Here is a 57671-nt window from a genome sequence, read left to right on the forward strand (position 1 = left end):
ATGGACCGCGTCGTAATCGGTGACGTCGGATACGGCAAGACCGAGATCGCTGTGCGCGCCGCATTCAAGGCGGTGCAGGACGGTAAGCAGGTGGCTGTCCTGGTTCCGACGACTCTGCTTGCGCAGCAGCATCTTCAGACCTTCACGGAACGAATGGCGTCGTTCCCCGTGAAGGTACGCGGACTGTCGCGCTTCACCGACGCCAAGGATTCCAAGGAAATCATCGCGTCCATGGCCGAGGGTGAGATCGACATCGTCATCGGCACACATCGCCTGCTGCAGACCGGGGTGCGGTGGAAGGATCTCGGTTTGGTGATCGTCGACGAGGAGCAGCGATTCGGCGTCGAGCACAAGGAACACATCAAATCCTTGCGAACTCACGTCGACGTGCTGACCATGTCGGCAACGCCGATCCCTCGTACGCTGGAAATGAGCATGGCCGGCATTCGCGAGATGTCCACCATTCTGACCCCGCCCGAAGAGCGTCATCCGATTCTGACGTACGTCGGAGCCTATGCAGACAAGCAGGTCGCCGCCGCCATCAGGCGCGAACTCCTGCGCGACGGTCAGGTGTTCTACGTTCACAACCGCGTCAGTTCGATCGACAAGGCTGCCAAGCGAATCCGTGAACTTGTACCGGAGGCACGGGTTGTGGTCGCCCACGGTCAGATGAACGAGGACACTCTCGAGAAAACGGTTCAGGGATTCTGGGAGAGAGATTTCGACGTCCTGGTGTGTACCACGATCATCGAGACAGGCCTCGACATCTCCAACGCGAACACGTTGATCGTCGAGCGCGCCGATTCTCTCGGGCTCTCACAGCTCCACCAGTTGCGAGGTCGTGTCGGACGCAGCCGGGAACGCGGATACGCGTACTTCCTGTACCCGCCGGAGAAGCCGTTGACCGAAACGGCGTACGACCGACTGGCCACCATTTCGCAGAACTCCGATCTCGGTGCCGGTATGGCCGTTGCCATGAAGGACCTCGAAATCCGCGGCGCCGGTAACGTTCTCGGTGCCGAGCAGTCCGGACACGTTGCCGGTGTCGGGTTCGACCTGTACGTCCGCCTGGTCGGTGAGGCAGTCGAAGCCTACCGTGCTGCCGCAGACGGGCTGCCGATTACAACCGACGAGGGCCCGAAGGAGGTTCGCATCGACCTACCCGTCGACGCGCATATCCCGCCGGACTACGTCACCAGTGATCGGCTTCGACTCGAGGGTTATCGAAAAATTGCTGCCGCAACCGATTCCGACGGTATTGCAGCCGTGGTCGAAGAACTGGTCGATCGGTACGGGCCGTTACCGGAAGAAGTGCGTCGACTCGTGTCGGTGGCGAAACTGCGACTGCTGTGCCGCGAGTACCAACTCGAGGAAGTGGCAGTCACCGGTACTCAACTCAAGATCTCGCCCATGTCGCTGCCCGATTCCAAGCAGATCAGGCTCAAGCGGATCTATCCGAGCGCGCAGTATCGGGCTACGACAGGCTTGGTGCAGTTGCCACTGCCGCGAACCGGGGGAGTGGGCTCCGATCGCCTACGGGACGTGGAATTGCTTCAGTATATTGCCGATTTCATCCTGGCGATCGACGGTCGCGCCGCGAGTGCCGTGGTGATGGAGGCGTGAACCGGTCGTGACCGAGATATCGACGATAGTTCTGCTCGATCCGCTGCGCCCGCACGTTTTTCCGCTCGAGGCACTCTCGTTGTTGTCCGGGCCGATCCGGATCGGCGAGAATGTGCCGGCGTCGGTTCGGAACGCGCTTCCGAAGTCGACCTCGGACGCCGGAGTGGTCGTGACGATGGACGGCGGCTACGCGGAAGTGCCCGCACAGGCGAAAACCGGGGTGCAGATCATCCGGGCGGCGCCTGTTCACGGTGATCGACTCGTCGAGGCGGCGTCCATCATGGATCGGCTGTGGAGCCGTGGTGGATGGGAAGCGACACAGACTCACGAGAGCCTCTCGGTCTACCTTGTGGAGGAGACGTACGAAGTGCTCGACGCCATCCGCAGCGGTGACGAGATCGACCTTCGTGAGGAGCTTGGCGACCTTTTGCTGCAGGTTCTCTTCCATTCACGGATTGCACAATCCCACCATGTGTTCGACCTGGACGACGTAGCCGCCGCATTGATCGAGAAGTTGATCCATCGAAGCCCCCACCTGACCAGTTCGGGGGTGGTCGATATTGCCGAGCAAGAGCGCGCCTGGGAAGAGTTGAAAGCTGCCGAGAAGGCTCGCGCTTCGGCGATGGACGGAATCGCCACGTCGCAACCCCCGATCCTCCTTGCCGCGAAGGTTCGGGCGCGGGCACAGAAGGCTGGCGTGAGTGACGTCATCGACGAGGAAGCGTTGGAGAGACTCGTTGCGCAGTGCATGCAAGCGGACGCGACGCTGGCCGGTGCACTGCGTGCGCTGATCGACGAGATTCGCGCGCGCGAGGCCGAATCCCGATAACCCGCAAATTCGTCCGATTTGAAATGATTGACCGGTAATTAGTTGGCAATCGTTCCAATAGCTCGGTGCGGGCGTGTGCGGAGAAAACAAACCTGAGGTATGTTTATGTACGGAACGAGGAACTTGTGGTTGTTTTTCCAGTGAATGGTTGCCTGAGCGGCGACTATGCCGGGTGAATGATCGTCAGTTCGTTTCCGCACTGTGAGAGGCCAGGTACGGCAGCCGGCGGGGTGTTGCCGTACCTGGCGCCGGGGTTGGTTAATGATCAGCGACCACCATACGGACTTCGAAGTAGCCGGTGCCGCCGCATGTAGACACGAAAGACTGATGATCATGAGCGTTCATGCTGAGGTGGGGATCCAGCCGAGAACACGGCGGGTGGACGCAGAACTGCGGATGGACTGGCGGTGTGCGTACAGACGAAGGATAGCGATTACAGATACGGTCATCGTCACCTTCGTGATCGCGCTCGCGCAGGTTGGAAGCATGTGGCCCAACCCGATCGAGTGGCTGACACCGCTCAAGGTGGTTGCATCCATTGCTTTGGGCGTTCTGTGGATGACAGTCCTTGCACGCGGACGCAGTCGACATCAAGCGATGCTGGGCGATGGACGCGACGAGTACGAGCGGGTAGTCCTTGCCACCGGCCAGGTTTTCGGGTTGGGCGCGCTCGCCGGAATTCTTCTCGGGATCGACATTGCGCGAAGCTATCTGATGATCGCTCTGCCGCTCGGATTGGTGGGCCTGATACTCGGTCGCTACCTGTGGCGCCGCCGTATTCAGGCGAAGCGCTCAGCGGGTCTGTGCCGCAACTCGGTCCTGCTGGTCGGCGGTCACGCGTCTGTGGTTGCGACTACTCGATCCTTCGTTCGAGAGTCTGGAGCCGGCTACGACGTTGTAGGCGTGTGCATTCCACGACGGTCGACGGCCCTCGACGATCACATTGTTGTCGACGGCGCACGTGTGCCCGTGCTCGGCAATGAATTCGAAGTGATCGAGGCAATGCGGGCGAGCAATGCCGACACCGTGATCGTCACGGGAACCGAAGACCTCGGTCAAGTCGGAATTCGGAAGTTGATGTGGGACTTGGAAGCTGAAGGTATCGACCTCGTCGTTTCGCCGGTCATCGCCGACGTGTCCATGACCCGCTTGATGATCCGGCCGGTAGCAGGAATCCCACTGATGCATGTTGCGCGTCCGCGATACGAAGGCGCGAACGGCTGGGCGTCAGGGGCATTCGACAAGGCGTTCTCGGCTGCGATGCTTCTGCTCGTTGCGCCGGTGATGGTTGCCGCCGCACTTGCTGTGAAAGCCACGTCGAAAGGCACGGTCTTCTACAAGGCCGAACGGATTGGACTGAACGGAAAACCGTTCCCCATGTACAAGTTTCGGACGATGGTCGAGGGTGCAGATCAACAGGTCGTCGATCTGATGGGTGACAACGAGGGCGCCGGTGGAGTGCTGTTCAAGATGCGTGAGGATCCGCGAATCACGCCGATCGGCAGAATTCTTCGTCGGTTGAGTATCGACGAGCTTCCGCAGTTCTTCAACGTCATACGCGGTGAGATGAGTGTGGTCGGTCCGCGTCCGCCGTTGCGACGCGAAGTCGAGATGTACGACGACGAAGTGTCTCGCCGCTTGTTCGTGAAGCCGGGAATCACGGGGCTGTGGCAGGTCAGCGGTCGGAGTGATCTGTCGTGGGAAGAATCAGTTCGACTCGATTCTTCGTACGTGGAGAACTGGTCTGTCGCGCAGGATCTTTCGATCATCGCCCGTACGGTCTCAGCGGTAGTCCGCAGCGACGGAGCCTACTGAGGCATCACCTGTCAGGCGTGGTGAAGCGGGGTGCCTCAGCAACCAGCTCGCAGGTTTCTGAGATACCCCGCTGTTTGGTAGACGTAACTGAAGGCCCAGGCGCCGATGGATAGGTCGGGACGGCTCGGGACCATCAGCAGTTCCCCCGAATAGCACCGAGAAATGATGAATCGGGCGCGCGAAATATGAGGAACAAAGGTCACGACGATGACAGATTTCCAACCGTTCAGGCGTGCCAGCCTATCGATTTCGAGTCCTTCGCCCTCTGTCGTCGACGGTGAAGGCACAAAGCAATCGACCGGAAAATCGAATGATCCGCCACAGATCGATTGCATCTTCTTGTCGTTGTCGCCGTAGGGATTGGAGAAGATGATCCGTGGTGCGTATCCGCGTCGCACCAGATCGAGTCCCACTTCTTCGCGACCGTCGTGTGCGCCGCCGAGTACTACGACGGCGTCGGCAACTCGAGGTTCGTCGATCTTCGGGGACACGTAGAGCGGCCATCCTGCCGCGGTTGTCAGGGCGAGCGCGCATACAGAGATGGTCACGATCTTCGAGGCTTTCGACATTTTTCTGATAGCCCGACAATACCTGGATCGAGGCACCCGATATTGATGGAGATGAACCTCCCGGGGATATGTCGGATTTACGTCATTGCGGATTATGCACGGGCAAAACGGGTCTGGGATCGTATCGTCGCGAGGACCACGTGACTTCGTCGGCGCCGGAATTGTCAGGTATTGCCCGGAGTCGCCGAAACCTCAGTGCCTGCTGGGTAGCTGATTACCGTACTTCGGGTATGTTTGTGGTGATTCAGCAAACTTGTGGTTTCTATTGTCGATCTTGAACTGTAGAGCCGAATTGGAGGTTTCGACGTGCCGGATGTGCGGGCTAGGGACGCAGCGATTCGTCGTGAGTTGGGCGTGCCACCGACATTCGATCTGGTCGCGCACGTTCGAAATCTCTCACGGGTGATGCTGCCCGCGTTAGTGATTGCATTGATCGCCGGCGGCGCGATGTATCTTGTTCGGGGGAGCGAGCCGTCGGTCTACGAATCGGACATTGTCGCGGAAGTGCAAGCAGGTGCCCAGGTGGTCGTCAGCGATGCAAATCTGGGGCAACTGGTTGCGCCGTACATCGCCCTGTCCTCGGATAGCGCAGTAGTTGCCAGCATTCAAAGTCGGATGGACAACGGCTGGGCGGCATCTGACGTTTCCAGCCACATCACGGTTACTCCCGGCACCTCGCCGGCCCTGGTGTTGGTGAAGGCGACTGGATCCAGCCAGGAGGAGGTCGACCGTCTCGCTCGCATCGTGGTCGAGATACTGAGCGATGCGCAAGCTCAACGCAACGCCGAAACTCTTGCACTGCGCACCAAGACATTGACTGACGACATTGCGCGACTCAACTCACAACTCGCGGCTGCTCGCCAGGAGAGCATCGACAACGACGAGACGCCGATTGCAGATCCGACCACCTCAGCTGATCTGGATGCAAGGCTCGAGCAACTCAGGCAACTCCGTGCTTCCGACTCCGCAGCGGATCGGTTGCAGTTGCTGTCGGCGCCGACCGGGACCGGTCTACCGGTAGCCCCGAAACCATTTGCAGAAGCTGCAGTGGTATTTCTGGTCGTTCTGATACTGGCGGCAGAGATTCTTGTGTTCTGCCGTGGACGATTCAGTTCTCGGGTCACCGATGCATGGGCCCGGCGAGCCTCCAAGAAATTTGGTGCATCACTGCTGGTGCAGCACACACCGGTCGCCGAGGTTCCGTCGAATGTTGCTCTCATGCTGAGCCAGCGAGCGAGTTTGGGTGACGACGTGCTCGTGCTGGCGGGGGACGGGGTCGACACCAACTCGTGGCACGTGCCGGAAAACCTGCAACCCCGGATAGCCATCGAGCCCTTGAAATCGGAATGGTGGAGCAAGATCGATTCGAGTGGTACGGAATTCGCCATTGTGCTCGTTTCGGCGCGGGAGGCGCAACAGCAAGACCTCATCGATACTCTCAGGGCGCTGGCCGAAGTTGACGTCACACGCTCGCTGGTGCTTGTCGGTCCGGCCGCGCCCGAACCGTTCGTCGAACTAGTAACCTTGTCGCGATTTCGAGGCAGACGTGACACATCGTCTTCAGCGAGCCCACGGCCCAAGGCTGTATCCCTCACGCCGCCCATATCGGTCTCGCCTACGGCTGTGCCTCAAACACATTCAGTCAATCTGATCAAGCCCGTCGATCGTACAGACCGCGGGAAGTTGATCGATGCACAGACTGTGACGATCGAACGAAATCGCTTGCCTGCGTCCGACGCCAAGAAGACCCGAGAGACTGGTGTCGAAACGGCTGTACCGCAAACCGTTCAGGATGGTGACGGTGCGCCTGTCGGAGTTGACGCCGCGGCCGACGGCCCCGAAATCAACTCCGACATCGGCAACACCAGTGTCAACTCCGAGGCGCCCACCGAGCGAATCATGTTGATGAACAACAAGAAAAGTGATATCCGCAACGGGCAGTCCGTGACGCGCGTCGGCTTACTGCGTCATGAAGGTGCCGAGGGGGAATCGGATTGACCTACCGGGAAATTGGCCCACCGGGAATCGGGGTCATATCTTGGGGGCGCTGCAACCCCCGATTGCCTTCTTGACTGCGTCCAGAGCAGGCTTCGGCGTGTAGTTGATCGTCACCAAACCGAAATTCTGCTCGATGTCTCGGGAGTTGGTTCCGCGATCACGCATACTGTAGATGAATATGCGTTCGATGTAACCGAGTGCCTGTGCCTGCGCAAATCCGTCGGAGATGATGCTGGCTTGCAATTGCGGAGTTACAGCAGTTGCTCCAGATCCGGTAGGAGCGCCGAATTCTGTTGCCCAGACCTTCTTTCCGGTGTCACCGTTCCTCACCATGATGTCGCGCATCAAACGAATCCGGTAGAAAGTGTTCCAACTCGACGTGGATGCGTCGGATGGCAATGCCGGCCAACTGTACGGGTGGATGGAAAACACATCGAAGTACGGTTTGGCCCCGGCGTTATAGAGGGCGTTCAGATAGGTGACCGGTGAGATGTCGGAGCCGTTGTCGACTGCGGGCGCTAATCCGCCGTTGAGGATCTTGGCCCCTGGTTGGACCGCTCGGATACTGGTTGATGCAGCTTTGAGGATCGATGCGTACGTGTCGACGTTCGGCTTTGGGCGGAAGAACTGTGTGAGGTTCGGCTCGTTCCAGATCTCCCAGGTGCTGATCCTCGTTGAATAGCGTTGTGCTGCTTGCTGAGCGAACTTGGCGAATGCCGCAGTGTCAGAGGGGTAACCGTGGGTATCGGTTGCGCCGGCCACGCGGGCCCAAGCCGGGGTGTAGGTGACGATGCCGACGAGACTCAATCCTTGTAGCCTGGCTCGATCGACAACACGATCAGTTGCTGCCCAGTTCTGTTGACCCTTGGTCGGTTCGACGGCAGACCAGTCGATGTCGAAGCGAAGCCAGGTCGTGCCTGCGTTCTTCATGGCACTCAACTCGGTGTCCAGATCGGCTTGTGAGAGCCAATTCAGTGGCGCTCCGCCCGCGATACCCAATCCGACGGAACTGCAGGTTGCCGGCGGAGCTGTTGTCGTTGTTGTTGGTACAGGTTTGGGTGCACAGGCGCTCAACGATCCGATCGCCAGAAGTAGCGTGCACACGAGTGGTAATCGAAGTCGACGCACGTCGACCACCTTCCTTCCACAGGAGTGCGAAATCGGCGTATCTGACAAAATGGATAATCCGGATTTCGCATATGAATCCGACGAGCATCAGAATTGCACGAATTCGCCCAGTGGTTGGCAGGCGCCAGGTCTTTTCTTCAGTACTTATGCCCGATTGTGAAGTCGGTGGAAATGCGCCGGTTGGTATTGTCCGTTTTTTGCGGACTGCGGATGAATGTTGCGAAATATTTCAGATACAGCCTCCGGTTTCGTTGGCAGCGAGCAGAACGTCCATTGCAGGTTTCGGATTCGAGTTCACGTCCAGTAGTCCGAAGTTTTGTTCGCGATCGCTTGTGTCCGATCCGCGGTCCTGGAGGCTGTACACAAATACTTTTGCGACGAATCCGAGTTCGCGAGCCTCATTCAGGCCGTCCTGAAGGATGTCGGCTTGGACAGCATCGGTGACGGCGTCCGGGCCATCGCCGGTTGGGGAACCGAATTCCGTTGCCCAGATCGACTTGGTTTCGTCGCCGTTCTCGATCATGGTGTCGCGCATAAGTCGCATTCGATAAAACGCGTTCCAGCTTTGTGTCAGTGAATCGGAGGGTAATGCCGGAAAGCTGTACGGGTGCATTCCGACGACGTCGAACTGCGGGCCGGCCCCGGCCTCGTACAGGTTGGTGAGAAAGGTCGTAGGGCTGATATCGGTGCCGTTGTCCGTTGCCGGCGACAGCCCGCCGGAGACGATGGTCGCGTTCGGCTGCGATTCTCTGATCGAGGTACTCGCCACGGTCAGAAGTTCGGCATACGAGGTCACATCCGGTGCCGGATTGTAGAACGCACGCAGATTAGGTTCGTTCCAGATTTCCCAAGAAGACACCGAATCGGCGTAGCGCTCCGCGGCGAGGCCCGCGAAGTTGGCAAAAGTATTTGGGTCCTCGGGGCGGGTATGGCTGTCAGATTCGGCGACGGAAGGATCACGCGCCCACTCCGGTGTGTAGGTGATCAGACCTAGCACCTCGAGCCCGGCATCTGTCGCAGTTTCGACCAATCTGTCGGTACCTGACCAGTCGAAGCTTCCCTGAGTCGATTCGATATACGACCAGTCGAAGTCGAATCTGACCCACTGCACGCCGGACGCTCGAATATCGTCGACCACCTTCTCCATTTCGGATTGGTCCAATGCGGTGTAACCGGATCCGAGAGCGATACCGGTGTTGTCTGTTGGAGGAGCCGTTGCGCAAGGCTGGCCTAACGCAGGAACCGACGAGTGCACGACAATCCCGATACCGAGGAGAACAATCGCGGCGACTGATAGTCGAAGCAATTTAGTCATGAATGAGCTCCTCGAGTAGCGCCGGAAGATTCTTTTGTATGTCGTAGCGATCGACAACCTTCTCTCGTCCGGCGCGCGCAAATGCGGATCGCGCCTTTTCGTCGTCCAAAAGCCTGGTGATTTCTGAGGCTAGACGACTCGGGTCGTCGACAGGGATGAGTGAACCTGCTCCACCTGCTAACAACTCGCGGGTTCCACCATGATCGGTGCCGATTACTGCTACTCCGACGCTCATCGCTTCGAGTACCACCAATGGGCTGGCTTCAGGCGACGTGCTGGCCGAGATGGCCAGGTCCCAATTTCTCAGCGTGGCCAGTGAGTCGACATATCCGAGGAACTTGACGCGACCCAGCAGGTCCGACTCCTCTGCACGTGTGCGCAGAGCTTCGGCGTACTGTTCGTCTCCGGGGAACGGGACGCCGCCGATCTCGAGATGAACATCGGGAATTCGGGCAATGGCCTCCAACAGAACGGTATGCCCCTTCCAGGGAGTGATGGATCCGATGATTCCCACGATGCGCCGGGCGGGAGACTGAATTTTCGCAGCATCGGAAGGTACCGCAACGCCGAGTCGCGCGACACTCGTGGGAATGCCAAGTGCGCGTACAGGTATTGCAGTGGGTCCGGATACGGCAACGGCGCGTCGTATCGATGGCCTCGCAATGCGTACGACGATGTTCTGTTTGGCGCTGGACAGAGTGTCGTGGATGAGCCAGGTCGCACCGCCTCTCGCGCGGCCGAGCCTGATTGCCGGCAAGGCAAACAGTGAGTTGACAATGACTTTGGCGTTCTCGGCCGACGCGCGGGCGGCAATGACGCGTCCGGCAATCCGCCAGTTCTTCGCCACCGTGGCGATGCCGAGAATTCGACTGACGCCGCTCTCTCCCCGGAGCCCGAGCGCGGGTAGTTCGACAACTTCACAGATATCGGTGACGCGTTCTCGCAGTGGGCCGTTCGGGCAAGCCAATATCACCCTGGAACCACGTTCTCGTGCAAGTGTCATTACTTGGATCATGACGAGTTCGGCTCCGGATACTTCACCGGTGTGGCTGACGAAGATCAACGTTCGAGTCATGGGGTTTCTCCACCAGGTTTGATGAGTGACAACAGGGGTTTTCCGCCATAGATGGGGAGTACTACGAGGATTCCGATGACGACGATTGGCGCGACGACGGCCACGATCAGCCACGGTATGTCGAAACGTTCGACACAGAACGTTCCCGTTACCGCGACCAATGCGCCCACGACGGACGTAGCAGTGAACGGGACTGCTGGAAACAGTTTGTGCACAGGAAGTGTCCGGAAGATGACCGTCCACATCGCAACGAACAGAAGTATTTCGGTCAGTACCGTTGCCAGAGCGGCACCGTTGAACGACAGTCGTGGAATGAGGGTGAAGTTGAGAACGATGTTGACGCTCAGACCGCCGAGCGCCACCCAGGGATACGTACGATGTCGTCCACTGGCGACCAATATCATCAAACCGAGCTGTGTCAACATCGAGAAGCAAGCGCCAAGTACCAATAATCGTGTCGAAGTGCCTGCAACAGTGAATCTCTCGCCGTACAGCAGTGAAAGAACCTCTGCGGCAACCGGCCAGAAAGCGGCAATGGATGCGCCACCGAGGACGGACAGGACAATGAACGCTTCTCGGCTTCGTTCCCGGAATGCGTCGAGTTTGTCGGGCCACGACGACACCAGGAGTGTCGTCACAGGCGTGACGATGGTGATTGCGACGATCTGCAGGAGATCCGCGAACTTGTATCCGATGCTGTACAACCCGACAGAGTCGAAAGAATCGAGTTGTCCGAGCATGAGTACGTCGACGCGGGAAAGCAGTGTGATGAAAGCAAATCCGATGCTCAGCGGGATCGCCTCGACCAGCATTTCCTTCCAGCGTCGAAATTGAGCACGCGACGCCGGGAGTGGGCCCGCAATTCCTTTGCGGACACCTCGAATCTTGATTGCGGCGGCAACCACTTCGTTGATCACTGCCGGAATCACGAAGACGATCAAGATGGGTTGCCATAGAACCGCTGCGATGGTCGCGATCAGTTGAGCAAGTTGTCCGGCCCCTTCGGCGACGGCAACGTACGTCATCTTGAGGCGGCTTTGATACATCACGGACAGTGCGTGACTCGGCGTCGCGACGACAACGACGAGGCCGGCAACGGCTGTCGCTTCGATGACCTCCGCCGGATAATTCAATAACCAGACGTAGCCGACAGCGAGGATGTACCCGAGTAGTCCCAGGGCGACACGCAGCGAAATAAAGGCAGTCGTTACCAGCGATATTTCCCAGGGATTGCTTTCGACCAATTTCGCAAGGACGACTCGACCGACTCCGAGATCGGTGATGACGGACAATAATCCGAGGAGACCGAAGATCAACGAGAACTGTCCGAATTGCTCGGGGCTGATGGCGCGAGCGATCAGGACCGAGCCGATCCACCCCATTGTCGCTACCGCGACCCTGCTCCCCAACATGATGACGGTGCTACGGCGTGCTGCGCTCGCGGTCAATTCGGGTGTCGACGGTTCGTGGATCTTGCTTTCTCGTTCGCGTCGTTCTTGTGCGAACGTTTCGAGTGCGGCCTGTCTCAGTTCCGCGAATTCTCGCTGCGATACGTATTCGCCGTCCGTTTCGCGGCGGTTTGTCATGAAGCGCACATCACACACTCAATCCAGCGAGTCGGTATGCACCGACGGTGAGTTCGGCAGTTCGTGCCCAGGTGAGTCGTGATGCGACTTGGGGTGCGGCGGTTCGTAGGGCCAGATTGCATTCCGGATCGTTGATCGCCGAGCGCAGAGCGCGCACCCACGAGTTCTTGTCATGAGTCTTCACCAGTATTGCGGCATCGTCGGCAAAATCGGGGAGGCCACCGACTGCGCTGGCGACAACAGCGCCGCCACAGGCCATGGCCTCGAGTGGTGGTAGCCCGAAACCTTCGTAGCGTGAGGCGTACGCAACCACTGTGGCGGCAGAATACAGAGCCGGGAGATCTTCTGTTGCAACGTATCCGAGCCCAATCGCAGAACTCGGCGCACAGGGTCCGCGAGAGCCGGAACCGGCGAGGACAAAAGGAATGGAAAGTTCCGAGCAGGCATCGGCAACGAGTGCGACGTCCTTACGAGGTTCGATCGTGCCGACCTGAAGCACAAATCTCTCGGGCAGGTTCAGTCGTACACGGACGTCAGCGACTGCATCAGGGGTAGGGACGACTGCCCACGGTGCGGGGGCCAATGGGGTGACCACTGCCGCTCGACCACTGAATGCCTTGATTCGTTCGGCAGTGAAGTCGGATACAGCGATGAGCACATCCGCTTTGCGTAGAGCTCGTGAGAGTAGTTGCCGTTCTCCGGCCCCGCGGAACTTGCTGAATGCCCAGGGGACATCGAACACCGACATATCGTGAAACGTCGAGACGGTAACTCCCGCTTGCCTGATCGGGAGATCCACGTCGAGGCTGTGGTACAAAGTGGACCCGGCAACCGGAACCATGGCCCAGGCAGCCCTACGAGCGCCGGCGACGACGGGCCGCTCGATCGCGCTGAGCGACGACGGAATTTCGGAGACGGCGTCGCGTTGGATTGTCGCGCTCAACTTCACCGTTCCGTCGACCTGTCTGGCGATTTCTTTCAGGATTTCACGAGCGTAGGTTTGTACTCCTCCGCCTCCGGGGCGCAGAGCCATTGCTCCGAAGGTGACCTCCGAACGTACGTCTCGTGTTCGTCTGAGTGGTGTTGACTCAATGCGCATCCCACAGTTCCAATCAGTAACCAGAAATAGAGGTCGAGAGGGAAAATCTCGAAGTACGTGGCAAACACCGACGCGCATGCCGCGGCGATGACGGAAGCACCGACACCCAAGGCAAGCGCGCTGTCCTGGCCCCGAAGCACCCGAGAACTTCGGATCGCGGTGACCGTCGCCGAGATCAGAAGCAGGAGAAATATCCACATTCCGATCGGGCCGAGTTCGACCGCGACTTTCATGTAGTAGTTGTCGGGTTGGTACGGAATCAAACCGAGCGTCGTTGCTGCCTTGATCGTCAGCGTGTCCAACATCGGGTGAGCGATTTCAGCGGCTTTCGCAGCTGCCGATCCGGTGGCGCCAAGTCCCTGGCCGAGCGGATGGACGTACAGCGAACTGATCGTGGACGACCAACCATTGCCACGTTCCGAGAGGCTGTACGACGAGAACAACGGTGCGACAATCGAAGACGGCGCGAGCAGTAGCGCAACCGGAACTGTAACGGCAATGCCGGCGAAGACGACCAGCAATGAGCGGTAGCGGTAGATCGCCAAGCAGAAGATGCCCACAGCAAAAGCGATGTAGCTGGCGCGCACGATCGACACGCCCATCCCGGCAATCATGATCGGAGTCGAGGCGAGAAAGATGATGTTCCGCAACCGCTTCGGATCCGCCAAGCTGACGGAAATGCCGACTATCAGGCTCAGACTGACGAACAGTGCAAATGCGAATGGTCCGGTAAACGTGCTGAAACTACGCAGCAGTGAACCGGTAATTCTGATCTGTTCGGTGTAGCTGTAGCCGAGTTCGACAAGGTACTCCGGGCCGACGAGTTGCTGGATCAGGCCGATCACGGAGGTGAGAATGCCCATTCCCATCAAGATCGTGACCAGATGGTCGCGGTCCGACCGTGTGAAGGGCGCCCTCCAGAGGATGACCGGGATCAGAACGTAGAAGTAGGTGATCTTGATCGAACCCAGCCCACCGATTCCGGACAGGATCAGGGCGGACGCCGTCCCGAGGACAACCCAGGCAAGTGCGGCCGGCCACCACGGCATCGATGGGTGCACGACACGGTGACGGTTCGGACTGACAAAGGTGCTCAACAGCGTAAGCAGGATGAGGCCTTCCTTCCAGCCCGCCAAAGATTGTCCGTTCGGGATGATCGCCAGTAGTCCGTGAAGGGGTGCAAAAAGTGCGAGAAGGAGGAGTCCACGCTGCGGCCGGCGATAGATGGCCAACGCCACCGGGGTTGCGGCCACCGCACCGAGCACCATGATCACCGGGTTCACACGGTTGACCGCTTCGTCGGGGGCCTGTATGGCGGTTGTGTTGCAGTTCTTCCGAATTGCTTTGCCACCACCGACATAAATTCTCGGCGGATGACGCTGCGAAGGTCACGATGATACGACGGGTGATCGCCGACCTCTGCCATGACGGCGTCGAACGTATATCCACGGCGACTCAGGCGCGCGATGCCCTCGTCTCCTCGCTGTTGACGGAACCACTCGGCGTCAGCAGGAGAGAGAATTACTTTTGTCGGGATGTCACGCCTATGCAATGCGTCCAGCAAGACTTCGGGAACTTGAGTTATTCCCCTGTGTCCCAGCATTTTCCATGCGAAATACGGAAGACGTGCTTGAAGTTGCGCCTTGATCAACGTGCGTAATGGTGGTGTGGTTGTGTCGCCGCCCGAATTGATCTTCGGGGATTCGGGCAATACCGCGTCGGTGAGCGACCGCTTCCTGCGCGTCGACCACAAGATCGTATTCACGAGAATTATCGACCGAGCTCCGATCCGCAGGGACACCGACGCCGCAGTCCATCCACCCGAGCACAATCCCGCGAGTATGACGTTCTCGGGTGCAGCGCCAAGGGCGGAAACTGCTGTCAGTGCGTCTTCGTCAGCAGAGCGTGAATACACCGACGTTGGATTGTTTGCATCGATATGTCCGGTGTCGCCGACGCCGCGTCGGTCGAACCGCAGGCTGGTGACGGAGTGCTCGGCCGCATCGCGTGCAATGTGTACCCAAGAGCGTCCAGGTCCGATGCGGTGTTCTATCGCAGTTGTGAAGAAGACCATGCCGCGTTCGGGTTTTCCGAACGCGGCAGTCGGGACGTCGATGGATGTGTGTTTGTCCGAGGTCGCGGGATGAGTCCGGATTGCGAACAGTTGATCCGCGCCAACTCGTTCGAGTGACTCGTAGACGTCGTCACCTGTCGGCGTCACTGCTACCCGCGCAGTGAGTTCGATTGTGGGGCTGACGGTATGCATCGCAGTCGGTGCATTCCGGTCGATCCATTCGGCGATCTCGTCGATGTGGCGGTATGGGATGTCGACGTAGAAGCTTGGTGGAGATGTAAATGCCTCGTGGTTCTCGAGAACCAGCACATCGGGTTGTAATTCAGTTGTCAGTTTGGCGATCGCGCCGCTGTCCTTCATCGAGGACCGAACAGCAAGGAGGGTCTGCGGGTTTCCCGGGAATGGGTATTTCAGTCGGGTATTGGTGAGTTCGGCGGCGCATTCGGGTGCCAATGCGCCACCCATGATCGACACACGCGGGTCAGTGGGATCGTCCTCGCCGACGCTGATGGAGTAGAACGCTCGTTGCTCCCGAATAAAATTGCGCCCGTTGGTAACCGGATCCCAGAGGATAACCGAATTGATCGTCCCGCAGCCTTCGAGCGCCGAAGCGGCCAAGAGTGCGCCGAGTCGCAAACCGACGATGCTGACGGATCGAGCGCCGCACTGGCGGACGAAGTCAACTGCACTGACGATGCTGCTGCGCCATCGATTCATCGAGTCGGGTGCGTCCTCATTGCCCGAAGAATCGCCGACACCCTCGTAGTCGAACCGGAACGCGACTATTCCGCGGGACGCCAGTTCGTCGGCCAGGAGCCGAATTCCGCGGTAGGTGTCGATGTGCTCTTTGCCGATGGGCGAACACAGGACGACCGCTTCGCGTGCAATGCCCGACTTTGGAACATGGATGAATCCGAGCAGCGGTGCCTCTGTCGGGCCGAACCAGGTGGCCAATTGAGTCTCGATAGTGATCACTCCGTGTTGTGGGCTGCCGACTTTGAAGATTGACGTGCTGTTGCCTACCTCGCCGTGAGGAGAGCATTCGCGCGGGTTGAGGTTGCCTGTATGTTGCCAGTAAACATACCATCGGTTTGTTTAGTCGCGCTTCTACCGGCGAAAAGTATCAAACCGTACAATTGGCACGTACTGGAGTCCGATATGGCTGGTGTTCTTGTCCATGAGTGGATTGAACGTTCGGGGGGAGCGGAAAAGGTTCTCGACGAGTTTGTCAATTGCTACCCGGATGCGGACGTGTACTGCCTCTGGAACGATGCCCCTGATCGATATCCGGCGACGAATGTCCGCGAAAGCGTGCTGGCCGGGACTCCTCTACGCGGCAGGAAAGCACTGGCACTCCCGGCGATGCCGTTCACGTGGCGTGGTCTCGAGAATCGTGATTACGATTTCGCTTTGATCAGCTCTCATCTATTCGCTCACCATGCAACATTCGCGGGAGCGTCGACGGAACTACGAAAGTTTGTCTACGTTCACACGCCTGCGCGATATGTGTGGAATCCAGAGCTCGACGAGCGGGGTAACTCGCTCTCGGCGCGGATCGCTTCACCGATCTTGCAACGGATCGATCGTAAGCGCGCATCGGAAGGTGCGTCCTTTGCGGCTAACAGCAAGTTTGTCAGCAAACGCATCGAACGTGCCTGGGGTATCGGGTCCGAGGTTATTCATCCACCCGTCGATGTCGATCGAATTGTCGCTGTTGACGACTGGAGGCTGAAATTAACGGCGGATGAGCTTCAGTTACTTTCCGGCATCCCCTCTGCGTTTGTTTTAGGCGCGTCGCGCTTTATTCCGTACAAGCGACTCGACTGGGTTATTCGCGCTGCGGAGAAGGCCGGCGTTGCGGCTGTTATTGCCGGGTCGGGCCCCCAGGAGGAGCGGTTGCGCGAAATGGCTGCTGAAGCGTCGGTGCCAGTACGGATTGTTCATCGACCGTCGGATGCTTTGCTGTTCGCTTTGTATCAGCAGGCGCTCGCCTACGTCTTTCCGCCGATCGAAGACTTCGGGATCATGCCGGTCGAGGCCATGGCAGCCGGCGCACGACTGATCACGAACAGCATCGGAGGCGCCGCAGAGACGGTGATACACGGCGTGGACGGTCTGCATTTTCACGACGACCGGTGGGAAGCGATCGCTGAGTGCATACACGAGATCGATCGTGTGAATACTGTCAGGTCGAATACATACGACAAGTTCTCGGTGCGACGATTCCACGATGAGATAGCGATGTGGACGGGTGTCGAATCGGCAACCTATGCAAAAAGTTTCGAGCCCCAATAGCTTTCGTCCGAGAGTCCACCGGGGCAGGCGAAGACGGCAGAACCGACGTGCTGAATGTATTCGTTCAGTGCATCGTGCCGAGAGAGGTTTTGCTGCATCGGAACAAATTGCTGGACAGGGTTCCGGCAGTACGCGACAAAGAACAGGCCGGCGTCGAGGTGCCCGAACCCGTCGGATCCATCGGTGAAATTGTATCCGCGCCGTAGGATTTGGATTCCGCCGAGTTCCTCGGACGACGCCAGACGGACATGTGCATCCGCTGGGATGACGAAGTCGTGGCCTTCCTTCGAGTCCAGATCGAGTTCGTCGAACTCGTCCTTTCCGCCGAGCGGAGCGCCACTGCGCTTCGACCTGCCGATGACGGCTTCCTGTTCGTTGAGGACTGTGCGATCCCATTGCTCGATCAGCATCCGGATGCGGCGGGCGACCAGAAATGATCCGCCCGCCATCCACTCCTGATCGTCGGCGCCGTCAACCCAGACATGCTCGTTCAGAACCGCTGGGTCCTCGGCCTTGATGTTGGCGGTTCCGTCCTTGAATCCGAACAGGTTTCGCGGTGTCGCCTGCGAAGTCGATGTTGAGGATGTTCGTCCGAATCCTAGCTGTGACCATTTGACCGATGCGGTTCCGAAGGCAACGCGCGCGAGGTTGCGGATGGCATGAACTGCGACCTGTGGATCGTTGGCGCAGGCCTGGATTGCGATGTCGCCGCCACTGCGCGCCGGATCGAGATTGTCGGCCCGAAAATGTGGAAGGTCAAGCAGAGCCGCAGGTTTCTTGTCTGCCAGTCCGAAACGGTCGTCGAACAGTGACGGTCCGAAGCCGATGGTGAGTGTCAGTTGCGAGGCAGTCAGGTCGAGGGCCTCACCGGTGTCGCTCGGCGGTGCGTACGGGCTGTCGCCCGTTGCGCCGTCCTCGGTTGCTTCCTCGCCCTTGGTCATTCGCTCGGCCATCGTCGTCCAGGTCTGCAGCAAGGCGATCAGTTCGTCGCGGGACGTGGTCGTCACGTCGAACGCGACGAAGTGCATGCGATCCTGGGCGGGTGTTGTGATGCCGGCCTGATGTTCACCACGAAAAGCCACCACGTCGGTGTGGTCGGTGCTGGAGTTGTTATCGGCGGCAACCCACCCGACCGCTGCGCCGGTACCGGCCAGGACTGCGCCTGCCCCCACGGCGCCGAACAGTCGACGCCGTGAGAGTCCTTGCGGTGCTGCATTTTCAGGCGAAGGTGTGCCCTCTGGTGAATCAGTCATCACTACCCCGCAACTACTTCCTGAACCTGGCTGACCTCTGCGGACAGAGCGTCGATCTTGCGTGAGAGTTCCTGGCGCTGAGCCTCGGTGACCGTGTCGTAGTAGACAAAACCGTCGCCGACACGGAACTGTGCCAACGCTGCGTCGAGGTCGGCAAATCGATCCGAGATGCGCTGAGCCAGCTCCGGATTGCGTTCCTGCAGAATCGGGTTCAGGGCAGCAATCGCGGCTTGTGAACCGTCGACGTTTGCCTGGAAATCCCACAAGTCGGTGTGCGAGAAGATGTCTTCTTCACCCGTGATCTTGGATGTCGAGATCTCGTCGAGCAGTCCCTGAGCGTCGCCGGCGATCTTGGTGGGATCGATCGAGTAGTGCTCGGCGTTCACCTGGTCGGCCAAATACTGGATATCGACGAGCAGTTGATCTGCGACGGCGTTGGTGTCCGGCTGCAGACCGGTGACCCACAGGTCCTTCTCGAGGCGGTGGAAGCCGGTCCACACCTGGCCGGGCTCGAGATCGGCTTCACGCAAGTCGAGCTTGGGATCGAGCTCGCCGAAGCTCTCCGCCTCGGGCTCGATGCGCTCGTAGTAGGTGCGGGCGACGGGGAACAGCGCCTTGGCCTGCTCGATGTTGCCGGCCTGAACGGCTGCGACGAACTGCGCGGCGGTGTCCTGCAATGCCACGATCTGGCTGCGGATGTACCGGCGGTACCCGTCGGCGGCTTCGGCGAGCTGGCCACTTTCGTCGGTGGCTGCCAGCGAGTCGCCAGTGACGACGAAGTCCTGGCGGATGCCGGTTCCGACCATGCCGGGCTTGCAGGCAAGTTGGTACGTCGCGGCTTCGGGGAGAGAGACGATGAGCTGACGCGTCAGTCCGGGTCCGATGTTCTCGACCTCGCCCATCGCGCGGTCGCCCTCGGTGAACACGTAGAACTCGGTGACCTTCGTGCCGTTGTTCGTGACCTGGAACGTCGACTTGCCCGTCGAGGCTGTGGTGGCGCTGACATCGCACGAGTCGTCGGTGGCGGTGACGATGATGTCGCCGTCGCTCGACGTCGACTTTTCGGTGCAGGCGGCCAGAGACAAGGGCAGTGCCGCTGCCGCTGCAAGCACGAGGGTGGTTTTGCGCATCGGAGAAGTGCCTCTCAGGATTCTTTGTTGTCGGACGCTGGGACAGCTGCATCGGCTACGGGTGCCGGCGAAGATTGCGGGCGCAGGAAGAGCGCCAGCACGATGACGAGATACACGACCCACGCGGTCGCTTGCAGAACCGTCGGGTCGGGCCGGAAGTTGAAAATGCCGGCCAAGACGGTGCCGTACCAGGTGGACGGGTCGTAGCCCGGTGTGAGGTTGAACGCGATGTTCTCGACTCCGGGGAGGACGTTCCCGATCTGCAAGGCGCGGATACCGTACGAGAGGATTCCAGCGGCAACGACGATGAGGAAGATCGCGGTGTAGCGGAAGAACGTCGTGAGGTTGAGACGTAGCGCCCCGAAGTACATGGCGACGGTCAGAACGGCAGCGAGGAGAATTCCGAGCAGCAATCCGATGAGCGGCCAGGAACTACCGGCCGTGTTCTCGGCGTAGCCGACCATGAGCAGCGCCGTCTCGACACCTTCGCGGCCGACGGCAAAGAATGCGAGTGTCAGGATCGCGATCGGCCCGGCGACGAGGGCTTTTTCCATGCCGGCTTTGAGGTCGCCGGAGATGTTCTTGGCCGCGGTTCGCATCCAGAGGACCATCGCGGTCACGATCACCACGGCGATCAGCGACGCAACCCCGGCGATGACTTCCGCAGTCAACCCGTCGACGGTGGACGTTCCGTAATGGATGGCAAAGAAAATGATCGCGACCATCGCCACCGCGGCGATCACCCCGAGCCACACCCATTTCAGTGCGTCCCGGCGCTGTGCTTTGACGAGGTACGCGGCCAGGATCATGACCACGATGCCGGCTTCGAGGCCTTCACGGAGACCGATCAGGCCGCTGCCGAATAGCTGCGTCGCAACTGACGGACTGCTCGTGGCAGCGAGTACCGACACGGACACGGATGACTCCTTTTGCAGAACAGCGTTTGACGCTTCAGTGAAGCGCCCAATAGTAGGACAGCCTTAACTCCGATGAAGATACTCCACCTTGTACTCGGTATCCACACTCTGACCTGGCCTTTTGCTTCTCTTTACTATTGAATTCGAGTGTTCGGTCGACTCGTGTGGATGATGGAGGGGTGTACCGAACCACTGGTGAGACCTCGAGACCCCGCCGCATCGTGCGCGTCGTCGCCGCGATAGCTGCCGGAACGGTGCTTGCCGGAGTGGGTATTGCAGCGTGTGGATCCAACGAACCGAAGATCGCGATTCCCGAAGGAATCCCTCCGGGCGTCGGAGCGCCGACACCGCCGATCGACATCAATGCACCCGGCCGCAGTGCAGATCAACTCGCTGATTGGGCTTCCGGATTGAGCGGTGACGTCGGAATCGGCACAACTGCGCTCACGGCCTACGGGTACGCCGCCGCGGTGATGGCTGAGACGTTGCCCGGTTGTGGGATCGGGTGGACCACACTCGCCGGGATCGGGAGCGTCGAAAGCCGACACGGGACCTACGACGGTTCCGCGGTGGACGCGATGGGTCAGGTCAGTCCGATCATCCGCGGCATTCCACTCGACGGTGGGCCGGGTGTGGCCGAGATCCCCGACACGGACGGCGGCACCATGGACGGAGATTCCGTACACGATCGAGCGATGGGTCCGATGCAGTTCATCCCGGAAACCTGGTTGAAGTGGGGCGTCGACGCCAACGGTGACGGTCGCATCGATCCCGACAATATCGACGACGCCACCCTCACCGCGGCGCGGTATCTGTGTGCCCGCGGGGGAGACCTGACAGCGGCTGAAGGTTGGCAGCAGGCTCTGATGGCGTACAACCTCTCCGGCGACTACCTCGCTCTTGTGCGCGATCGGGCGTCGGCGTATTCCGTCGGAACGCGGCCGGCATGAACGCTCCAAGGCCGCAGTTCAGGCCTGTGTGAGCGCGTCGATAAAGAAGCCTTCGCGCGCTGCGGTTAGGCTGTGTGCTGGCACTACGGGGGCCCCGGCACGATCGTGGTCCAATGCCCATGCACGCAGTGTGTGTCCTAATGTCCACGCACGCGGAGTGCGCCCCAATGCGAAGCCCATCGAAGGAGAACCACACAGTGGCCAGTATTGAGCAGGTCGGAGCTCGCGAGATCCTTGATTCCCGTGGCAACCCCACGGTTGAAGTTGAGGTTTTGCTCGACGACGGAAGTTTCGCCCGGGCAGCAGTGCCCTCCGGCGCATCCACCGGTGAGCACGAAGCCGTCGAGTTGCGCGATGGTGGCGCTCGCTACGGCGGAAAGGGTGTCGAGAAGGCAGTCGAGGCAGTTCTCGGCGAGATCGCGCCCGCAATCATCGGCATCGACGCCACCGAACAGCGCACTGTCGACCAGGCGCTGCTCGACGCTGACGGCACTCCGGACAAGTCTCGACTCGGTGCCAACGCACTCCTCGGTGCGTCGCTGGCAGTGGCCCGCGCCGCAGCGGAGTCTTCGGGCCTGGAGCTGTTCCGTTACGTCGGTGGCCCCAACGCCCATGTGCTGCCTGTTCCGATGATGAACATCCTCAACGGTGGGGCCCACGCCGACACCGGCGTCGATGTCCAGGAGTTCATGGTTGCTCCGATCGGTGCACCGAGCTTCAAGGAATCCCTGCGCTGGGGTGCCGAGGTCTACCACTCCCTCAAGTCCGTCCTGAAGGAGAAGGGTCTGTCCACGGGCCTCGGAGACGAAGGCGGATTCGCGCCTGACGTTGCCGGCACCAAGGAAGCTCTCGACCTCATCACGATTGCCGTGAACAAGACCGGACTCAAGCTGGGCACCGATGTCGCGCTCGCGCTCGACGTTGCAGCTACCGAGTTCTACACCGACGGCACCGGCTACAAGTTCGAGGGCAAGAACCGCACGGCGGCCGAGATGGCAGCGTTCTACGCCGAGCTCATCGACGCATACCCGCTCGTCTCCATCGAGGATCCGCTCGACGAAGACGACTGGGACGGCTGGGTTGCACTCACCGACCAGATCGGTAACAAGGTTCAGCTCGTCGGCGACGATCTGTTCGTCACCAACCCCGAGCGCCTCGAAGAGGGCATCGTCAAGGGCGCGGCAAACGCACTGCTGGTCAAGGTCAACCAGATCGGCACGCTGACCGAGACCCTCGACGCAGTCGACCTCGCTCACCGCAACGGCTACAAGACGATGATGAGCCACCGGTCCGGCGAGACCGAGGACACCACCATTGCGGACCTCGCAGTTGCCGTCGGCAGCGGCCAGATCAAGACGGGTGCGCCGGCTCGTAGCGAGCGCGTCGCCAAGTACAACCAGTTGCTGCGCATCGAGGAGAACCTCGGTGATGCCGCTCGTTACGCCGGCGAGGTTGCATTCCCGCGCTTCGCGTTCGAGGCCTGAGCAACGCATTTAGGTATCAGCAGTGTCTGCACAACGCGGTAAGCCACGATCCCCCGGAGGAAGTCCGGGGGGTCGTGGTTCCGGGCGCGCAGACACTGCTCGTCGCACCAAATTCAGCAGTACCCGCCGGGCACGCGGCACCGAGGCCGAGGCGGCGGAAACAGCGTCGGCCGGAGCCAAGGCAACAACGGCGTCGACGCGCAAGTTCTGGTCGAGACTGCCCAGTTCCGACCACACGGTCTTCGGGCTCTCGACCAGCCGGGCGGTCGTTCTCGCGATGGTCGTTCTGATGCTCGCATTGACGTTGGCGGTGCCGTTGCGCACGTACATCTCTCAGCGTTCCGATGCCGCTCAGATCGCTGCCGAACGACGCGTTCTCCAATCGGAAGTCGATGCGCTTCGACAGCAGAATGCGCGTTTCGACGATCCCGCCTATATCGAAGCTCTTGCGCGGGAACGTCTTCGGTACGTCAAGCCCGGCGAAACGCCGTTCCAGGTACAGCTTCCCGGTGACTATCAAGAACCCGAGAAGAAGCAAGTTGAAGAAGCCCCGCTGACAGGTCCGTGGTATCGCGATCTGTGGCAGACGATTTCGGAGCCACCAGTGGTTCCCGAAACGAAGGCTACGCCGGCGCCGATGCCGGTGATGCCGACAGAGCAGTCAGAAGAACAAGGAGTACCCACCGGGTGAGCAAGCCGTCCGAAAATTCCCCTCACGTCGCGCAGGCCGATCTTGACGCCGTCGCAGCTCAGTTGGGCCGTGAGCCGCGCGGAGTGCTCGAGATTGCGTACCGCAGTCCCGACGGCACACCCGGCGTGGTCAAGACAGCTCCCAAACTTCCTGACGGAACACCTTTCCCGACGCTGTACTACTTGACGGATCCCAGGCTGACCGCTGAGGCCAGTCGTCAGGAGTCTGCCGGTGTGATGCGTGAGATGACCGAGCGCCTGACGCAGGATCCTGAGTTGGCTGCTGCGTACCGCCGTGCGTACGAGTCGTATCTTGCCGAGCGTGACGCCATCGAATCCCTCGGTACCGATTTCGCCGGCGGCGGGATGCCGGATCGCGTCAAGTGCCTGCACGTTCTGATGGCGCATTCACTGGCCAAGGGGCCGGGCGTCAATCCGCTCGGTGACGAGTCGGTAGCGCTGGCTGGAAAGGGCAAGCTGCGCGGCACCGCGATCCCCGCTGACTGGCCGGGCATCGATGACGCAGTAGATCCCGAGAAGTGACAGTGCGCGTTGCCGCCGTCGACTGCGGCACCAATTCCATCCGCCTGCTGATCGCTGATGTCGGGGCAGACAGGCGATTGGTCGACGTCCGGCGTGAAATGCGGGTTGTCCGCCTCGGTCAAGGTGTCGACGCAACAGGAACTTTGGCTCCCGAAGCCATCGAACGCACACGTGTCGCATTGGTCGAGTACGCGGGCATGATCGCCGACGCTGGAGCAAGCGCCGTTCGTATGGTTGCCACCTCCGCGACGCGCGATGCATCCAACCGCGACGACTTCTTCACGATGACGCAGGAAGTGCTGGGTAGCGTGATTCCCGGCGCGGGCGCTGAGGTGATCTCCGGGGACGAGGAAGCACGACTGTCCTTCAGTGGTGCTGTGGGAGAGCTCGATCCGTCTGAAGGCCCCTTTGTGGTGGTCGATCTCGGTGGCGGATCCACAGAGCTGGTTCTCGGCGACTCTGCTGGTGTTCAGGCTGCGTATTCCACCGACATCGGCTGTGTTCGGGTGACCGAACGGTGCCTGCATTCCGATCCTCCGACCACTGAACAGGTCTCCGAGGCAACAGAATTCGCGTCCGCCAAGCTCGCGGAAGCCTTCTCGGTGGTACCCATCGAGAAAGCGCGCACCTTGGTTGGTGTTGCGGGAACTATGACCACGCTTTCGGCAATTGCGCAGGATCTGCCGGACTACGACGCAGACAAAGTGCATCTGTCGCGAATTTCCTTCGGTCGTTTGATCGACGTGTGTGAGCGACTCACTGCGATGCCACGCGCCGAGCGAGCGAAATTCGGGCCGATGCATCCCGGCCGTGTGGACGTGATCGGCGGCGGAGCGATTGTTACGACCGTCCTCGCGCGAGCCTTCGAGGACAAGGCGGGAATCACAGAACTTGTGGTCAGCGAGCACGACATCCTCGACGGTATTGCCATGTCGATCCCGCTACACCCCGCCCAATAGTGCTGATGGGCATCACGATCGGTGGGTCTGATGACGATGCCTCTGAGCGCACGATAGTGTGATCCCTGTTGTTGTCGGGAAACCGATCGCAACAGGGTTGGCCCCCATAGCCCAATTGGCAGAGGCAACGGACTTAAAATCCGTCAAGTGTCGGTTCAAGTCCGACTGGGGGCACCAAAAAGACCAGCTCACCGCACAATTCGAAGCCTCGGATGTTCATCCAATTTCGCTTCGGTACGCAATGGGTACGCAGCTCTCTCCGACCAGCCGATCGCACGCATTGTGCGCGGTGCTTGGGCAGCGTTGAATACCATGATGCAGGATTTCCACACGACCATCAGCCTTGAACGGCGGCGGGCAGAGCACCGATTGGCATCACTCCGCGAAGGACTCGAAGCCATAATCGAAGGTTCCCGCTGGACGACCGACGACGATGAACACGATCCCGAAGGGTCGACTATCGCGTTCGAGCGGGCCAAAATCGCGTCTCTAATTGCCGATACCGAAGCCGAATTGCGGGATTTGGATGCGGCGACAACCCGCCTCCGGTCAGGTGACTACGGAATTTGTGAGGTCTGCCAGGAGTCGATTGCAGACGCCAGACTGGAGGCGCTACCCACTGCGCGGCAGTGCATCGAGTGTGTGCGACGGAGTCGATGACGGTTTTGTGTGTGTATCCGGCATCGAGAAGACTGTCGTGCGCCCGGGTAGCTGGAGTCTCGATTTGGTGACTGTGCCCCGAGTTCGACTCCGAACCAAGCGCATTCGGTCAAATCGAATGAGTTGGCCGACGCCGCACTTCGCCCACCGACTATCGCATCGTCAAGAAGCCGAATTGGTGAGAAGGTTGGCCAGATGATCCGGTATCGGCATCGGTGTCGTGAGGCCGGCAGCAGTGCGTCCGGTGTTGCCGGTGGGGTAGCGGCGCAGAGCCGAACCGGGCGCAGCAACAACGATCCGCACGAGTTGACCTCGAGCTTCACGCCAGTCACGTTGTCGCACTGCGAGAGTGAGCATCGCGATGTGATTGCGCGTATGCGGCCACGGGTACGGCTGCGCCAAGATGTGCGCCTGCTCGAGGTGAATCCATTTCTGCGCGTCGTCGCTGGTAGTTCCGACGTCGTACATTTCGGCGTTGTACGCGGCGCGAATACGCTCGGGCATCCTTGTCATGACGGGTTCCTTCGTTCGGATTCGACTGTGTGGTGTTCGCGCCGCGTGTGCAGTCAGACGCTCTAGCTGCCGAACTGGCTCAGTACGCCGTCGAGCAGGCCCTTGATGAGTGCGGACGGGTCAAGCGAACCGGTAGCCGGCGGGGTGTTGCTGGTGACAGTGACGCGGACCGATGCGATCGGATCCTGGTAGTCGGTGTCGCCGTCTTCCTTGCACTTGGTCCGGACCTGGTATTCACCGTCGGGGAAGACGGCGGAGGTGCCGATGCCGGAGGCGTTGGTCAGGACCTGGCCGGCGACCATGGTGTCGCCCACGACGAGGTAGCTGGAGCCGACCTTGGTGGTCGAGTCCAGGATCGTGGCGTCGGCGCGGTAGACGGTGCCCTCGCACTTGACGAAAGCCTTGGTGGTGTTGAGCCCGGTGATCGACGTCGTGATGGTGCCTGCCCCGGCGTTTGCGTGCACGGATGCGCCGCCGGTAATCGCCGCGGAGCCGATTGCCGGGTTGACGACGAGGGCGAGTGCCGAGAGGCCGGCGATGGTGCCGGCAACGGCCAGGCGGTGCCCGGTACGAGTAGCCATGAATGGTGTCCCTTCGATTTGTGTGGTGACGACCGCACCTTGGCAAGTCGCACAGAATGCATCCTGGACCAGCAATACTTAGGGGACGCTGAGTTGCACTACGGGTCGACCGCATGGCGCGGCTACTGTCTGACTCGTGCACTCCTCACTCACTGCGTGGACCGGCCGCATTCGGCGGCGGCTCAGGCCTGTGCGTACCCGTCTGACGGTGCTGGCGACATTGCTCGTTGCGCTCACGTTGACTGTTGCGGCCGGGGCAGTGCTCTACGCCCTGCACCAGTCGTCGCGGCAATCCGCCGACGTGGCAACAACTGCCCGCGCGAGGCAGATTGCGGCCGTAGTCGAGTCGAAGGGGCTCGCCGGCCTCGACGAGTCGTTGCTGACCGACAGCCGATATGTCGACATCATTCAGGTGGTGGACAACGCTGGGCGCGTGGTGTTCAGTGGGGAGCGCTATCCGGCTGGTCCGCTCTCCTCGGGCCTGAACCCTGGCGAGGAACGACGGGAAAGCGGACTGCGAACAACCCCCGAAGGCCCCCTGTATCGAGGCGCACTTGTCGGTGTACTCGCTCCCGGGGGCGAACCGGTCACAGTGGAAGTCGGCGCGGCCGAGAGACGACTCGACTCGCTCTTCCGCTTTGTTGCTGCGCTGGCTGCCGTAGTGATCCCGATCATCGTGATCGGGACAGCTGTCCTGACCCATTACTTTGTCACCCGGACGCTGAAACCGGTTGACGACATTCGCAAACAGGTCGACGACATTACCGGTGGAGACCTCGATCAGCGGGTGCCGATACCCGATACCGGGGACGAGATCGCCACTCTGGCAATCACAATGAATGCGATGCTCGACCGCATCGGCACTGCCCGAGCCGAGCAGATGGGCTTCGTGAACGACGCGTCGCACGAGCTCAACAGTCCGCTGACCACACTGGTGGGTCTGCTTGATTTGTCCCGAACAACGCAGCAGCCCATCGACCCGGATACGGTGGCGACGGTCATGATGCCCGAGGCGCTTCGGCTCCAGGGAATGGTCTCGGACCTGCTGTTCCTGGCGCGCGCCGACGAGCGCGGAGTGCCGTTGCGGCTGGCCGACGTTGACCTCGACGAGGTGGTCAGCGCCGAGGTTGCACGCCTCGAAGCGTTTGGCCGCCACACGATTACCGCGAAGATCAGCGCTGTGCGGGTGCGAGGCGACGGAGAGAAACTGGCTCGAGCCTTGCGTAACATCGCGGACAACGCATCTCGTCACACTCATGACCGTCTGGACTTCGCAATAACCGTCGATGCCGATCAGCGCCACGTGAGTGTGACCGTGTCCGACAATGGGCCGGGGATTGACGATGCCGATAAATCGCGGGTCTTGCAGCGCTTTGTCCGTCTGGACACCGTCCGCGAACGCAGCAGTGGCGGTTCGGGTCTCGGTCTGTCGATTGTCGACGAGATCGTGCGGGCGCACCACGGAAGCGTCACTGTCGCAGATGCACCCGGCGGTGGGGCCGTTGTCGGATTCAGGCTCCCGGTAGCGCCGTGGGTCGACTAACCTCCGCCGTCGGCTGCGAGTCGGTAGCCGACTCCGCGGATCGTCTCGATCGACTTGCACCCGAACGGGGTGTCGATCCGTCGCCGCAGGTAGCTGACGTACACCTCCACGACGTTCTCGTCACCGCGGTAATTGATGTCCCACACGGACTGGAGGATTTCGGTTTTGGTCACGACTTCGCCCTTGCGTCGCATCAGGAACTCGAGCATTCCGAACTCCCTTGGTGCCAAGGTCAATTCGGTACTACCTCGTTTGGCGACGTGAGCGGCGGGATCGACGCTCAGCGACCCAGCAGTCAACACCACCGGCCGCTCCGGTGCGCCGCGGCGCACCAGCGCCCGCAGGCGCGCGATCAGTACGACAAACGAAAAGGGCTTGGTCAGGTAGTCGTCGGCACCGAAATCGAAGGCGTCGGCCTGGTCGTATTCTCCGTCCTTGGCAGTCAACATCAACACCGGTGTCCACACACCGTCGCGGCGCAATTGCCGCACCACCTCGTACCCGTTGAGGGCGGGCATCATGATGTCGAGAATGACGACGTCGAAATGTTCGGTGGTCGCCTTCTCGAGTCCGGCGCGGCCGTCATGTTCGACGTCCACGACCCAGCCTTCGGCCACGAGCATCCGCCGCACAGTTTCCGCGACATTACGATCGTCGTCCACCACAAGAATTCGCACGCCTCCAGTATCCCTGCTCCGATGCGGCACAACCAAAGTGCGGTATCGGAAACATCACTCGGTTCGAGCAAGCTCGACTCCTGTTCGGAAAGGCGCCCGGCCGCGTGAAGGAAATCGTCAACACCACTGAAATGTATCTGCGGACCATCTACGACCTCAACGAGGACTGCGTCCCGGTGCGGCAATCCCGACTGATCGAACGAATGCACCAAGCTGCGCCGACGGTATTTCAAACCGTGGCACGTATGAAACGCGCCGGTCTGGTCTCGATCGACGACGACAACCGAATCGGACTTACCGAGCAGGGAAGCGCCCGTGCCATCGAGGTCACGCGCAAACATCGACTTGCCGAGCGACTACTCACCGACATCATCAATATGCCGGCAACACTTGTGCATGGGGAAGCTTGCCGTTGGCAACACGTCATGAGTGAGGCGGCCGAGCGCCGCATCGTCGACATCCTCGGTGGTCCGACTACGTCTCCGTGGGGAAATCCCATTCCAGGGTTGGAGCACTTCGGAATCAAGGTTGAAACATCCATTGCAGCAACAAAACTGGCCGACATCTCGGAATCGGTACTGCCAGTAGTCGGCATCGTCCGGTGCATTTCCGAACATGCCCAGTCCGACCCCGAACTCATCTCATTTTTGGTGAACGCCGGCGTCATTCCCGGTGCCCGCGTGACGATTCGGCTACGCGAGAAGTCCTACGCCGTCCGCGGGCTGGATGAAATAAGGCTCCCGATGAAACTGGCCCACATTATCGATGTCGACTGCACACCCAACTCTTCGAATGTATCGGCGCTGAACTGATCGGTCAGAATTATTGCAGTACTTGATTATTCGTTGACGGTCAGTCTGAAGATCAATTCGGGGAATGGAATCCGTGGATGAATCCGCACGCAATCCAGCAGATGGTGGCAGCGGCGACGGTGACCCCGATTGATGCGAAAAGGTGAGAACTCGAGATCCACACCATGATCCCGAGAATGACGGCAACGACGACGATCAGTGCTGCGTCGGTTCGCTTCACCCACATTCGGATCACCAGTTCTGTCTTTGGAGACGCTCGAGGAGAACTTCCTCCCTGGTACCCGTGCCGGAGAGCTGTGAAACCAGACGTGAAATAGCGAAAGGTGTTTGACGATCGAATGAGGCGATGCCCCGATCTCGAGGGAATCGGGGCATCACCGCCGACCGGACTAAGCACATAGCACGGCCGACCCACTATCGGTGTCGAGTTGACCCCTCATGTCTGACCCTACAGCGATCGAGCCTAGCCAATTCCGCAGTCAAATATGGACAAATTGCGCAATAACGGCAGTGCTTGATTGTCTGTGTCCCTGCCTATTTACGACCAGCGGACCACTGCATGCCCCAGCTGTATGCGCGGTCGAGGTCGGACTGGCTGCCGTTGATGTACTGCACTTCCCGGGTAACACTCACGCCTTGTCCCGAACTCTGGATGAAGGCAATTGCGCAGATGCGGGCCTGATTGCTGGCAGAGTCCAGTCGAACCTCCACCTGGGGGCCGTTGGTCGGTATCAGCGTGACGACACCGTCGACGGCGGCCCAGTTGGGTGCGCCGTCGTAGATCATCGCGAAGATCAGAATCCGTCGGAAGACGCTCGGGTCGGCGAGATTGATGTGCATGTTCTCGCCGCCGGTGTTGGAACCGCTGCGATCGTCGCCGTCCAACATGATGAACGGCGGGGTATTCAACGCTCCGAAGCTCTTGCCGAGTGCCTGGACAACCCCTTTGGAGCCGTCCGCGAGTTCGTAGAGACAGCCGAGATCAAGATCGACTGCGCCAGATCCCGCGCCGGCAAGTTTGGCCAGAAAACCTGTCTTCTTCGGCGCGGCGCCTTGTGACCAGTTGAGATTCACACGCATGTTTCCTTGGCGTTCGCCGGCCTTGGCGAGATTGACCGTCGGTGCGGCCTTGGTCAGTGTGATCTTGCTCAGATTGACCGAGCCGGTGGGGGGCGTGGATTCCGAGGGGCGCCGGGTGTAGTCGATTGCCATCGTTGTTGTCCTTCTCTGAACCCGAAGAGTTCGATCGTGGAACCTGGTGCGCGATCTTGTGCGATTTTGTCGTTTGATGGTCGATCAGATCCCATTGTTCCTGATGTCCGATTCTGGTGACGGTGCGGATGTCTACCAAGCCTCGTCGACCAGTGCACAAGCCGACCGATTTCGCATGATGTTTCCATGGTGGCGCTCGTTGTTTGCTGACTTCGAGGCAATCGTGTGGTTTCCTGCAATAGTGCCACTTGGACATCCATATCGATGGATGGATTCTTGTTACGGCATAATTGCCCGATTGGTGAAAGGCTGCACATAGGTCGGTCCGCACAACGTCAGACGGGCGAGGGGGCTCGATGGTTTTCGAACCACGTTCGGCACTGCTCGGCGAGGTACGCGCCCTGACGACGGCGCAGCGTCGTGACCTCCGGAGCCGTCAGATCACGGTCAGCTTCACGATGCTGCCGTGGGCCTCGGCGGTTCACCTTCTGGTTGTGTTCGGTTTGTCGATATATGTCATTCCCGAAGACGGTGGCCTGTGGCTCAGGGTCTGGCCGATTGCCGCAGGAGTAGTCGGCGTTGTCGGTGCGTATGTGGGATTTGCCGTCAGGCGAGGGGCGATCATGCAGTCTGATCGCCTCGCCTTTTCTTTCCTGGCATTCGAGTTTGCCGCAGCAGGCCTTCTTTATTCAGGGCTTGCGATTGTCTTGTACCCGATTTTGAGCGACGCCGGTGACCTGGTGATGACGGCTACGATGGCGGCGATCATCGGCGCGGGCGCGCTCGCCACAGCGGTGCTGCGCTCGCTGGGGGTCATCTGGATTGTGTCGAGCACGGTAACTCTCGGCATCGCCTTCTGGCAGCAACCAGGCCCGGAATTCGGACGGCTTCTGATCAGTCTCCTGGTGTACGGCAGCGCGCTGATCGCCGGCACGATCGTGGTGTCCGGGCATATCGAAGGGCGCTACAAAGCTGAACTGAGCGCCGCGGCAGAGCGCACCGTCGCGCAAATGCTGCTCGACGATTTCGAAGGTAATGCCGCCGATTTTGTGTGGGAAACCGATAGCAAAGGTCGGTTCTTGCGGATTCCCAGCAGACTCGCGTTCGACGCCGGGATTGATCCGGCCTCGGTGCGAGGCTTGTCGTGGCAGGAACTTTTTGCCGAGCTGGGGTCTTACGACCTACCCGGCGGACGTGACGCGTTATTGGAACTCGAGACGGCGCGTAGTACAAAGGACGCATTTGTCGACGTCATGCTTCCGGTGCGGGTTCGCGGCGCCATACGGTGGTGGAAACTGTCCGGGCGACCTACACCAGGGCTGGCACCCGACGATTTTGTCTGGCGCGGCGTCGGCTCGGACGTCACCGATGTGAAGATTCAGAGCGACGAAATCGTTCGTATGGGATTGATCGATGCACTGACCGGAATGCCTAACCGGCACAATTTCTGGCTGGAACTCGAACGTAGCGTGCGTAACTCGGAGCAGGGGAAACCTCGGATCGCGCTGGCGATGCTGGATCTGGACAACTTCAAATCGGTGAACGACACGCTGGGACATTCGATCGGCGACGAAGTGCTGAAAGAGGTGGGCGCACGAATGTCGGGGGTGGGCGGTGCATCACACCTCTGTGCGCGCCTCGGCGGTGACGAGTTCGCAATCTTGTTCCGAGAGGTCGACGATCACGACAGCGTGCATACGAATTTGCTGAGTTACGTCGATATTCTCCGAGAGCCGATTTTGGTGTCGGGCAACCGGTTGGATATCGGATGCAGCATAGGTTTCCACGTTCCGGCTGCTCCCGGACAAACCGCTGATGCGTTGTTGATTGCGGCGGACCTTGCGCTCTACGCAGCCAAGGAATCGGGCCGGGGAACAATCCTCCAGTATCAGCATTCGATGCAATTGATTGCGACCAGACGCGCACATCTGTTGGAAGACATAGGAAATGGCATATCCCCGGATGATGTCGAGCTCAGCTTTCTGCCGCAGCTCGACGTAGCTTCGCGTGCGATAGTCGCGGTAGAGGTCAAGGCGACGTGGCATAACCCGAGACTGGGAATGGTCCCGGCAACCGAATTCATGGTTGTCGTCGACGACGCCGGGTTGTCGTCGACCGTCGGCTCGATGCTCTTCGAGAAGGCATGTAGCGCTGCGTCGAGAATGCCGGGCGATATCAGGGTGGCGATCAGCGTATCCGGGCGTGAACTCGAATCGGACGGGCTCGTCGACCATGTTGCGGACGCATTGGGCAGGTGGGGCGTTCTCGCTCGTCGAATCGAGTTGCAGCTCACCGAATCATCGGCGATCTCGGATCGAGCTATGACTGGGATGCGTGGAGTTGCCGGGCTTGGTGTTTCGCTGACCGTCGACGAATTCGGAGCTGGATTCTCGTCCCTTGCATCGCTGTCGGATCTACCCTTCACCCGCGTCCGCGTCGATCGATCATTCTCGGGAACCGTTCGGGGCCAGTGGCCGATTCTTGCCGCCGTTGTGACCTTGGTCGAGTCGTTGGGCCTGGAGCCGGTGATGCTGGGGGTCGACAGCGAGGAGCAACTCGCGGCCGCTGCCGACATGAAAGTCCAGACGGTGCAGGGTCGTGTCGCGGGTGACGCGATGACGCTCGAGCATCTGATGCGGATCGTGTCGGTGCACGATGAGTGAGAGCAGAGGGATGAGACAGCGGGCATTCCACACTCTGCTTCATCTGATCGACCCGTCGTGGACGGGGGAGCCCGCGTCGTACTACGAAGATCGCAGACTCCTCATCCGCCGATTGCACTACTCCGCGCGTGTCATGCCTTTGGCATTCCTCATCGCAGCTTGTTCGCTGAGCATTGTCGTTGCTTTCATGCCCGTCGAAACCGGGTGGTTCAGATGGACGTGGATGGCATTGGTACTTGCAACCAATGTTGTGCTCACCGTTTTCTGGTTGACGCGGCTCAAAACGCGCGAGCCCGCGTGGGAGATCACCGGCCTTGTCGTCATGGCGGTTCAGGTGCTCGTGTGGGGGGCGCTGCTGGCGTGGGCGGCTGTAGTTCTCTTCCCGATTCTCGAAGCCGCCGAAGAATTGACGCTGACGGCAATCTTGTTGGGAGGCGTAGTAGTAGGGATCTTTCCGGTAGTCATGTTCCGGGGTTTGACGACAGTGTGGATCTTGATTGTCGGCGGGGGGCTGGCGTGGGGGTTCTGGACTGAACCAGGCCCGGAGCGTTGGGTGCTACTGGCGTTGCTCGGCGTCTACCTCGTCTCACTCCAGTGCGGCACATTTGCATTGGCAACCGTTTTCGAGCGTCGACTCCGGGCCGAACTCACTGCGGAAGATCAGCGCGATCTTGTCGAACTCCTACTCAACGACCTCGAAGACGGTGCGCAGGACTGGCTGTGGGAAACCGATGACGAGGGCGTCGCCGTGGTTGTGTCCCATCGTTTTGCGGAGAGTCTCGGATTGCCGGTCGACGAGATCCGTGGACGGACGATGAACGAGATTCTCCGAAGTGTCGGAGCCGACCGAACAGCGACCGGTCGCAGTGCGCTCGACCAACTCGTTGCGTGTCTTGACCACGGTGACGCATTCCGTGACATCGAACTGGATGTGTGGATCGGTGGTCGACCTCGGCGGTGGTCGCTGTCCGGGCATCGTGGGAGCAACAGGCTTTCCGACGGCGGGTGGCGCGGCGTCGGCTCCGACATCACGCGCGTTCATCAACAGCGGGAGTACATTCGCGAGCTTGCCGAGGTGGATTCGCTCACCGGACTCCAGAATCGCTACACGTTCACGGCGCAGTTGTCGGAGATGATCGCCGGCGGAGCCGGCATCTGGCTGGCCATGGTCGATCTCGACAACTTCAAGTCGATCAACGATCGCTGGGGGCACCGGGTCGGCGACGACGTGCTGGTCGATGTGGCGGCGCGGTTGAACGCAGTGCTACGCCCGACCGAAATCTGTGCTCGCCTCGGTGGAGACGAATTTGCCGTGGCTTTCAGCGGGATCGACGACGGGCAGGAAGTCAAGGCTCGGTTCCAGTCGATCGTCGATGCGATAGACGTCCCGTTCGTCTTTGCGGGCAATTCGATCAGGGTTCGGGGAAGCCTCGGATACGGCTGCCTTCCGAATGATGCGACGACCCTCGATGATTTGGTCGTTGTCGCGGACCTCGCGCTCTATCACGCGAAGGTGAGCGGCCGGAATCAGATTCGACGGTTCGACTCGACTCTGCGTGAGCGCGCTACCGGTAGGGCCAGGGCACTCCTGGATCTTCGAATGGCGGTGCAGAACGGCGAGTTCGAACTTGCTTACCAACCGCAGGTGTCGGCGGCCGATGGAGCCGTGGTGGGGTTCGAGGCGTTGTTGAGGTGGAACCACCCCGTGTCCGGTGTAGTTTCACCGGCTGATTTCATCCCGGTTGCGGAGGAAACAGGTTTGATCGTTCCCATCGGGGCGGAGGTCTTGCGAACCGCGTCCGCTTTGGCGACGACCTGGCCGGACCACGTGCGCATTGCGGTGAATGTCTCACAGGTGCAGTTGCGTTCGGTGGGGTACGTCGAATCCGTTCGCGACGTTCTCCGCGAGACAGGCTTGGCTGCGGAGAGACTCGAGCTCGAGGTGACCGAATCGTTGGTCATCGACGACTCGGATCGAGAAGTCCTGGTACGTATCGCGGAGTTGGGTGTTGCCATCGCGATGGACGATTTCGGTACCGGGTACTCCTCGGTTGCGAGCCTGTCCATGCTGCCGGTGGACAGATTGAAGATCGACCGCGCTTTTGTGAGTCAATTGGACGCCGACCCGACGGAGTCGAGAACCGCGGTGTTTCGCGCCATTGTCGACATTGCCGAGTCGATGGGCTTGGACACCGTTGCCGAGGGCGTCGAAACCGATCGCCAAAGAGCCGTGGTGGCCGAGTGCGGGTGTCGCGTCGTCCAGGGTTATCTGGAAGGTCGTCCGATGCCGGCGGCCGACGTCGACGATTTCATCGAGTCTCGCCGGAAAATTGGATGGTCTTCGGCCGCTGAGTGAGAACGTCGAGGCGTTTGTTTTCTCTTTGTGTGATGGTGCACTTCGTAGCGGCCTCATCTCGAGTTGCCGAGCGAGCAAAGTGACGGAGTGATGTTTGTGGTGAGCAATTCGGCGTTTGTCCCGGGGCCGATGTTGACGGGCAAGAAAGCCGTGGTGACAGGTGGTGCGTACGCTATCGGCGCCGCAATTGCACGGGCATATGCGAGCCACGGTGCACAGGTCCTCGTCGTCGACGTCGATACCGAACCTGTCGCGGACATCGAATTCGATTCCGCAGCAGGTGGTTCGGTTACAAGTTTGTCCTACGACGTCCGCGAAGCCGAAGTACCGCAGGAGCTGATCGACTTCGCCCCTGACATTCTGGTGAACAACGTCGGCCACTTTCTGGCAGCGCCACAGACTTTTTCGGCCACGACGCCCGCGTTCTGGTCGGACATGGGCAATATCAATTTCGACCAGGTTCTGCGCCTGACACATGCAGTGCTTCCCGGCATGATCGAGCGCGGCGCCGGTGGATCGATCCTCAACCTGACGACGGTGGAAGCACATCGGGCAATCCCGGGGCACACCGTGTACTCGGCGTACAAGGCCGCGCTGACGCAGTTCACCAGAAGCCTCGGCGTCGAGATCGGCAGTACGGGCGTGCGTGTCAATGCAATCGCGCCCGATCTCATCGAGTCGGTGCAGGTGCCGTATCGGTCGATCGTCGCCGCTGACGATTGGGCCAAGTGGCCGCAGTGGGCACCGCTGGGTGGTCCGGGTCAACCCGTGGATATCGCCGGGCCGGCGCTGTTTCTCGCATCAGACCTGGCGAGGTACATCACCGGCACCGTCATCCACGTCGACGGTGGCTCACATGCTGCGGGCGGGTGGTTCCCCAAAGAAGAGGGTGGTTGGACCAACCGCCCCCGAATGGCTTGATCCATGACAACTTTGAGTCTCAATGTGCCGAACTTCGGCGCTACGCTGGCCGCCGATTCCTACGGGAAACTCGTTCAGGTCTGTCAAAGCGCGGAGACAGCCGGGTTCGATCGGGTCCTGGTCACCGATCACGTCGTGATGGGTTCGGACAACTCCGCGTACACGTGGTCGGCGTTTCCCACCGAGCCGGACGCGAATTGGCTCGAACCCTTGAGCGTGCTGGCTTTTGTCGCCGGACAGACCACCACGATTCGACTGGGCACTGGCATCGTGATCGCCGCGTTGCGCGGGGGAGCCGTGCTGGCCAAGACCGCTGCGACCATCGACCTTCTCTCGCGTGGCCGCTTGGACCTCGGAGTCGGAACCGGGTGGCAGGAACGTGAATACGACGCTGCGGGTATGGACTTCGGCAAGCGCGGACCACTGCTGGACGACGCATTGGCGGTCTGCCGTGCGCTGTGGACTTCGGCACCGGCAAGCGTCGACACACCCCGACTGAAGTTCGACGACGTGTACTGCGCACCTCGCCCGGACGCTGGAATCCCCATCTGGGTGTCCGGTTCGCTGTCCAGGGCCGTGGTGCGACGCGTCGCAACCTGGGGTGACGGGTGGATTCCGATCATGGGCGCCACCAATGACGACCTGCGCGAGGGCGCTGGAGTCATCCGCAAGGCGATGGCTGATCTCGGCCGGGATGCGTCGACCCTGGGCATTCGCGGACGCCTGACGATTGCCAGGGCGTCGGACGGATCGATCGACCTACGGGCGACGATGCTCGGGGCCGAAGAACTTGTCGATGCCGGCGCGACCGATGTGCTGGTGGCTCTGGGAGCGCTCGATCCGAACCCGGACGAGGCGATGGCTGTCTTCGGGGAACTGGCGTCGGCTTTCAAATCGACAACCGCGTAGGGTCTAACGAACGCTAGTGAAGACTGAGGAGACGAATACATGACCGAGAACACCGCCACCCTGTCGAGCCTCGAATCGCTCCTCGACTCCCGAATCAGTTGCCGGGCGTACGAGGATCGTCAGGTTCCTCGCGAGGTCATCAACGAAATCCTTCGACTCGCGCAGAAGACACCGTCGTGGTGCAACACCCAGCCGTGGCAAGTGGCAATCACGGAAGGTGACGGAACCGAGAGGTTCCGGGCCGGTCTGGGCGCCTACGTCATGGCCAATCCGCAGGAATCCGATTTCGAGTTCCCGCGCGAGTACCAGGGTGTGTACAAGTCGCGCAGGTTCGATTGCGCGATGGCACTGTATTCGAGTGTCGGCATCGAACACGGTGACCGTGCCGGTTCAGGCGCTCAGACGATGAAGAACTTCGAGCTCTTCGGCGCTCCACACGTCGCCATCATCACCACGGACGAGGCTTTGGGGACGTACGGGGCCGTCGACTGTGGGCTTTACGTCAACAGCTTCCTGCTCGCCGCTCAAAGTCTTGGTGTTGCCACAATTCCGCAGGCTGCGCTTGCCGGTTGCTCGAAGTTCATTCACGAGCACTTCGGCATCGACGACACTCGCAAGGTCGTGTGTGCGATTTCCTTCGGATACGCCGATACGGACCACCCGGTAAACGGGTTCCGCACCGACCGCGAGGACGTCGAGAACGTCGTGCAGTGGATGTCGAACTGATCACCTGCTCGGAGCGGGATTGAGTGTTGGGCAGGCGGACCTGAGAGACTGGTCCGCATGTCCGACACCCCCGAAATGTTCGATCGACTCCGCCGCTTTCCCGACATCGAGGCACCCAATCTTTTTGCCGTCGACGCGGCTGATCGGCTGATTCTCGACGAAGCTGCCGACGCACTTGCGGCGGCACCGTCAGGATCGGTGGTGGTGATCGGCGATCATTACGGCGCGTTGACCGCCGGAGCGGTTCTCGAGCACGGCCGGTCCGAGGTGCGGGTTCACCAGGATCCGCTCACCGGTGAATTGGCGTTGGCGAACAATGCCCGCGCACTCGGCTTCACCGAGCACTACACCTCGCACGGACTCGATGAGGACCTGCTGCGTGGCGCTCGTGTTGTCCTCATGCAGTTGCCGCGAAGCCTCGCCGAACTGGGGGAGATCAGCCAGCTGATCGCGCTCCACGCCGATCCGGAGGTGCGCATCTTCGCAGGCGGGCGCGACAAGCACATCACCCCGGCCATGAACAAGGTTCTTGCAGAGTCCTTTTCATCGGTCAGCGCGTCGCGAGGCCGGCAGAAGTCCCGGGTTCTGCGGGCCACCGAGCCGAAGCCCGATGTCGCGGTCACATTCCCGATGACCGAGTGGCTCGACGAATTCGGTCTCGACGTGGTCGCGCACGGAGCGGTATTTGCCGGTGCCAGCCTCGACATCGGAACCCGGTTGTTGCTCGAGAACCTGGGAAAGATCGACATCACCCCCCGCGACATCGTCGACTTGGGCTGCGGCAGCGGCATTCTGGCGACGGCGATCGCTCTGAAGTTCGCAGACGCGCAGGTGGTTGCCACCGACCAGTCTTCAGCGGCGGTGGCGTCGGCGTTGGCTACGGCGTCGGCCAACGGAGTCGGAGACCGGGTGCGTGGTCTGCGCGACGATGCCATCAGCACCCTGCCCGCCGCCAGTGTCGACCTTGTTCTCCTGAACCCGCCGTTCCACGTCGGTGCCGCCGTTCACACCGGTGGTGCGCTCAAGTTGTTCGAGGCAGCGGGTCGGGTGCTGCGTCCGGGCGGGCAGCTCTGGACCGTGCACAACGCTCATCTGGGGTACCGGGAACCGTTGAAAGCTGCGGTCGGTGCGAGTGAAGCGATGGCCAAGAATGCGAAGTTCATCGTTATGCGATCGATCAAAGCGTCCTGATATCGGAACTGTTGACGTGCCGGAAACGCGCCGGGAACTACGGCGCTTGCTTCGACGTTGTAAATTACGAGTGCTTTACTTTTTGTAAGTACACGGACCGGTCGGAAACTCGGATCCGTTCGGCGAACCCGCGACGCACCCGTCGCAGGTCACCACGATGAAGGGATGATCACGGTGCGCACCACCAGCAACCCGGTGTTCCGCAATCTGCCCAAGCAAGAGGGCAACGGATACGCCTCGTTCGGATCTGCGACGGCGGGCGCCTCGCAGGTCACCCAGCAGTTCGGTCAGCCGCAGTACGCTCCGGCCGAGCCCTATCAGACCGGTCCTACCTCGAGGGCCATGACAATCGACGACGTTGTCACCAAGACGGGCATGACGCTCGGTGTGCTCGCGTTGACCGCGCTGGTCTCGTACTTCCTCGTGAACAACGACCCGGGTCTCGCATCGCCGTTCGTGATCGTCGGCGGTCTGGTCGGACTTGTTCTGGTTCTCGTTGCAACTTTCGGCCGCAAGATGGACAACCCGGCCATCGTGCTGGCCTACGCCGCGTTCGAGGGTCTCTTCCTGGGTGCTCTGTCATTCATGTTCACAGCCCCGATCGAAGCGGCCGGCGGTGTATCGGCCTCGGTGCTGATCTCACAGGCAGTTCTCGGCACGTTCGGCGTGTTCTTCGGCATGCTCGTGGTCTACAAGACCGGCGCCATTCGTGTGACGCCGCGACTGACCCGCATGATCATCGGTGCCTTGATCGGCGTCGTGGTTTTGGCTCTCGGTAACCTCGTCGCCAGCTTCTTTATCGACGGCGGACTGGGTCTGCGTGACGGTGGCCCGATTGCCATTATCTTCAGCCTCGTCTGCATCGGTCTTGCAGCCTTCAGCTTCCTGCTCGACTTCGATGCCGCTGATCAGCTGATCCGCGCCCAGGCTCCGGAGAAGGCAGCTTGGGGCGTCGCGCTCGGCCTCACAGTCACGTTGGTGTGGCTGTACGTCGAGATCCTGCGCCTGCTGAGCTACTTCAGTCGCGACTGATAACTCGTAGCAACAAGAAATGGCCTCCGCGATGCGGGGGCCATTTCTTTTGTCATAGTGAGCTCTGTCGAAGCCTGCTCGCGAAGAACCACGCTGCCGCCCCGAGGATCGGCAGGATGACGGCGAGGGCCGACCATCCGATTTTTGCGACTGGATCGGCATCGGATCTCACGATGGACACCACCGCTGCCACCGTGAGAACGATCCACAGGATCATGAACGCGGACCAGGCGATGTCGAATCCGATCGGCACCATCGGTTGAGAAACCTCGTTGTCCACGTTCGAATCCTCCATTTCGGCTCCCATGACCGTAGACGGGTCGCGGGAGGTACGGGCCTTAACCGTATAGTCCGGGTCTCCCTTCTCTTGTCGGTGCGGCCGGGTTACGGTGCTTGGACCTAGCAGTTGCTTGGTTAATGGATCAGTGAAGGGCGTGCACACAACACATGTCGACACCTGTACTCATTTCGGACAACGGATCCGTGCGGACCGTGACGCTCAACAATCCCGAACGGCTCAACGCCTTCGCCCCGGCCGGCTTCCGGGCTCTGACCAAGGCGCTCGACGACGCAGCCGCAGATTCAAGCGTCGCGGTTGTCGTGATCGAAGGCGCCGGCAAGGCGTTCTCGAGTGGCGTTGACCTCCGCGCACTCTCCGAACCAGGAGCGGACACCGCTGATTTCGGCCACGCATTTGCACCGTTGATCGTGGCTTTGGTGGAGTTTCCGAAACCGCTCGTCGCTGCCGTGCATGGCGTCGCTGTCGGAATCGGGTTGACCATGCTGCTGTTCTGCGATGTCGTCTACGTTGCCGAGGACGCCAGGTTGCGTGCCCCGTTCACCTCTCTCGGGACGGCGCCGGAGGCGGCGAGCAGTTGGATGCTGGCCAAAGTGATTGGTGCTCAACGTGCGTCGGAACTACTGCTGACAGCGCGCTGGCTCAGTGGAGTGGAAGCCGCGGAGTTCGGTCTGGCTGCCGCAGCGGTGCCCGCCGCCGGCGTGCGTGCGCGCGCCCAGGAAACGGCTGCCCAGATTGCGGGCAATGTCGGGCCTGCGGTCCTCGCCACGAAAAGGCTACTGCGCCAAGGATGGTCGGAGGAAGCCAGAGCCGCGGTAGCGCGCGAAGACGATGCCGCGCGTGAGTTGATCCGCGAGTTGGGAAGTTTTGCTCAGGGATTCACGAAGGCGTAGAGCACAAAAACGGCCACCCAGCGAGAAGCTGGGTGGCCGCTTTCGTCAGTTCAGGAGATCAGCTGAGGCGCTCGATCACCATTGCCATGCCCTGTCCGCCGCCGACACACATGGTCTCGACGCCGAATGTCTTGTCCTGCTCGCGCAGGTTGTTGATCAGGGTGTTGGTGATGCGTGCACCGGTCATGCCGAAGGGGTGGCCGAGGGCCAGCGCGCCGCCGGAGATGTTGAGCTTGTCCTCGTCGATGCCGAGTTCACGAGCGGAGCCGATGACCTGGACCGCGAATGCCTCGTTGATCTCGAACAGGTCGATGTCGGAGATCGACTTGCCCGCGAACTTCAGGGCGTTCTTGACGGCCTGGATCGGGCCGAGGCCCATGATCTCCGGGGACAGACCCGAGACGCCGGTGGAGACGATGCGGGCGAGGGGCGTCAGCCCCAGAGCCTTGGCCTTGGTGTCGGACATGATCACCAGAGCGGCAGCGCCGTCGTTGAGCGGGCAGGCATTGCCGGCGGTGACGGTGCCGTCGGGACGGAAGACGGGCTTGAGGCCGCTGATGCCTTCGTAGGTGGTGCCGGCGCGCGGGCCGTCATCCTTGGAGACGACAGTGCCGTCGGCGAGAGTGACCGGGGTGATCTCACGCTCGAAGAAGCCACGGTTGATGGCTTCCTCTGCGCGGTTCTGGCTGCGAACAGCGAAGCGGTCCTGATCTTCGCGGCTGATGCCGGTAGCGGAGGCAACGTTCTCTGCCGTCTGGCCCATGCCCAGGTAGACGTCGGGGAGCAGGCCTTCTTCGCGAGGATCGGTCCAGGCGACTCCACCTTCGGCGAGCTTGGCGCTACGCGCCTGCGCTGCGTCGAACAGCGGGTTCTTGGTGTTCGGCAGGCCGTCTGCGTTTCCCGTGACGAAGCTGGAGACGGACTCGACTCCGGCGGAGATGAAGACGTCGCCCTCGCCTGCACGGATGGCGTGCAGGGCCATACGGGTGGTCTGCAGCGACGAGGAGCAGTAGCGGTTGACCGTCACGCCGGGGAGGAAGTCGTAGCCCAGCTGAACTGCGACGACGCGGGCGATGTTGAAGCCCGACTGTCCGGCGGGCTGGCCGCAACCCATGATGAGGTCGTCGATCTCGGTGGGATCGAGCTCCGGGATCTTCGCCAGCGCGGCTGCAACCATCTGGGTAGCGAGGTCATCCGGGCGGATGTCCTTGAGCGAACCCTTCATTGCGCGGCCGATGGGCGACCGTACTGCTGAGACGATTACTGCCTCGGGCATGAAAACTCCTTTTGTGTACTGCGTGGTCGGCGCAGGCGACTGCGCGACGTGCAGGGCAAGATGAATGCAGCTTCGCGTGCCAATTTACGTTGCCGACCGCAAGTAGGGGGCAGGCAGTCTCACTCAGTCGTTGCCAAGCTCCTGTACTGCAGGTTTCGGGAGGCTGATCCACCCGACGCGATGCAGCGCCGCGCTGACGCGGGCAGTCATCGTCTGGGCCTGAGCGGCGTCCGAGACCTGGGGGAGATCGGGGAGTGGCCCGCCGGTCCATTCGCCCAGCGCCGCAGCGAGCACCGGCACTATCTGGCGGGCCGCGAGTTCGTAGCCGGCCGCCGACGGGTGGAAGCGATCAGCCGAGAACATGGTGTCGGGCGAAGCGAGGAATTCTTTTGCGAGCAGATCGGCCAGCGGAACGGCATGCCCGCCTGCAGCTTTTGTCGCCGACGCCTGCGCTGCCGCCAAACGATGTCCCCACTCGCGAACGACGGTTCGCAGCGGTTGCGGTATCGCGGTGACCACTCCCAAGTCGGGACACGTGCCCACCACAACGGCGGCGCCGCTCTCACGCAAGCGTCGCACTGCGTCACCGAGACGTCTGGCCGACGCTCGAACAGCGTTCTTGGCAGTCACGTCGTTTGCGCCGATCAGGATCACCGCCGCGTCCGGCGCTGCACCGGCAATGAACATGGCGTCGACCTGTCCGCTCAGCCCCCGTGACGTTGCGCCGCCGATGGCTTTGGTGCTCAAACGGATTCGCTTCCCGGTTTCCTCCGCGAGTAGCTTCGCGATCCGTACCCCCGGTACCTCGTCCGCCGTCACGGCCCCTACTCCGGCGGCTGACGAATCGCCGAAGATCATCAGATGGAGGTCGAAGGAAACACCACGCCACCACCGCTCCGGTGCGTCGACGCCCGGGGAATACACACCGTCTGCTTCGGGTGGTTTGGAGACATTGCGTCCGATCACGCCGCGTGCGGCACCGGCCTGCACCATCAGATAGTGGTAGGCCAGCCACGTGGCCGTGCCGGCGCTCGACCCGGCCACCACTGTGGCCACCGACGCTTTCACTCCGGTCCGACTCACAATGGTCAATCTAGCCGGATCGTGGCGCCTTCGCCCGACGTCTACGCGCAGCGATTCGTCGGATCTGGGAACATGGAGCGATGCGCATCGCGGAACACGTCGTAGACCTCATCGGCAACACCCCACTCGTCAAACTCACGTCCGTCACGGGCGAGAATTACGGCACCGTGGCAGCCAAGGTCGAGTACCTCAACCCGGGCGGTAGCTCCAAGGACCGTATCGCCGTCAAGATGATCGACGCAGCGGAAGCCTCCGGAGAATTGAAGCCGGGCGGCACCATCGTCGAACCTACTTCAGGTAACACCGGAATCGGCTTGGCGCTCGTCGCTCAGAAACGCGGATACAAGTGTGTGTTCGTCTGCCCTGACAAGGTCAGCGAGGACAAGCGGAACGTTCTGCGTGCTTACGGAGCCGAGGTGGTCGTCTGCCCCACAGCCGTCGCACCCGAGCACCCCAACAGTTACTACAGCGTCTCCGATCGCCTCACCCGTGAGATTCCGGGCGCCTGGAAGCCCAATCAGTATTCCAACCCGGGTGGACCGGCAAGCCACTACGAGACCACCGGCCCCGAGATCTGGGCTGACACCGACGGCAAGATCACGCACTTCGTCGCAGGCGTCGGCACCGGCGGAACCATCACCGGCACCGGCCGCTACCTGAAGGAAGTGTCCGGGGGCACCGTCAAGGTTGTCGGCGTCGACCCCGAAGGTTCCGTCTACTCCGGCGGCACCGGTCGCCCGTACCTGGTCGAAGGCGTCGGCGAAGATTTCTGGCCTACCGCCTACGATCCGTCCATCCCGGACGAGATCATTGCCGTATCTGATGCGGACTCCTTCGAGATGACGCGTCGTCTCGCCCGGGAAGAAGGCCTGCTGGTCGGCGGATCGTGCGGTATGGCTGTCGTCGCGGCACTCGAGGTCGCCAAGCGCGAAGGCCCCGACGCACTTGTTGTCGTGCTCCTTCCCGACGGTGGCCGTGGCTACCTGTCCAAGATCTTCAACGACCAGTGGATGGCGTCGTACGGCTTCCTGCGGACCCCGCTCGACGGCAAGGCAAATGTCCCCACCGTGGGCGACGTGCTGCGCGGAAAGTCGGGAGAACTGCCGGACCTCGTGCATACTCACCCCTCGGAAACCCTGCGCGACGCCATCGAGATCCTCCGCGAATACGGTGTGTCCCAGATGCCGGTGGTCGGTGCTGAACCGCCCGTCATGGCAGGCGAGGTGGCCGGCAGTGTCACCGAACGGGATCTGCTCAGCGCAGTTTTCGAAGGCCGTGCGCAGCTTGCCGATTCGGTCGAAAAGCACATGAGTGCGCCGTTCCCGCTTATCGGATCGGGTGAGCCGGTCTCGGCCGCGACCAAGGCACTCGGCGACACCGACGCACTCATGGTCGTGGACGACGGTAAACCCGTCGGTGTCATCACACGCCATGATCTTTTGGGATTCCTCAGCGCCGGATCCTGAGACATCCGAGTTTGTCCCCCGGACGGTAGGGTCAGCGCCCATGGGGGACAAACTCGTCGGCTGTATCGGTGTGCTTGCTGCCGTGCTGGTGGCAACGTCGTGTAGTTCGACGGTTGTGGGCACTCCGCAAGCGGCATCGGGGGCAAGGGCTACTGCGTCGACCACTGCCCCGCCGGGAAAGTCGGCACCGACGACGGCTCCTACGACGATCAAGCCGACGGTCTCTGTCGCACCTGCCTTCTCCGGGACGGTGAAGTGCTCGACGCTCATGCCGGCAGTCCGTGACATTGTCGAAACCTACGGCCCTCCGAACGACATGCCGAACGGGTGCATCTGGATGGACGGCGGCCGGTCCCTGGCGATCACGTCCTTGACGCTGGACAACTCGGAGAGCACGCGCAACACGATGGCGAAAAGCGGATACGACCTGCAGGATCCGCGACTGACAAAGCTGGGGGCGGTTGCCAAAGGTGGTCTGACGATCACTGTTCTTTCTCGTACCCACATGACCATGGTGTTGTACAGCTCGGACCTCACCGAGACCGCCGCGCTGGATGCGGCAATCAGAGTCGTGGAGTTGGTCGAGAACTGACACACCCCGCCCTACATCGACGGGGTGGCTACTAGTCTGGTGGACATGAGCGAGCAACGCAGCAAGGCCGACAACATCAGCTGGCAGGGTTTCTCCACGAAGGCGGTACACGCGGGCTACGAGCCTGATCCGCTGACCGGTGCCGTCAACGTTCCGATCTACGCGAGTTCCACCTTCGCGCAGGACGGTGTGGGCGGGATGCGCAGTGGATTCGAGTACGCACGCACGGGTAATCCCACTCGTCGACCGCTCGAAGCGAACCTTGCGGCACTCGAATCAGGTAGTTACGGTCGGGCTTTCAGCTCGGGCATGGCCGCCACGGACTGCCTCCTTCGATCCGTTCTGCGCCCGGGTGACCACCTCGTCATTCCCGACGACGCCTACGGCGGAACCTTCCGACTCATCGACAAGGTCTTCACGCAGTGGGGCATCGAGTACACCCCGGCTCCGGTGTCGGACGTCGACGCGGTGCGCGCGGCGATGCGCCCCAACACCAAGCTGGTGTGGGTGGAGACACCCACGAACCCGCTGCTCAACATCGGCGACATCGAACTCCTGGCCGAGGTTGCGCATGAGGGCAACGCAAAGATCGTGGTGGACAACACCTTTGCCTCGCCCTACTTGCAGCAGCCACTGCAGTTGGGTGCCGACGTCGCTCTGCATTCCACTACCAAGTACATCGGTGGACACTCCGATGTGGTCGGTGGCGCACTGGTCTGCGACGACGAAGAACTCGACCATGCTTTCGGGTTCCTGCAGAACGGTTCCGGCGGTGTCCCCGGTCCGTTCGACGCGTTCCTCACCTTGCGTGGCATCAAGACGCTGGCATTGCGGATGGAGCGTCACAGCGACAACGCCGAAAAGGTTGTCGAACTGCTCGACGGGCACCCCGCCGTCGCGAGTGTCATCTACCCGGGCCTCGCCTCACATCCGTCGCACAAGGTTGCGGCCAAGCAGATGCGCCGATTCGGCGGCATGATCTCCGTGCGGCTCGAGGGCGGCAAAGCAGCTGCTCTCGACCTGTGCTCACGCACCGAGATCTTCACGCTCGCAGAATCTCTCGGCGGCGTCGAATCGCTGATCGAGTTCCCCGGCGCCATGACCCACGCGTCGACGGCCGGTTCCGCGCTCGAGGTTCCCGACGACCTGGTTCGCCTGTCGGTCGGTATCGAGGATGCCTCCGACCTGGTCGGCGATATCGAGCAGGCGCTGGCGTAACTCTTTTTGCCGTGCGCCTTTGTTAACCGCGGGCGGTTAACAAAGGCGCACAGTGTCAGTCGTCCGGCCACCCCGCGAGGGTGGTGACTCGGAACTCTTGGTCGACCAAGCGGGCCGGACGGTCCAGCTTGTGCAGCCAATCGATGGCCGAGCCGCTCATTCCCACGGCTACCCGGCTCAGTGCTGCTGCCTCCGCACAGGATTCGGCAATCACCGATACCGTGCGCCACATGGATGTTGCCGTCGATTCCCGGGCAAGTGGCTTGACGGTGCTGGCCGTTGCGATGCCGCACCCCGAGGGAACGGCGACCTGGCACGTAGGGTCGCCCGGGAGATCTTGAACCTGAATCTGCCAGCCGCCTTCCGGTGACGGTCCAGCGACGGCTATGTCGCCGCCCAGAGCAACCAAAACGCCGCAGCCGAGAAGTTCGGCAGTGGTCGCGGCGCAATGATCTGCGGAACTGGCACGCGCGGTGGCGGAAAGATCGAGGGCAACGTCTGCTGGGCTGAATACCCGGTTGCCCTCGACGCGGATCTTCCACCAGGAGTGCGGATCTCGCGAATCGGCCGTCGGAGTGAGTTTGCCGTCGGTGAGGCGCGCGATCGCGAGTGCGTCGGTCAGGAAATGCGCAAACATCGGAGTGATGGCGGCGCCGTCGACTCCCAGGGCCGGCCCGGATCCGAATGTGCGGATCTCGGAGTCTGCGCGATCGCGGTTGGTTGCCGCATCGGCTGCGGTCAGGTAGCCCCGCACGAGATTTGCCGCTGACGCGAGGGCGGCGGGATCGGTGACGACAACTCGGGCTTGGACGCCCCAGGTGAGCCATTCTGTTGCGGCGCGAGGTGCGTTCACGAACCGTTGGAGACGGCGTCCGGAACTCCGAACCCGCTGGCTACGACCAGCCGCGATGCGGCCACATGATTCGAGGTGGTGTCGGTGGAGATGGCCGACGTCGTTGAACTGTCGGTGGGATTGGAAAGGAGGGATAAGCCGCCACTTGCGATGGCGCCCGCAACAGCCGTCGCAGCAAGTGCGAGGTGAACGGGTCGGTATGCCGAGGTGCGAGCCCGAGTGGGCCGTGTCCGATCGTCGCTCATGTCCACAGACTGCCCGCTGAACCTGAGAAAAGCCTTGGGGTATGTGGTCATTTGGGTAACGTCTGACTTGATAAATGAGACATTGGTTACAGGTTGGTGCGCCACCGGGGGTATCGAATGCATGTTCGAAATCGTAAACGGTGTCACCGACAGGTTCGGCCGGCTCGTGGATCGCTTGAGTTATCGGAGGTTTTTTGATGGCAGTGAGGATCCTGGCGATCACTGTGTCGATCGGTACGGCGTTGGGGGTGATAGGAGCAACTCTGGGGACGCCCGCCGAGGTCTCCGAGGTCAAGGCAGCTCCCGCCGCAGCTCCCGCCGCGGAGATCTCCCTGGCGTCCTGGAGTGGCCCGGCACGAACACAGGAGAATCCGGAAGGGCTTGTGCCGTCGGTGCCGTCCAATTTCCCCGGCGCTGCTCTGGCGCCGGTCGGTGCGGTCGCGGTATTTGCTCCGTGGGTCAAGAAGGCCGGCGCACTCTGTTCGGAGATAACCCCGGCAGTGGTGGCATCGCTGTATTCGACGCGCAGCGGCTTTCAATACGGCCCCGGCGCAGAAGTGTCGGAAGAGGGTGGGCGCGGGCCTGGCCGATTCACCACGGCAGCGTGGACGGCCTACGGCAAGGACGGCGACGGTGACGGCAAGATGGACATCTTCGGTGTCGCGGACCCCGTGATGACAACCGGATACCGGCTGTGTGAACTGGTCAAGCAGGCCCAGTCGTGGCAGCAGTCGGGGGAGGTTCAGGGCGATACCGTCGAACTGGCCCTGGCCGCATACGACGTCGGGCCCGAGGCAGTGCGGGCCGCGCACGGCGTTCCGCAGGATCAGGCTGCGGCGCCCTTCGTCGCGCAAGTCACGTCATTGCAGGATTCCTTTGCCCTGATGCTGGCACCGTTCAATTACAACAACCTCGCGGCCGCGGTGGGCGGTGTGGTCCAAGCCGGACTGAAATTCCTGGGACTGCCGTACGTGTGGGGTGGAGGCAACATCAACGGTCCGTCCATGGGCGGTTTCGACTGCTCGGGACTGACGTCGTACGCCATCCACGCCGCAACCGGAATCACCTTGCCCCGCACATCGGAAACCCAATGGGGCGTTGGCGTCGAGATCCCTCTCGATCAGGCCCAACCAGGTGATCTGCTGTTCGGAAACTGGCAGGCAGGCGGCCCGGGCCACGTCGCGATCTACGTCGGAAACGGTCAGATGCTGCACGCGCCGACCTTCGGCGACGTCGTGAAAGTCGGTCCGATCTTTGCGGGTATGAAGGCACGACGAGTGATCTAGGCAAGAAAAAACGTCGCCCGGACGCAGATGTCCGGGCGACGTTGTGTTTCGTGTGTAACTGATCAGCTGTGGTACGGCTCCGCGCTGACCAGGGTGACCTTCATGGTGCCGCCGTTGGGAAGGTTGTACTCGCGAGTCTCGCCTTCCTTGGCCTCGAGAAGTGCGCTACCCAACGGAGAGTTGGGGGAGTAGACCTCGAGCTTGGCGTCGCGCGCGCCCTCTTCGCGGGTTGCGATCAGGAAGGTCTCGGTGTCGCTCTCGTCGCCGTCGTAGTACACCTTCACTACCGAACCCGGGAGTGCAACACCGGACTGGGTGGGTGCTTCGCCGACCTTTGCGCTGTTGAGCAGATCCTGAAGCTGGCGGATCCGAGCTTCCTGCTGCCCCTGATCCTCACGTGCAGCGTGGTAGCCGCCGTTCTCCTTCAGGTCGCCCTCTTCGCGACGCTCGTTGATCTCGGCGGCGATGATGGGGCGGTACGCGATGAGCTGGTCGAGTTCCTTCTTGAGCCTGTCATGTGATTCCTGCGTAAGCCAGGTCACCTGGGTCTCGGTCATCTCGATCACTCCCTAGTAGTCGGAGCCGGGGGCTCCCTCGACAGATCACTGCGACAGCAATGAACTCACCGCAACAGCACTGAACTCACTGCAACAGCAATAAACAACGGCTCGAACGCGCCTGGGCTAGGCGTGATCTTGCCGTCAGCGCTGCGCTCGACGCCAACCTGGCCGTCAATGCAGCAATACACGGTTCCACCCGGAACCGTGTACCAAGCAATTCTATCACGCAGTACTACCCGCCCTGTCCGAACTCAAACGTCGGACGGGGCGGGTGGTAGGCGCAGTCAGTTTTTAGTCAGATACTCCGGGACATCGAGGCTGCAGCCGAAGACGTCGGCCATGCCTGGTGGGAGAGACGTCTTGATCTCGGTGTTGAACTCCAGGGTCTGGTACGTCGTCGCGGGAATGTAGACCTCGCGACGACCGGTTTCGGATCCGCCCTTGGAGCGGGCGCGAACGATGCAGACAGCTTCCTGGCTGGGATCGTCTCGCGTGACGGTGAACCGGATCTTCATGGTTGTGTCGTCGGCGATGTCGTACGAGATCGTCTCGGTCGTGATCTCTTTCGCCGAGAATTTGGTGTATCCGATGTAGGCGACGCCGGTGCCGACAACGATGACGAGGGCCGTCAGAGCCCACACGATCCACTTCTTGGAACCGCCCGTGCGAGTCGCGCTCGGGTACCGATCTTGGGGAAGCGTATTACTCATCACTCTGCTCTCGAAGACTCGAGTTCGTGTTCTACGCAACCGCGGACTGGGGTCATGGCTGCATCAGGAACTCTCGGGTGGAACTATAGAGGACGCGCCCACTGGCGCTGCCGGTAGGTTTGACGGCAAGAGTTCGGAGCAGATGCCGGTAACGGCTACAGGTGAAGTTGAGGTGAACGAACACGTGAGCGGATTCCGGCTCATGGCCGTGCATGCCCATCCCGACGACGAGTCGAGCAAGGGCGCGGCCACCACCGCCCGTTATGCAGCCGAAGGCCACGAAGTGATGGTCCTGACGCTCACCGGGGGTGAACGTGGCGACATTCTCAACCCGGCCATGGATGTCCCCGGCGTCCGCGACCGCATCAGCGAGGTGCGCCAGGAAGAAATGGCGGAAGCTGCGCGGATTCTCGGCGTGCAGCACCGCTGGTTGGGGTTCGTCGACTCGGGTTTACCTGAGGGCGATCCGTTGCCGCCGCTTCCGGAGGGCTGCTTTGCCTTGGTGCCGCTCGAGGAATCGACGCGGGCGCTCGTCAAGGTTTTTCGCGAATTCCGTCCGCACGTCATCACGACGTACGACGAGAACGGTGGATACCCGCACCCTGATCACATTCGGTGCCACGAGGTGTCGATGGCTGCGTACGAAGCGGCCGCCGATCCCGAATATCACCCCGAAGACGGTGAGCCGTGGGAGATCAAGAAGGTCTACTACTCGCACGGTTTCATCCGTAAGCGTCTCGAACTTTTCCAGGAAGAGTACGAGCGTCGCGGAGAGCCGTTCCCGATGGCGGATTGGCTCAAGAAGTGGAAGACCGAGCGCGGCGACATGATGGTCCGGGTCACCACCCAGATCGCCTGCGGCGATTACTTCCCCCAGCGCGACGACGCTTTGCGCGCACATGCGACGCAGATCGACCCCAACGGTTCGTTCTTTGCAGTGCCGCTCGAGATCCAGCAGAAGATCTGGCCCACAGAAGAATTCGAGCTCGCGAAGACGCGGGTTTCTACGTCCATCCCGGAAACCGACCTGTTTGCAGGTCTTGAAGAGGACGTCTGAAAGTGAATGCACTATCTGCCGAGTTGGTAATCGGCACAACACAATTGCTCGCACAGAGCCCGAGTAACCCCTCGGGGCCTGAGTTCGGCAAGTCGTCGCCGGTCGGACTGGTTGTCGTCCTGGCACTGTTCATCGGTGTGATCCTGTTGGTCGTGTCGATGAACCGTCAGCTCAAGAAGTTGCCGGAAACTTTCGAGCCCGAGCACCCGGAAGCCGATCAGCAGTTGGACGAAGGAACGGATCGTGGTGCGATCGCCACGCCGGAAACGGACGCCGGCGACGCATCGACCGAGAAGACTCCCAAGCACGATTCCTGACGCGAGCGAGGTAGGGCACATGGACCCACGGATGAAGAACAATCTGGGTGGGTCCACCAGCCCCTACCTTCGTCAGCACGCCGACAATCCGGTCCACTGGCAACAGTGGGGACCGGCGGCGATGGCGTGGGCACGTGAACGTAACGTGCCGATTCTGTTGTCCGTCGGCTACTCGGCGTGCCACTGGTGTCATGTGATGGCCCACGAGTCGTTCGAGAACCCTGATATCGCGGCGATCATGAACGACAATTTCGTCTGCGTGAAGGTGGACCGCGAAGAGCGGCCGGACATCGACGCTGTCTACATGAATGCCACCGTCGCGATGACAGGTCAGGGCGGCTGGCCGATGACGTGCTTCTTGACGCCGGACGGTTCGCCGTTCTACTGCGGCACGTACTACCCGCCGGCCCCGCGCGGTGGAATGCCTTCGTTCGTACAGGTTCTCGAGGCAATTGCCGAGACGTTTGCCAACCGCCGCGGCGAGGTCGACGATGCTGCGGCGTCGATCGTGACGGAATTGCAGCGCTCGTCGGGGGGAATCCCGTACAGCGGGGCGCCGATCGATGCCGGGCTGCTCGACGCCGCCGGGCTGGCGATTCTCGGCGACGAAGATCTACCGCGCGGCGGGTTTGGCGGCGCCCCGAAGTTTCCGCCGTCCGCCTTGCTCGAAGGACTGCTGCGGCAGTTCGAGCGGACCGGTTCGGACGATGTTCTCGGTGGACTGCAGCGCACTGGTGAAGCCATGGCGCGCGGCGGCATCTACGACCAGTTGGGCGGCGGTTTCTCGCGATACTCCGTCGACGCGGAGTGGGTTGTGCCGCACTTCGAGAAGATGCTCTACGACAATGCTCTGTTGCTCCGGTTCTACGCGCACTGGGCACGCCGGACAGGTTCGGACCTGGCAACCCGTATCACCGCGGAAACCGCAGGCTTCCTTCTGAGCGAGCTGCGGACCGAAAACGGCTGCTTCGCTTCGGCGCTGGACGCGGACACCAACGGTGTCGAAGGACTGACATACGTGTGGACGCCCAATCAGCTGATCGATGCGCTCGGGGAGGATGACGGACGGTGGGCGGCAGAGTTGTTCCGTGTCACCGACACCGGCACTTTCGAAGAGGGTGCGTCGGTGCTGCAGTTGCCGAGCGAACCGGACGACTGGTTGCGCTGGCAGAAGGTGTCCGATGCTTTGCGTGCCGTGCGAGGTGACCGTCCGCAGCCGGGCCGAGACGACAAAGTGGTGACCGCGTGGAACGGGCTGGCCATCACAGCGTTGACGGAAGCCGGGCTTGCACTGAATCGGCCCGAATGGATTGAGGCTGCAGCAGATTGCGCACACACCATTGTGAGCCTGCACCTCGTCGATTTCGGCTTGCGTCGTGCATCGCTCGGTGGTGTTGTGGGTGAGCCCACCGCTGTACTCGAGGACTACGCAGCCCTGGCCACCGGACTCCTGGCGCTGTACCAGGCAACCGGGCAATCGGAGTGGCTAGACACGGCGCAGCAGTTGCTCGACCTCACGCTTGACCATTTTGCCGATGCCGCCGAGCCCGGAAGCTGGTTCGACACAGCCGATTTTGCCGAAAGTCTGGTGACCCGGCCACGCGATCCGCTGGACGGCGCAACGCCGTCGGGAGCGTCGAGTATCTCGGAGGCGCTGTTGACGGCGGCCGCGCTTACCGAACCCGAGCGTGCCTCGCGCTACTCCCAAGCGGTGGCGGACTCCCTTGCGCGTGCGACGCTGCCGCTCGAGCGTGCGCCGCGTTCTGCCGGGCACTGGCTGGCGGTCGCGGAAGCGTCGTTGCGCGGTCCGATTCAGGTAGCTGTTGTCGGTGACGGTGATCTGCTGGCGACCGCCCGTCGACTCGCCCCCGGCGGCGCCGTGATCGTCGGGGGTGAGCCGGATTCCTCACCGCTGCTGGCAGATCGGCCGCTGGTAGACGGCAGATCGGCTGCGTACGTCTGCCGAGGCTTCGTCTGTGACCGCCCGGTCACAGACGAAGCGGGCTTGGCGCTTGCGCTGGCACACTGAGCGGGTCGCTCGCCCTGGCACACTGAGCGGGTCAGGACTTGGCGTGTCGCTTGGCCAACATCCAGCGTGAGATCTTCATGTCGCGAGCTTTCCGCTCGATGGTCAGTAGATCCAGTGGTGCGCTGAACTTCTGAACAGCCATCGATTTGACGCTGCTGAACTCGCGCAGACCGTCGGCTCCATGGATGCGGCCGAATCCGGAATCGCCGACTCCGCCGAACGGGAGGGCAGCGATTCCGGCAAATCCGAGAACCGAATTGACCGTGACCACACCACATTCGAGCTTCTCGGCGATTGCCCGCCCCTTTGATGTGCTCTTCGTGAACACCGACGCACCCAATCCGTACTTCGACGCGTTCGCACGCTCGATGCCTTCGTCCATGTCGGCGACCTTGTTCACGACGACGCTCGGTCCGAACGTTTCCTCGGTCACCGCGGTGGAATCCTCCGGCACGTCGGTCAAGACGATCGGATCGATGAACGGGCCACGGAAGGAATCGAGTCCGCCGAGAACAGCTTTGGCTCCGCGGCCGAGCGCGTCTTCGATCTGACCTCGCACGATTGCCGTCTGCTTGCTCAGCGTCATGGGCCCGTAGGTCGATCCGGCGTGGGCACCGCGCAGCGCCGCAGTGAGTTTCGCAAGGAAGGCGTCGTAGACCGGGGCGGCGACGTAGATGCGCTCGACACCGGCGCAGGTTTGTCCGGCGTTGCCGACCGCCCCGAATGCCGCGAAGCTCACGGCTGCATCAAGATTGGCGTCCGAGTCCACCAGCATGGCGTCCTTGCCGCCGCATTCGGCAACCAGGGGAGTCAGGGTGTCTGCGCACGCCGCCATGACGCGTTTTGCGGTGGCCGTCGAGCCGGTGAATGCAATTTTGTTCACCCCGGAAGAGCACAGCAGTGCGCCGGTCTTTCCGTCGCCGGTAATGGTCTGGAGGACAGGGTGTCCGGGTGCGGCGATGTTCCACAGGCGGGCCAGTTCGACGCCGACTCCTGGTGAGAGTTCACTGGGTTTGAAGACGACGGCGTTGCCGGCGGCCAGCGCGTACCCGATGGATCCCATCGGGGTGTACAGCGGATAGTTCCACGGACCGATAACACCGACGACGCCCATCGGCCGGTAGCCGACGGAGGCGGATTGGTTAGCGCTGATCAAGCCGGCACCGACGCGTTTGCGGCGCAACACCTTCTGTGCGTTGCGGGCGGCCCAGTCGAGGTGCTCGACTGCCAACATCACTTCGAGGAGTGCGTCGTCGCTCGGCTTTCCGGTTTCGGTGCTGATGATCGACGCCATCGAATCCGCATGGGCTGCAAGGGCGGCGCGGAAGTCGCCGAGGACCTTCTTTCGCCCGGCGAAACCGAGTTGATCCCACCAGGTGGCCGCAGTGTGTGCCGCGGCCACGGCCTTGGCTACTGCTGCCTGGCCGGAGACGGGATAGCGGGCGATCTCGGTGTCGTCGCGGGGGTCGACGCTCGCGAACGTGGGATCGCCCGATTTCGAGTCTGTGGACGTGCTGTGTCGGCCGAGCTGTTCGGTCATGTGTGTCAGATCCTCCAGAGTCGACGCATCACATATATGTGATGTGATTTACTGTGCTGGTAGTCACAGTATGCGTCGGACGGAGCTCCGACAAGCCTCCAGCCATTTCTCACTCGGGAGATTTCGATGTACATGGATTTCACGCAGGAGCAGTCTGATTTCGCCAAGTCGGTAGCAGCGTTCTGCAAGAAGGAAAGCGGTACCCGTGAGCAGCGGGATCTGCTGACCGATCACGGAGCGCATAACCACAACCAGGCGTTCTACGAGAAAATGGCGGAGCTGGGATGGCTCGGACTGACAGTGCCGGAGGAGTACGGCGGATCGGCCGGGAGCACGGTTGATCTGTGTATCTTCCTGGAGGAAGCGGCCAAGGGGATGGCCCCGATCGGCGGGCTCGGCCCGACGGTCATCACGGGGGCGGCGTACGAGAAGTTCGGCAGTCCGGCGCAGAAGGAGGTGGTCCTCGGCGGCATCGTTCGCGGGGCGTCGCAGTCGATTTCGATGTCCGAACCGGAGGCAGGTTCGGACGTCGGCAATCTGAGTTGCCGCGCCGAGAAGGTCGACGGCGGATGGCTGATCAACGGACAGAAGACGTGGTGTTCCAACGCGCACTTCGCCGAAAACATCCTGCTCGTCGCGCGCACGTCGAGAGGTGAGGGCAAGCATGAGGGCCTGACGATGTTCCACGTCCCGGCAGACATATCCGGCCTGAAGATCAGTGGAATCGACACCATGGGCGGCAAAGAAGTCAACGACCTCTACTTCACCGATGTCCTGCTGCCCGACGATGCTGTGGTGGGTGAGGTCGGCAACGGCTGGCGTCAGTTGATGGCCGGTCTCAATATCGAACGCCTCATCCTTGCCGCGATGATGCTCGGAACGGCGCAGCGCGCATTTGACGACACTCTCGAATTCATCACCACGCGCAAGCAATTCGGACGTCCCGTCGGGTCGTTCCAGGCACTGCGACACCGCGTGGCGGATCTGGCTACGGAGATCGAATGCGGCCGGTTGCTGGTGTACAGCGTCGCCAAGATGGTGGACGCGAATCCGACGAAGATGTTCCCGCGCGAAGCGTCGATGGCAAAGCTCAAGCTCACCGAGACCGCCAAGAAGGTTG

Annotated in this window: 53 protein-coding genes and 1 tRNA gene (2 of these 54 only partly in view); 30 read left to right on the plus strand and 24 right to left on the minus strand. The window is 61.3% G+C overall.

Translation table 11 applies throughout. From position 1 onward, the window contains the following. From mfd to ACFRFQ_RS23110, 3 genes are all read left to right on the plus strand, one after another. A protein-coding gene (mfd, locus tag ACFRFQ_RS23100; RefSeq protein WP_378662763.1) for a transcription-repair coupling factor crosses the window boundary here: on the plus strand, window positions 1-1623 show its 3' end. 2004 nt of this gene lie to the left of the window's left edge; the window shows 1623 of its 3627 coding nt (coding positions 2005-3627); its start codon lies off the left edge, out of view; its stop codon occupies window positions 1621-1623. Between the two features lie 7 nt (window positions 1624-1630). Beyond that, on the plus strand, window positions 1631-2452 hold the full coding sequence (locus tag ACFRFQ_RS23105; protein ID WP_378662766.1) for a MazG family protein: 822 nt from the start codon (window positions 1631-1633) through the stop codon (window positions 2450-2452). Window positions 2453-2785: 333 nt separating this feature from the next. Further along, window positions 2786-4267: a sugar transferase gene (locus tag ACFRFQ_RS23110; protein WP_378662768.1), complete on the plus strand. Its 1482-nt coding sequence runs from the start codon at window positions 2786-2788 to the stop codon at window positions 4265-4267. Between the two features lie 35 nt (window positions 4268-4302). On the opposite strand, the gene ACFRFQ_RS23115 is transcribed toward ACFRFQ_RS23110, so the two are convergent. Beyond that, window positions 4303-4815 (minus strand): YdcF family protein, encoded by a 513-nt coding sequence (locus ACFRFQ_RS23115; RefSeq protein ID WP_378662770.1) that lies wholly within the window; start codon window positions 4813-4815, stop codon window positions 4303-4305. Between the two features lie 327 nt (window positions 4816-5142). On the opposite strand from ACFRFQ_RS23115, the gene ACFRFQ_RS23120 reads away from it, so the two are divergent. Further along, window positions 5143-6834: a hypothetical protein gene (locus ACFRFQ_RS23120; RefSeq protein ID WP_378662773.1), complete on the plus strand. Its 1692-nt coding sequence runs from the start codon at window positions 5143-5145 to the stop codon at window positions 6832-6834. A gap of 33 nt (window positions 6835-6867) precedes the next feature. Here ACFRFQ_RS23120 and ACFRFQ_RS23125 read toward each other — a convergent pair whose 3' ends face one another. The 7 genes from ACFRFQ_RS23125 to ACFRFQ_RS23155 all read right to left on the minus strand — a co-directional run bounded on the left by ACFRFQ_RS23125 (window position 6868) and on the right by ACFRFQ_RS23155 (window position 16086). Next, the gene (locus ACFRFQ_RS23125; protein WP_378662776.1) at window positions 6868-7962 is read right to left on the minus strand and encodes a cellulase family glycosylhydrolase; all 1095 of its coding nucleotides are present in this window, start codon (window positions 7960-7962) and stop codon (window positions 6868-6870) included. A gap of 229 nt (window positions 7963-8191) precedes the next feature. Beyond that, the gene (locus ACFRFQ_RS23130) at window positions 8192-9277 is read right to left on the minus strand and encodes a cellulase family glycosylhydrolase (RefSeq protein WP_378662779.1); all 1086 of its coding nucleotides are present in this window, start codon (window positions 9275-9277) and stop codon (window positions 8192-8194) included. Next, window positions 9270-10352, minus strand: coding sequence for a glycosyltransferase family 4 protein (locus ACFRFQ_RS23135; RefSeq protein ID WP_378662782.1), 1083 nt, complete (start codon window positions 10350-10352; stop codon window positions 9270-9272). Before ACFRFQ_RS23135 ends, ACFRFQ_RS23130 begins: the two co-directional genes overlap by 8 nt. Next, a complete protein-coding gene (locus ACFRFQ_RS23140) occupies window positions 10349-11938 on the minus strand; it encodes a flippase (protein WP_378662785.1) in 1590 nt (529 codons plus the stop codon). Before ACFRFQ_RS23140 ends, ACFRFQ_RS23135 begins: the two co-directional genes overlap by 4 nt. A 10-nt stretch (window positions 11939-11948) precedes the next feature. Beyond that, window positions 11949-12881: a glycosyltransferase family 4 protein gene (locus ACFRFQ_RS23145; RefSeq protein ID WP_378662788.1), complete on the minus strand. Its 933-nt coding sequence runs from the start codon at window positions 12879-12881 to the stop codon at window positions 11949-11951. A 35-nt stretch (window positions 12882-12916) separates the two neighbouring features. Continuing rightward, complete coding sequence (locus ACFRFQ_RS23150) at window positions 12917-14320, minus strand: O-antigen ligase family protein (protein ID WP_378662791.1); 1404 nt, start codon at window positions 14318-14320, stop codon at window positions 12917-12919. Beyond that, window positions 14317-16086, minus strand: a complete 1770-nt coding sequence (locus ACFRFQ_RS23155; protein WP_378662794.1) for an alpha/beta hydrolase family protein — start codon at window positions 16084-16086, stop codon at window positions 14317-14319. Before ACFRFQ_RS23155 ends, ACFRFQ_RS23150 begins: the two co-directional genes overlap by 4 nt. Before the next feature lie 183 nt (window positions 16087-16269). On the opposite strand from ACFRFQ_RS23155, the gene ACFRFQ_RS23160 reads away from it, so the two are divergent. Next, a complete protein-coding gene (locus ACFRFQ_RS23160) occupies window positions 16270-17406 on the plus strand; it encodes a glycosyltransferase (protein ID WP_378662796.1) in 1137 nt (378 codons plus the stop codon). Here ACFRFQ_RS23160 and efeB read toward each other — a convergent pair. From efeB to efeU, 3 genes are read right to left on the minus strand one after another with little or no spacing between them, the layout of a single operon-like run. Beyond that, a complete protein-coding gene (gene efeB, locus ACFRFQ_RS23165; protein WP_378662798.1) occupies window positions 17379-18659 on the minus strand; it encodes an iron uptake transporter deferrochelatase/peroxidase subunit in 1281 nt (426 codons plus the stop codon). The two genes, ACFRFQ_RS23160 and efeB, sit on opposite strands and share 28 nt — an antisense overlap. 2 nt (window positions 18660-18661) lie before the next feature. Continuing rightward, the gene (gene efeO / locus ACFRFQ_RS23170; protein WP_378662801.1) at window positions 18662-19789 is read right to left on the minus strand and encodes an iron uptake system protein EfeO; all 1128 of its coding nucleotides are present in this window, start codon (window positions 19787-19789) and stop codon (window positions 18662-18664) included. A gap of 14 nt (window positions 19790-19803) precedes the next feature. Next, on the minus strand, window positions 19804-20700 hold the full coding sequence (efeU, locus tag ACFRFQ_RS23175; RefSeq protein ID WP_378663321.1) for an iron uptake transporter permease EfeU: 897 nt from the start codon (window positions 20698-20700) through the stop codon (window positions 19804-19806). 245 nt (window positions 20701-20945) lie between these two features. Between efeU and ACFRFQ_RS23180 the strand changes: the two genes are divergently transcribed. From ACFRFQ_RS23180 to ACFRFQ_RS23210, 7 genes are all read left to right on the plus strand, one after another. Continuing rightward, window positions 20946-21656, plus strand: a complete 711-nt coding sequence (locus tag ACFRFQ_RS23180) for a lytic transglycosylase domain-containing protein (RefSeq protein WP_378663323.1) — start codon at window positions 20946-20948, stop codon at window positions 21654-21656. A 197-nt stretch (window positions 21657-21853) separates the two neighbouring features. Continuing rightward, window positions 21854-23140: a phosphopyruvate hydratase gene (gene eno, locus ACFRFQ_RS23185; protein ID WP_033234550.1), complete on the plus strand. Its 1287-nt coding sequence runs from the start codon at window positions 21854-21856 to the stop codon at window positions 23138-23140. A 22-nt stretch (window positions 23141-23162) separates the two neighbouring features. Then, window positions 23163-23831, plus strand: a complete 669-nt coding sequence (locus tag ACFRFQ_RS23190; RefSeq protein ID WP_378662803.1) for a septum formation initiator family protein — start codon at window positions 23163-23165, stop codon at window positions 23829-23831. Beyond that, complete coding sequence (locus ACFRFQ_RS23195; RefSeq protein WP_033234548.1) at window positions 23828-24373, plus strand: DUF501 domain-containing protein; 546 nt, start codon at window positions 23828-23830, stop codon at window positions 24371-24373. The genes ACFRFQ_RS23190 and ACFRFQ_RS23195 overlap by 4 nt, the downstream gene beginning before the upstream one ends. Further along, window positions 24370-25332, plus strand: coding sequence for an exopolyphosphatase (locus tag ACFRFQ_RS23200; RefSeq protein WP_378662806.1), 963 nt, complete (start codon window positions 24370-24372; stop codon window positions 25330-25332). The genes ACFRFQ_RS23195 and ACFRFQ_RS23200 overlap by 4 nt, the downstream gene beginning before the upstream one ends. 100 nt (window positions 25333-25432) lie before the next feature. Further along, window positions 25433-25509: transfer RNA gene (locus tag ACFRFQ_RS23205), tRNA-Leu, on the plus strand. Window positions 25510-25647: 138 nt separating this feature from the next. Further along, window positions 25648-25992 carry a TraR/DksA family transcriptional regulator gene (locus ACFRFQ_RS23210; protein ID WP_378663326.1) on the plus strand — a complete coding sequence of 115 codons (345 nt, stop codon included), beginning with the start codon at window positions 25648-25650 and terminating at the stop codon, window positions 25990-25992. Between the two features lie 162 nt (window positions 25993-26154). Here the strand turns inward: ACFRFQ_RS23210 and ACFRFQ_RS23215 are convergent, their stop codons facing one another. After that, complete coding sequence (locus ACFRFQ_RS23215) at window positions 26155-26505, minus strand: DUF3703 domain-containing protein (protein ID WP_378662809.1); 351 nt, start codon at window positions 26503-26505, stop codon at window positions 26155-26157. Window positions 26506-26567: 62 nt separating this feature from the next. Continuing rightward, the gene (locus ACFRFQ_RS23220; RefSeq protein WP_378662811.1) at window positions 26568-27086 is read right to left on the minus strand and encodes a hypothetical protein; all 519 of its coding nucleotides are present in this window, start codon (window positions 27084-27086) and stop codon (window positions 26568-26570) included. Window positions 27087-27222: 136 nt separating this feature from the next. Between ACFRFQ_RS23220 and ACFRFQ_RS23225 the strand changes: the two genes are divergently transcribed. Further along, a complete protein-coding gene (locus ACFRFQ_RS23225; RefSeq protein WP_378662814.1) occupies window positions 27223-28629 on the plus strand; it encodes an ATP-binding protein in 1407 nt (468 codons plus the stop codon). Here ACFRFQ_RS23225 and ACFRFQ_RS23230 read toward each other — a convergent pair. Next, window positions 28626-29306, minus strand: a complete 681-nt coding sequence (locus ACFRFQ_RS23230) for a response regulator transcription factor (protein ID WP_378662816.1) — start codon at window positions 29304-29306, stop codon at window positions 28626-28628. The two genes, ACFRFQ_RS23225 and ACFRFQ_RS23230, sit on opposite strands and share 4 nt — an antisense overlap. Window positions 29307-29410: 104 nt before the next feature. Here ACFRFQ_RS23230 and ACFRFQ_RS23235 point away from each other — a divergent pair, with 104 nt between their 5' ends. Beyond that, window positions 29411-30118, plus strand: a complete 708-nt coding sequence (locus ACFRFQ_RS23235; protein WP_378662819.1) for a metal-dependent transcriptional regulator — start codon at window positions 29411-29413, stop codon at window positions 30116-30118. A gap of 52 nt (window positions 30119-30170) precedes the next feature. On the opposite strand, the gene ACFRFQ_RS23240 is transcribed toward ACFRFQ_RS23235, so the two are convergent. Beyond that, window positions 30171-30338 (minus strand): hypothetical protein, encoded by a 168-nt coding sequence (locus ACFRFQ_RS23240; RefSeq protein ID WP_378662821.1) that lies wholly within the window; start codon window positions 30336-30338, stop codon window positions 30171-30173. Between the two features lie 314 nt (window positions 30339-30652). Next, a complete protein-coding gene (locus ACFRFQ_RS23245) occupies window positions 30653-31330 on the minus strand; it encodes a tellurium resistance protein (protein ID WP_378662824.1) in 678 nt (225 codons plus the stop codon). Between the two features lie 356 nt (window positions 31331-31686). Between ACFRFQ_RS23245 and ACFRFQ_RS23250 the strand changes: the two genes are divergently transcribed. The 7 genes from ACFRFQ_RS23250 to ACFRFQ_RS23280 all read left to right on the plus strand — a co-directional run bounded on the left by ACFRFQ_RS23250 (window position 31687) and on the right by ACFRFQ_RS23280 (window position 41128). Then, window positions 31687-33993: a putative bifunctional diguanylate cyclase/phosphodiesterase gene (locus tag ACFRFQ_RS23250; RefSeq protein ID WP_378662826.1), complete on the plus strand. Its 2307-nt coding sequence runs from the start codon at window positions 31687-31689 to the stop codon at window positions 33991-33993. Continuing rightward, on the plus strand, window positions 33986-36349 hold the full coding sequence (locus ACFRFQ_RS23255) for an EAL domain-containing protein (protein WP_378662829.1): 2364 nt from the start codon (window positions 33986-33988) through the stop codon (window positions 36347-36349). Before ACFRFQ_RS23250 ends, ACFRFQ_RS23255 begins: the two co-directional genes overlap by 8 nt. A gap of 90 nt (window positions 36350-36439) precedes the next feature. After that, window positions 36440-37270 carry an SDR family NAD(P)-dependent oxidoreductase gene (locus tag ACFRFQ_RS23260; protein WP_378663328.1) on the plus strand — a complete coding sequence of 277 codons (831 nt, stop codon included), beginning with the start codon at window positions 36440-36442 and terminating at the stop codon, window positions 37268-37270. A gap of 3 nt (window positions 37271-37273) precedes the next feature. Then, window positions 37274-38179: a TIGR03619 family F420-dependent LLM class oxidoreductase gene (locus ACFRFQ_RS23265; RefSeq protein WP_378662832.1), complete on the plus strand. Its 906-nt coding sequence runs from the start codon at window positions 37274-37276 to the stop codon at window positions 38177-38179. A gap of 39 nt (window positions 38180-38218) precedes the next feature. Then, window positions 38219-38905, plus strand: a complete 687-nt coding sequence (locus ACFRFQ_RS23270; RefSeq protein WP_378662835.1) for a nitroreductase — start codon at window positions 38219-38221, stop codon at window positions 38903-38905. A gap of 57 nt (window positions 38906-38962) precedes the next feature. After that, complete coding sequence (locus ACFRFQ_RS23275) at window positions 38963-40096, plus strand: class I SAM-dependent methyltransferase (protein ID WP_378662838.1); 1134 nt, start codon at window positions 38963-38965, stop codon at window positions 40094-40096. A 174-nt stretch (window positions 40097-40270) separates the two neighbouring features. Beyond that, a complete protein-coding gene (locus tag ACFRFQ_RS23280; protein WP_378662841.1) occupies window positions 40271-41128 on the plus strand; it encodes a Bax inhibitor-1/YccA family protein in 858 nt (285 codons plus the stop codon). Window positions 41129-41180: 52 nt separating this feature from the next. Here ACFRFQ_RS23280 and ACFRFQ_RS23285 read toward each other — a convergent pair whose 3' ends face one another. Then, window positions 41181-41423 carry a PLD nuclease N-terminal domain-containing protein gene (locus tag ACFRFQ_RS23285; RefSeq protein WP_378662843.1) on the minus strand — a complete coding sequence of 81 codons (243 nt, stop codon included), beginning with the start codon at window positions 41421-41423 and terminating at the stop codon, window positions 41181-41183. Between the two features lie 152 nt (window positions 41424-41575). Between ACFRFQ_RS23285 and ACFRFQ_RS23290 the strand changes: the two genes are divergently transcribed. Beyond that, window positions 41576-42319, plus strand: a complete 744-nt coding sequence (locus tag ACFRFQ_RS23290) for an enoyl-CoA hydratase/isomerase family protein (protein WP_378662846.1) — start codon at window positions 41576-41578, stop codon at window positions 42317-42319. A gap of 58 nt (window positions 42320-42377) precedes the next feature. Here the strand turns inward: ACFRFQ_RS23290 and ACFRFQ_RS23295 are convergent, their stop codons facing one another. Further along, window positions 42378-43595 (minus strand): acetyl-CoA C-acetyltransferase, encoded by a 1218-nt coding sequence (locus tag ACFRFQ_RS23295; protein ID WP_033234533.1) that lies wholly within the window; start codon window positions 43593-43595, stop codon window positions 42378-42380. Window positions 43596-43718: 123 nt separating this feature from the next. Next, window positions 43719-44678, minus strand: a complete 960-nt coding sequence (locus tag ACFRFQ_RS23300) for an SGNH/GDSL hydrolase family protein (RefSeq protein ID WP_378662849.1) — start codon at window positions 44676-44678, stop codon at window positions 43719-43721. An 80-nt stretch (window positions 44679-44758) separates the two neighbouring features. Here ACFRFQ_RS23300 and ACFRFQ_RS23305 point away from each other — a divergent pair, with 80 nt between their 5' ends. Genes ACFRFQ_RS23305 through ACFRFQ_RS23315 form a run of 3 tightly spaced genes read left to right on the plus strand, consistent with a single transcriptional unit; the run spans window position 44759 to window position 47954 of the window. Next, a complete protein-coding gene (locus ACFRFQ_RS23305; RefSeq protein ID WP_138872462.1) occupies window positions 44759-46144 on the plus strand; it encodes a cystathionine beta-synthase in 1386 nt (461 codons plus the stop codon). Window positions 46145-46184: 40 nt separating this feature from the next. Next, a complete protein-coding gene (locus ACFRFQ_RS23310) occupies window positions 46185-46736 on the plus strand; it encodes a hypothetical protein (RefSeq protein WP_378662852.1) in 552 nt (183 codons plus the stop codon). 45 nt (window positions 46737-46781) lie between these two features. Then, on the plus strand, window positions 46782-47954 hold the full coding sequence (locus ACFRFQ_RS23315) for a cystathionine gamma-synthase (RefSeq protein ID WP_378662855.1): 1173 nt from the start codon (window positions 46782-46784) through the stop codon (window positions 47952-47954). A gap of 55 nt (window positions 47955-48009) precedes the next feature. Here the strand turns inward: ACFRFQ_RS23315 and ACFRFQ_RS23320 are convergent, their stop codons facing one another. Beyond that, on the minus strand, window positions 48010-48807 hold the full coding sequence (locus ACFRFQ_RS23320) for an FAD:protein FMN transferase (protein WP_378662858.1): 798 nt from the start codon (window positions 48805-48807) through the stop codon (window positions 48010-48012). Beyond that, window positions 48804-49052 (minus strand): hypothetical protein, encoded by a 249-nt coding sequence (locus ACFRFQ_RS23325; protein WP_378662861.1) that lies wholly within the window; start codon window positions 49050-49052, stop codon window positions 48804-48806. The genes ACFRFQ_RS23320 and ACFRFQ_RS23325 overlap by 4 nt, the downstream gene beginning before the upstream one ends. Before the next feature lie 197 nt (window positions 49053-49249). Between ACFRFQ_RS23325 and ACFRFQ_RS23330 the strand changes: the two genes are divergently transcribed. Then, the gene (locus tag ACFRFQ_RS23330) at window positions 49250-50338 is read left to right on the plus strand and encodes an NlpC/P60 family protein (RefSeq protein WP_378662868.1); all 1089 of its coding nucleotides are present in this window, start codon (window positions 49250-49252) and stop codon (window positions 50336-50338) included. Between the two features lie 62 nt (window positions 50339-50400). On the opposite strand, the gene greA is transcribed toward ACFRFQ_RS23330, so the two are convergent. Both greA and ACFRFQ_RS23340 read right to left on the minus strand, forming a co-directional pair. Further along, entirely contained in the window at window positions 50401-50895 is a 495-nt protein-coding gene (gene greA, locus ACFRFQ_RS23335; RefSeq protein WP_033234619.1) for a transcription elongation factor GreA, read from the minus strand. Window positions 50896-51182: 287 nt separating this feature from the next. Then, on the minus strand, window positions 51183-51608 hold the full coding sequence (locus ACFRFQ_RS23340; RefSeq protein WP_378662872.1) for a DUF4307 domain-containing protein: 426 nt from the start codon (window positions 51606-51608) through the stop codon (window positions 51183-51185). 184 nt (window positions 51609-51792) lie between these two features. Between ACFRFQ_RS23340 and mca the strand changes: the two genes are divergently transcribed. From mca to ACFRFQ_RS23355, 3 genes are read left to right on the plus strand one after another with little or no spacing between them, the layout of a single operon-like run. Beyond that, the gene (mca, locus tag ACFRFQ_RS23345; protein ID WP_138873662.1) at window positions 51793-52665 is read left to right on the plus strand and encodes a mycothiol conjugate amidase Mca; all 873 of its coding nucleotides are present in this window, start codon (window positions 51793-51795) and stop codon (window positions 52663-52665) included. Window positions 52666-52667: 2 nt separating this feature from the next. Further along, a complete protein-coding gene (locus tag ACFRFQ_RS23350; RefSeq protein ID WP_378662875.1) occupies window positions 52668-52982 on the plus strand; it encodes a hypothetical protein in 315 nt (104 codons plus the stop codon). 19 nt (window positions 52983-53001) lie between these two features. After that, window positions 53002-55011: a thioredoxin domain-containing protein gene (locus ACFRFQ_RS23355; RefSeq protein WP_378662878.1), complete on the plus strand. Its 2010-nt coding sequence runs from the start codon at window positions 53002-53004 to the stop codon at window positions 55009-55011. Window positions 55012-55042: 31 nt separating this feature from the next. Here the strand turns inward: ACFRFQ_RS23355 and ACFRFQ_RS23360 are convergent, their stop codons facing one another. Beyond that, window positions 55043-56551: an aldehyde dehydrogenase family protein gene (locus ACFRFQ_RS23360; RefSeq protein WP_378662881.1), complete on the minus strand. Its 1509-nt coding sequence runs from the start codon at window positions 56549-56551 to the stop codon at window positions 55043-55045. Between the two features lie 126 nt (window positions 56552-56677). Here ACFRFQ_RS23360 and ACFRFQ_RS23365 point away from each other — a divergent pair, with 126 nt between their 5' ends. Beyond that, window positions 56678-57671 carry the 5' portion of an acyl-CoA dehydrogenase family protein gene (locus ACFRFQ_RS23365; RefSeq protein ID WP_378662883.1) on the plus strand. The gene runs 149 nt beyond the window's last position, so only the first 994 of its 1143 coding nucleotides appear in the window; it begins with the start codon at window positions 56678-56680; the stop codon falls past the right edge of the window.

The organism is Rhodococcus sp. NPDC056743, assembly GCF_042790355.1.
Lineage (GTDB): Bacteria > Actinomycetota > Actinomycetes > Mycobacteriales > Mycobacteriaceae > Rhodococcus_F.

What these genes read in the sequence shown, in the direction of transcription:
- efeO (WP_378662801.1), bottom strand. Translation starts at nt 19,789, where the DNA reads ATGCGCAAAACCACCCTCGTGCTTGCAGCGGCAGCGGCACTGCCCTTG.
- ACFRFQ_RS23295 (WP_033234533.1), bottom strand. Translation starts at nt 43,595, where the DNA reads ATGCCCGAGGCAGTAATCGTCTCAGCAGTACGGTCGCCCATCGGCCGC.
- ACFRFQ_RS23355 (WP_378662878.1), top strand. Translation starts at nt 53,002, where the DNA reads ATGGACCCACGGATGAAGAACAATCTGGGTGGGTCCACCAGCCCCTAC.
- ACFRFQ_RS23220 (WP_378662811.1), bottom strand. Translation starts at nt 27,086, where the DNA reads ATGGCTACTCGTACCGGGCACCGCCTGGCCGTTGCCGGCACCATCGCC.
- efeB (WP_378662798.1), bottom strand. Translation starts at nt 18,659, where the DNA reads ATGACTGATTCACCAGAGGGCACACCTTCGCCTGAAAATGCAGCACCG.
- ACFRFQ_RS23110 (WP_378662768.1), top strand. Translation starts at nt 2,786, where the DNA reads ATGAGCGTTCATGCTGAGGTGGGGATCCAGCCGAGAACACGGCGGGTG.
- ACFRFQ_RS23330 (WP_378662868.1), top strand. Translation starts at nt 49,250, where the DNA reads ATGGCAGTGAGGATCCTGGCGATCACTGTGTCGATCGGTACGGCGTTG.
- ACFRFQ_RS23215 (WP_378662809.1), bottom strand. Translation starts at nt 26,505, where the DNA reads ATGACAAGGATGCCCGAGCGTATTCGCGCCGCGTACAACGCCGAAATG.
- ACFRFQ_RS23245 (WP_378662824.1), bottom strand. Translation starts at nt 31,330, where the DNA reads ATGGCAATCGACTACACCCGGCGCCCCTCGGAATCCACGCCCCCCACC.
- ACFRFQ_RS23325 (WP_378662861.1), bottom strand. Translation starts at nt 49,052, where the DNA reads ATGAGCGACGATCGGACACGGCCCACTCGGGCTCGCACCTCGGCATAC.
- ACFRFQ_RS23275 (WP_378662838.1), top strand. Translation starts at nt 38,963, where the DNA reads ATGTCCGACACCCCCGAAATGTTCGATCGACTCCGCCGCTTTCCCGAC.
- ACFRFQ_RS23310 (WP_378662852.1), top strand. Translation starts at nt 46,185, where the DNA reads ATGGGGGACAAACTCGTCGGCTGTATCGGTGTGCTTGCTGCCGTGCTG.
- ACFRFQ_RS23270 (WP_378662835.1), top strand. Translation starts at nt 38,219, where the DNA reads ATGACCGAGAACACCGCCACCCTGTCGAGCCTCGAATCGCTCCTCGAC.
- ACFRFQ_RS23135 (WP_378662782.1), bottom strand. Translation starts at nt 10,352, where the DNA reads ATGACTCGAACGTTGATCTTCGTCAGCCACACCGGTGAAGTATCCGGA.
- ACFRFQ_RS23130 (WP_378662779.1), bottom strand. Translation starts at nt 9,277, where the DNA reads ATGACTAAATTGCTTCGACTATCAGTCGCCGCGATTGTTCTCCTCGGT.
- ACFRFQ_RS23160 (WP_378662796.1), top strand. Translation starts at nt 16,270, where the DNA reads ATGGCTGGTGTTCTTGTCCATGAGTGGATTGAACGTTCGGGGGGAGCG.
- ACFRFQ_RS23290 (WP_378662846.1), top strand. Translation starts at nt 41,576, where the DNA reads ATGTCGACACCTGTACTCATTTCGGACAACGGATCCGTGCGGACCGTG.
- ACFRFQ_RS23265 (WP_378662832.1), top strand. Translation starts at nt 37,274, where the DNA reads ATGACAACTTTGAGTCTCAATGTGCCGAACTTCGGCGCTACGCTGGCC.
- ACFRFQ_RS23260 (WP_378663328.1), top strand. Translation starts at nt 36,440, where the DNA reads ATGTTTGTGGTGAGCAATTCGGCGTTTGTCCCGGGGCCGATGTTGACG.
- ACFRFQ_RS23315 (WP_378662855.1), top strand. Translation starts at nt 46,782, where the DNA reads ATGAGCGAGCAACGCAGCAAGGCCGACAACATCAGCTGGCAGGGTTTC.
- ACFRFQ_RS23340 (WP_378662872.1), bottom strand. Translation starts at nt 51,608, where the DNA reads ATGAGTAATACGCTTCCCCAAGATCGGTACCCGAGCGCGACTCGCACG.
- greA (WP_033234619.1), bottom strand. Translation starts at nt 50,895, where the DNA reads ATGACCGAGACCCAGGTGACCTGGCTTACGCAGGAATCACATGACAGG.
- ACFRFQ_RS23360 (WP_378662881.1), bottom strand. Translation starts at nt 56,551, where the DNA reads ATGACCGAACAGCTCGGCCGACACAGCACGTCCACAGACTCGAAATCG.
- ACFRFQ_RS23140 (WP_378662785.1), bottom strand. Translation starts at nt 11,938, where the DNA reads ATGACAAACCGCCGCGAAACGGACGGCGAATACGTATCGCAGCGAGAA.
- ACFRFQ_RS23210 (WP_378663326.1), top strand. Translation starts at nt 25,648, where the DNA reads ATGCAGGATTTCCACACGACCATCAGCCTTGAACGGCGGCGGGCAGAG.
- ACFRFQ_RS23305 (WP_138872462.1), top strand. Translation starts at nt 44,759, where the DNA reads ATGCGCATCGCGGAACACGTCGTAGACCTCATCGGCAACACCCCACTC.
- ACFRFQ_RS23285 (WP_378662843.1), bottom strand. Translation starts at nt 41,423, where the DNA reads ATGGAGGATTCGAACGTGGACAACGAGGTTTCTCAACCGATGGTGCCG.
- ACFRFQ_RS23255 (WP_378662829.1), top strand. Translation starts at nt 33,986, where the DNA reads ATGAGTGAGAGCAGAGGGATGAGACAGCGGGCATTCCACACTCTGCTT.
- ACFRFQ_RS23250 (WP_378662826.1), top strand. Translation starts at nt 31,687, where the DNA reads ATGGTTTTCGAACCACGTTCGGCACTGCTCGGCGAGGTACGCGCCCTG.